General features: G+C 68.9%; 47 protein-coding genes and 1 pseudogene (1 of these 48 running past the window's edge). 23 read left to right on the top strand and 25 right to left on the bottom strand.

The window, feature by feature from the left end:
• On the bottom strand, positions 1-1469 hold the 5' portion of the coding sequence (locus LR394_RS10445) for a glycosyltransferase family 39 protein (protein WP_231440496.1). The gene continues 127 nt to the left of window position 1, outside the view; only the first 1469 of its 1596 coding nucleotides appear in the window; its start codon is at positions 1467-1469; the stop codon falls past the left edge of the window.
• A 422-nt stretch (positions 1470-1891) separates the two neighbouring features.
• On the opposite strand from LR394_RS10445, the gene LR394_RS10440 reads away from it, so the two are divergent.
• Positions 1892-2908: a hypothetical protein gene (locus LR394_RS10440; protein ID WP_231440495.1), complete on the top strand. Its 1017-nt coding sequence runs from the start codon at positions 1892-1894 to the stop codon at positions 2906-2908.
• 12 nt (positions 2909-2920) lie between these two features.
• Here the strand turns inward: LR394_RS10440 and LR394_RS10435 are convergent, their stop codons facing one another.
• Positions 2921-4066, bottom strand: a complete 1146-nt coding sequence (locus tag LR394_RS10435; RefSeq protein ID WP_231440494.1) for a glycoside hydrolase family 53 protein — start codon at positions 4064-4066, stop codon at positions 2921-2923.
• A 557-nt stretch (positions 4067-4623) separates the two neighbouring features.
• Here LR394_RS10435 and LR394_RS10430 point away from each other — a divergent pair.
• From LR394_RS10430 to LR394_RS10415, 4 genes and pseudogenes are all read left to right on the top strand, one after another.
• The gene (locus tag LR394_RS10430) at positions 4624-5271 is read left to right on the top strand and encodes an ABC transporter permease (protein WP_231440493.1); all 648 of its coding nucleotides are present in this window, start codon (positions 4624-4626) and stop codon (positions 5269-5271) included.
• Positions 5264-6058: pseudogene (locus LR394_RS10425) on the top strand (ABC transporter ATP-binding protein); the annotation flags it as partial. The gene LR394_RS10430 and the pseudogene LR394_RS10425, both read left to right, overlap by 8 nt.
• 182 nt (positions 6059-6240) lie before the next feature.
• Positions 6241-6993 carry an ABC transporter permease gene (locus LR394_RS10420; RefSeq protein ID WP_231440492.1) on the top strand — a complete coding sequence of 251 codons (753 nt, stop codon included), beginning with the start codon at positions 6241-6243 and terminating at the stop codon, positions 6991-6993.
• Positions 6994-7965, top strand: a complete 972-nt coding sequence (locus tag LR394_RS10415) for a glycine betaine ABC transporter substrate-binding protein (protein ID WP_231440491.1) — start codon at positions 6994-6996, stop codon at positions 7963-7965.
• A gap of 49 nt (positions 7966-8014) precedes the next feature.
• On the opposite strand, the gene LR394_RS10410 is transcribed toward LR394_RS10415, so the two are convergent.
• Positions 8015-8200 (bottom strand): hypothetical protein, encoded by a 186-nt coding sequence (locus LR394_RS10410; protein WP_231440490.1) that lies wholly within the window; start codon positions 8198-8200, stop codon positions 8015-8017.
• 109 nt (positions 8201-8309) lie between these two features.
• Here LR394_RS10410 and LR394_RS10405 point away from each other — a divergent pair, with 109 nt between their 5' ends.
• The 5 genes from LR394_RS10405 (at position 8310) to LR394_RS10385 (ending at position 14010) form a co-directional block, all read left to right on the top strand.
• Entirely contained in the window at positions 8310-9314 is a 1005-nt protein-coding gene (locus LR394_RS10405) for a LacI family DNA-binding transcriptional regulator (protein ID WP_231440489.1), read from the top strand.
• Positions 9315-9424: 110 nt separating this feature from the next.
• Positions 9425-11227 carry a CocE/NonD family hydrolase gene (locus tag LR394_RS10400; protein WP_231440488.1) on the top strand — a complete coding sequence of 601 codons (1803 nt, stop codon included), beginning with the start codon at positions 9425-9427 and terminating at the stop codon, positions 11225-11227.
• 144 nt (positions 11228-11371) lie between these two features.
• A complete protein-coding gene (locus LR394_RS10395) occupies positions 11372-12040 on the top strand; it encodes a hypothetical protein (protein ID WP_231440487.1) in 669 nt (222 codons plus the stop codon).
• Between the two features lie 87 nt (positions 12041-12127).
• Positions 12128-12895 (top strand): VOC family protein, encoded by a 768-nt coding sequence (locus LR394_RS10390; RefSeq protein WP_231440486.1) that lies wholly within the window; start codon positions 12128-12130, stop codon positions 12893-12895.
• Between the two features lie 80 nt (positions 12896-12975).
• Positions 12976-14010 carry a hypothetical protein gene (locus LR394_RS10385; protein ID WP_231440485.1) on the top strand — a complete coding sequence of 345 codons (1035 nt, stop codon included), beginning with the start codon at positions 12976-12978 and terminating at the stop codon, positions 14008-14010.
• On the opposite strand, the gene LR394_RS10380 is transcribed toward LR394_RS10385, so the two are convergent.
• Positions 13981-14841: a Cof-type HAD-IIB family hydrolase gene (locus tag LR394_RS10380; protein ID WP_231440484.1), complete on the bottom strand. Its 861-nt coding sequence runs from the start codon at positions 14839-14841 to the stop codon at positions 13981-13983. The two genes, LR394_RS10385 and LR394_RS10380, sit on opposite strands and share 30 nt — an antisense overlap.
• Positions 14842-15035: 194 nt before the next feature.
• Between LR394_RS10380 and LR394_RS10375 the strand changes: the two genes are divergently transcribed.
• Positions 15036-16268 carry an esterase-like activity of phytase family protein gene (locus tag LR394_RS10375; protein ID WP_231440483.1) on the top strand — a complete coding sequence of 411 codons (1233 nt, stop codon included), beginning with the start codon at positions 15036-15038 and terminating at the stop codon, positions 16266-16268.
• Between the two features lie 138 nt (positions 16269-16406).
• Here LR394_RS10375 and LR394_RS10370 read toward each other — a convergent pair whose 3' ends face one another.
• Positions 16407-17495: a sporulation protein gene (locus tag LR394_RS10370; protein ID WP_231440482.1), complete on the bottom strand. Its 1089-nt coding sequence runs from the start codon at positions 17493-17495 to the stop codon at positions 16407-16409.
• A 206-nt stretch (positions 17496-17701) separates the two neighbouring features.
• On the opposite strand from LR394_RS10370, the gene LR394_RS10365 reads away from it, so the two are divergent.
• Positions 17702-19159, top strand: coding sequence for a phosphatase PAP2 family protein (locus LR394_RS10365; RefSeq protein WP_231440481.1), 1458 nt, complete (start codon positions 17702-17704; stop codon positions 19157-19159).
• 61 nt (positions 19160-19220) lie between these two features.
• Here the strand turns inward: LR394_RS10365 and LR394_RS10360 are convergent, their stop codons facing one another.
• The gene (locus LR394_RS10360) at positions 19221-20189 is read right to left on the bottom strand and encodes a glycoside hydrolase family 26 protein (protein WP_231440480.1); all 969 of its coding nucleotides are present in this window, start codon (positions 20187-20189) and stop codon (positions 19221-19223) included.
• 167 nt (positions 20190-20356) lie between these two features.
• Here LR394_RS10360 and LR394_RS10355 point away from each other — a divergent pair, with 167 nt between their 5' ends.
• Both LR394_RS10355 and LR394_RS10350 read left to right on the top strand, forming a co-directional pair.
• Positions 20357-20938 (top strand): TetR/AcrR family transcriptional regulator, encoded by a 582-nt coding sequence (locus LR394_RS10355; RefSeq protein ID WP_231440479.1) that lies wholly within the window; start codon positions 20357-20359, stop codon positions 20936-20938.
• Positions 20939-20948: 10 nt separating this feature from the next.
• Entirely contained in the window at positions 20949-21926 is a 978-nt protein-coding gene (locus LR394_RS10350) for a zinc-binding dehydrogenase (protein ID WP_231440478.1), read from the top strand.
• 86 nt (positions 21927-22012) lie between these two features.
• On the opposite strand, the gene LR394_RS10345 is transcribed toward LR394_RS10350, so the two are convergent.
• From LR394_RS10345 to tkt, 8 genes are all read right to left on the bottom strand, one after another.
• Positions 22013-25585 carry an NACHT and WD40 repeat domain-containing protein gene (locus LR394_RS10345; protein WP_231440477.1) on the bottom strand — a complete coding sequence of 1191 codons (3573 nt, stop codon included), beginning with the start codon at positions 25583-25585 and terminating at the stop codon, positions 22013-22015.
• The gene (locus LR394_RS10340) at positions 25582-26124 is read right to left on the bottom strand and encodes a toll/interleukin-1 receptor domain-containing protein (RefSeq protein ID WP_231440476.1); all 543 of its coding nucleotides are present in this window, start codon (positions 26122-26124) and stop codon (positions 25582-25584) included. Before LR394_RS10340 ends, LR394_RS10345 begins: the two co-directional genes overlap by 4 nt.
• Before the next feature lie 141 nt (positions 26125-26265).
• The gene (pgl, locus tag LR394_RS10335; RefSeq protein WP_231440475.1) at positions 26266-26988 is read right to left on the bottom strand and encodes a 6-phosphogluconolactonase; all 723 of its coding nucleotides are present in this window, start codon (positions 26986-26988) and stop codon (positions 26266-26268) included.
• Positions 26985-27911 (bottom strand): glucose-6-phosphate dehydrogenase assembly protein OpcA, encoded by a 927-nt coding sequence (locus tag LR394_RS10330; protein WP_231440474.1) that lies wholly within the window; start codon positions 27909-27911, stop codon positions 26985-26987. Before LR394_RS10330 ends, pgl begins: the two co-directional genes overlap by 4 nt.
• Positions 27908-29452 carry a glucose-6-phosphate dehydrogenase gene (gene zwf / locus LR394_RS10325; RefSeq protein ID WP_331283053.1) on the bottom strand — a complete coding sequence of 515 codons (1545 nt, stop codon included), beginning with the start codon at positions 29450-29452 and terminating at the stop codon, positions 27908-27910. The genes LR394_RS10330 and zwf overlap by 4 nt, the downstream gene beginning before the upstream one ends.
• A 380-nt stretch (positions 29453-29832) precedes the next feature.
• Positions 29833-31503 (bottom strand): hypothetical protein, encoded by a 1671-nt coding sequence (locus tag LR394_RS10320; protein WP_231440473.1) that lies wholly within the window; start codon positions 31501-31503, stop codon positions 29833-29835.
• Positions 31500-32615, bottom strand: a complete 1116-nt coding sequence (gene tal / locus LR394_RS10315) for a transaldolase (RefSeq protein ID WP_231440472.1) — start codon at positions 32613-32615, stop codon at positions 31500-31502. The genes LR394_RS10320 and tal overlap by 4 nt, the downstream gene beginning before the upstream one ends.
• Before the next feature lie 132 nt (positions 32616-32747).
• Positions 32748-34850, bottom strand: coding sequence for a transketolase (tkt, locus tag LR394_RS10310; RefSeq protein WP_231440471.1), 2103 nt, complete (start codon positions 34848-34850; stop codon positions 32748-32750).
• Positions 34851-35359: 509 nt separating this feature from the next.
• On the opposite strand from tkt, the gene LR394_RS10305 reads away from it, so the two are divergent.
• Complete coding sequence (locus LR394_RS10305) at positions 35360-36265, top strand: heme o synthase (RefSeq protein ID WP_407937018.1); 906 nt, start codon at positions 35360-35362, stop codon at positions 36263-36265.
• Between the two features lie 63 nt (positions 36266-36328).
• On the opposite strand, the gene LR394_RS10300 is transcribed toward LR394_RS10305, so the two are convergent.
• The 8 genes from LR394_RS10300 to LR394_RS10265 all read right to left on the bottom strand — a co-directional run bounded on the left by LR394_RS10300 (position 36329) and on the right by LR394_RS10265 (position 47448).
• Entirely contained in the window at positions 36329-38581 is a 2253-nt protein-coding gene (locus LR394_RS10300; protein WP_231440469.1) for a hypothetical protein, read from the bottom strand.
• A complete protein-coding gene (locus LR394_RS10295) occupies positions 38578-40734 on the bottom strand; it encodes a glycosyltransferase family 4 protein (protein WP_231440468.1) in 2157 nt (718 codons plus the stop codon). Before LR394_RS10295 ends, LR394_RS10300 begins: the two co-directional genes overlap by 4 nt.
• Position 40735: 1 nt before the next feature.
• Positions 40736-41893 (bottom strand): glycoside hydrolase 5 family protein, encoded by a 1158-nt coding sequence (locus tag LR394_RS10290; RefSeq protein WP_231440467.1) that lies wholly within the window; start codon positions 41891-41893, stop codon positions 40736-40738.
• Positions 41890-43218, bottom strand: coding sequence for a lipopolysaccharide biosynthesis protein (locus LR394_RS10285; RefSeq protein ID WP_231440466.1), 1329 nt, complete (start codon positions 43216-43218; stop codon positions 41890-41892). Before LR394_RS10285 ends, LR394_RS10290 begins: the two co-directional genes overlap by 4 nt.
• On the bottom strand, positions 43215-44888 hold the full coding sequence (locus LR394_RS10280) for a glycosyltransferase (RefSeq protein ID WP_231440465.1): 1674 nt from the start codon (positions 44886-44888) through the stop codon (positions 43215-43217). Before LR394_RS10280 ends, LR394_RS10285 begins: the two co-directional genes overlap by 4 nt.
• Positions 44885-45325 (bottom strand): hypothetical protein, encoded by a 441-nt coding sequence (locus LR394_RS10275; RefSeq protein ID WP_231440464.1) that lies wholly within the window; start codon positions 45323-45325, stop codon positions 44885-44887. Before LR394_RS10275 ends, LR394_RS10280 begins: the two co-directional genes overlap by 4 nt.
• Positions 45326-45392: 67 nt before the next feature.
• Positions 45393-46544 carry a glycosyltransferase family 4 protein gene (locus tag LR394_RS10270; RefSeq protein ID WP_231440463.1) on the bottom strand — a complete coding sequence of 384 codons (1152 nt, stop codon included), beginning with the start codon at positions 46542-46544 and terminating at the stop codon, positions 45393-45395.
• A gap of 4 nt (positions 46545-46548) precedes the next feature.
• Positions 46549-47448, bottom strand: coding sequence for a glycosyltransferase family 2 protein (locus tag LR394_RS10265; RefSeq protein ID WP_231440462.1), 900 nt, complete (start codon positions 47446-47448; stop codon positions 46549-46551).
• 768 nt (positions 47449-48216) lie between these two features.
• Here LR394_RS10265 and LR394_RS10260 point away from each other — a divergent pair.
• Positions 48217-50592 carry a putative bifunctional diguanylate cyclase/phosphodiesterase gene (locus LR394_RS10260; RefSeq protein WP_231440461.1) on the top strand — a complete coding sequence of 792 codons (2376 nt, stop codon included), beginning with the start codon at positions 48217-48219 and terminating at the stop codon, positions 50590-50592.
• A 3-nt stretch (positions 50593-50595) separates the two neighbouring features.
• Here the strand turns inward: LR394_RS10260 and LR394_RS10255 are convergent, their stop codons facing one another.
• Positions 50596-50973 carry a hypothetical protein gene (locus LR394_RS10255; protein WP_231440460.1) on the bottom strand — a complete coding sequence of 126 codons (378 nt, stop codon included), beginning with the start codon at positions 50971-50973 and terminating at the stop codon, positions 50596-50598.
• Positions 50974-51086: 113 nt separating this feature from the next.
• Positions 51087-52559: a flavin-containing monooxygenase gene (locus LR394_RS10250; RefSeq protein ID WP_231440459.1), complete on the bottom strand. Its 1473-nt coding sequence runs from the start codon at positions 52557-52559 to the stop codon at positions 51087-51089.
• Positions 52560-52679: 120 nt separating this feature from the next.
• On the opposite strand from LR394_RS10250, the gene LR394_RS10245 reads away from it, so the two are divergent.
• The 6 genes from LR394_RS10245 (at position 52680) to LR394_RS10220 (ending at position 55972) form a co-directional block, all read left to right on the top strand.
• Positions 52680-52985 (top strand): hypothetical protein, encoded by a 306-nt coding sequence (locus LR394_RS10245; protein ID WP_231440458.1) that lies wholly within the window; start codon positions 52680-52682, stop codon positions 52983-52985.
• A complete protein-coding gene (locus tag LR394_RS10240) occupies positions 52907-53272 on the top strand; it encodes a sulfurtransferase TusA family protein (protein ID WP_269328952.1) in 366 nt (121 codons plus the stop codon). The genes LR394_RS10245 and LR394_RS10240 overlap by 79 nt, the downstream gene beginning before the upstream one ends.
• 185 nt (positions 53273-53457) lie before the next feature.
• Positions 53458-53778, top strand: a complete 321-nt coding sequence (locus LR394_RS10235) for a histone-like nucleoid-structuring protein Lsr2 (protein WP_231440456.1) — start codon at positions 53458-53460, stop codon at positions 53776-53778.
• A gap of 56 nt (positions 53779-53834) precedes the next feature.
• The gene (locus LR394_RS10230) at positions 53835-54608 is read left to right on the top strand and encodes an SDR family NAD(P)-dependent oxidoreductase (RefSeq protein WP_231440455.1); all 774 of its coding nucleotides are present in this window, start codon (positions 53835-53837) and stop codon (positions 54606-54608) included.
• Between the two features lie 317 nt (positions 54609-54925).
• Positions 54926-55564 (top strand): NAD(P)-dependent oxidoreductase, encoded by a 639-nt coding sequence (locus LR394_RS10225; protein WP_231440454.1) that lies wholly within the window; start codon positions 54926-54928, stop codon positions 55562-55564.
• Positions 55565-55594: 30 nt separating this feature from the next.
• Positions 55595-55972, top strand: coding sequence for a winged helix-turn-helix transcriptional regulator (locus LR394_RS10220; protein ID WP_231440453.1), 378 nt, complete (start codon positions 55595-55597; stop codon positions 55970-55972).
• Here LR394_RS10220 and LR394_RS10215 read toward each other — a convergent pair.
• A complete protein-coding gene (locus tag LR394_RS10215) occupies positions 55948-56871 on the bottom strand; it encodes an NmrA/HSCARG family protein (RefSeq protein ID WP_231440452.1) in 924 nt (307 codons plus the stop codon). The genes LR394_RS10220 and LR394_RS10215 overlap by 25 nt on opposite strands.
• A gap of 104 nt (positions 56872-56975) precedes the next feature.
• Between LR394_RS10215 and LR394_RS10210 the strand changes: the two genes are divergently transcribed.
• The gene (locus tag LR394_RS10210) at positions 56976-57554 is read left to right on the top strand and encodes a TetR/AcrR family transcriptional regulator (protein ID WP_231440451.1); all 579 of its coding nucleotides are present in this window, start codon (positions 56976-56978) and stop codon (positions 57552-57554) included.
• The last annotated feature ends 117 nt before the right edge of the window (positions 57555-57671 follow it).

Below are 57671 nucleotides of genomic sequence, written 5' to 3'. Positions count from 1 at the left end.
TGGAAGTTCAGGCGTTTCAGCAGCGGCGGCTTGCAGTACTCGATCTCGGCCGGGGTGACCGGCTGGACCACCTGCGAGCAACCTTCCTCGGGCCGGGCCCGCTGCAGCAGGATCACCCGCTGTTTGCCGCGCAGCGAACGCCCGGCCTCCTTCTGCGGTACCGCCGCCGGCCAGATCACGTTCTGGTCCCGCTGCATCCGCTGGGAGACCAGCCGGTCCTCCTGCTCGCGGTCGTAGGCCCCGACCATCACCGAGCCGAACCGGGTGGAGACCACGATCCCGAGCTTGCGGTACTCCGGCCGTTGCGCGATCTCCAGGGCCGGCCGGATGTCCTCACCGTGCCCGGCCGACTGCCGGATCTTGTTCAGCGACTCGAACTGCAGCACTGCGGTACCCAGGATCAGGGCCACCGCAACGGTTGCCGCCACGACCTGGCGCTGGCTCACCCGCCGGGACACGGCATCGGCCAGGAACGTGACCCCGAGCCCGGCCAGGATCGCCCAGGCCGGCAGCACGAAGACCACGTACCGGCCGAGCAGCAGGTTGGGGTACACGATCAGCACCGGGATCATCGCCACCAGCGGGACCAGGGCCCAGCCGGCGGCCAGGCGGGCGACGAACTGGTACTGCCCGGCGCGCACCTGCACCAGGCCGATCAGGGCGAGCAGGATCACCGGGCCGATACCGAGCAGGGGTGTGGGATTCTCGGTGAACAGCCGGGTGAAGATGTAGAGCACGTAGCGTGGCGTGATGTTGTCGTAGACCGTGGTCGGCCCGGTGCCGTTGCTGGAGGACAGCAGGGCCAGGGGTGAGGCGAGCAGGGCACCCACGGTCCCGGCGACTGCTGTGCGCCAGAACACGGGCCAACGGCCCTGGCCGCTGAGGCAGATCACCGAGGCCAGCAGGTGCGCGCCGACGAGAGGGGCGCTCAGCGTGTGCATCACGATCATCGCACTCACGGTGAACGCGTACAGCACACTCCAGCGCCAGCGGGAATCGGTGGTCATGGTGTGCCACACCACAGTCGCGACCACCGCCAGGAAGGCCACCAGCGCGTAGGGCCGGGCCTCCTGGCCGTACCGCGAGAACCCGCTGATCAGAAGCAGCATCACCGAAGTGGTCACGGTGAGGTGGGCCGAGGTCAGCCGGCTCAGCCAGGCGGCCAGGATCCAGACCGCGAGCACGGTGACGACGGCCGAGGGCAGGCGCAGCAGCAACTCGGGATGGTCGGACAGGAAAGGCGCCAGCGCACGGGCGGCGCTGCGGAAGAGCTTCAGCAGGACGTAGTACGGCAGGAGGGGTGCTTCGGGGCCGTCCTTGAGCGTCCAGAGATCGTCCCAGCTGCGCTGCGTGGCAACCACAGTCGCGCCCTCGTCGAGCCAGAACGCGGTGCGGGCCAGGCCCCAGCCGAGGAACGCGGTGGCCAGCAGGCCGCTGATCAGGCCGAGACCCCGCTGTCCGAGGGCCAATTCGATCCAGTGTCCGGCGAATCCGGCTCGTTCCGATCCGGAACTGTGCCGGGCGCCGATCCGCGGCCGGTCTCCAGGTTCGGGTGATCTGGAGCACTCCGGGGCTTTTGTTGCTGTAGAGGCCACGGCGCACCATAAAACTTAAGGAGCCTTAAGGGCAATTTGACCTTTTCGCGGATGAAACCCCTGTCGTTGTGGTAAGGCTCAGATCAAAGACCGAATTGGAGACGCCCGACGCACCGATCGCGGTGCGGTGCGGGGGCGGTTCGGGTGCGGTTACCGCCGGTGCGCCGTGAATCCGGAGCGTGCTTGCAACTTTCGGATGAGTAGCGGTTCTGCGACTTCGGGGCGACGCGCCGCCCGTGACTCGCTTCATAGCCTTCTGGCACACGGAAAATCGCTACCAGAGGCAGGAAACGACCATGATGAAGCGCACTGGACTCACGCTGTTCGCCGGTTTCGGGTTGCTGGCCACCACGGTGGTCGCCGGCTGCGGGAGCGAGGCGGCCCCGGCCACCACCGGCAGCGGTGGGCCGAAGTCGGCGCTGCTCGAGGCCTTCGACTCGATGTCGCAGTCCCAGGGGGTCGGCCTGGAGGTGAAGCTGGACAGCTCGCGGGCGGATCTGGAGAAGGTGAACGCCGCGCAGCCGAAGGCCGAGCAGATGAACCAGGCCGACCTCGACCTGGCCGTGGCCGCGCTGGACGGCCGGATCCTGTCCAGCTTCAGCGCCGCCGACGGTGAGACGCTGGCCGAGGGCCCGAGCTCCTACCAGGTGTCGGTGCAGCTCAAGGAGGCCTCGCTGGTCGATCTGGTGGGGGTTGACGACGACTTCTACCTGAAGCTGGACGCAGATTGGATCGCCCAGCAGTTCGACTCGAGCACGGACGACCTGCGCGGGGCCTTCGAAGGCGCCGACCCGCTGCTCGCCGACCCGGCCAACGCCCTGCTGGAGCACCAGTGGATCTCGATCGACCTGGCCGAGGCCGAGAAGGCCCTGCAGACGAACGACCTGGACGAGCTGCTCGGCTCCGAACCGGACCTGGAGCGGGGCTACGCCCTGATGCAGTCCCTGCAGGCCTCGTTCGAGCAGGAGACCGAGGTCACCGCGATCGACGGCGGTTACCGGGTGAGCGCCCCGGCCAAGCAGATCGCCCAGGCTGTGCAGGACGACCTGGTGGCGCTGGCCGGTGACGGTGAGAGCGACGCGATCAAGCAGGAGATCGAGGCGCTGCCCGACCGGGACGTCACCGTGGACGTGTTCCTCCAGGACGGCAAGCTGAGCGGGGTCAACCTGGACCTGGTGCAGTTCCTGGACCAGCCGGTCGAGGGGGCGAACCTGGCGCTCGACGTGAAGATCGACCAGCAGGCCAACACCGTCCAGGCGCCCAAGGACGCCGTTGCGGTCGACGTCGCGGGCATCCTCGCCGAGATGGGCTGATGGCTGAACCGATCAGGGACGTCGGTAGGCGCGGATCGAGGCCAGGGCGCGGCCGGTGAAGTCGAACTGGGTGAGGTTGTCGTTGGGTGCCCCCGCGCCGGGCTCCCAGCCCACCCCCGGGATCCACGCCGGTTCCCAGGCCAGGAATCCCAGTCCCCGGCCGCCCGGGATCCCGGCCAGCACCTTGCGCAGCGCTTCGTAGTAACCGGCCTGGCCCGCCTCGGTGGCCGGAAAGCGGCCCACGTCCGGCAGCGCCGAGTCGTCGGTGATCAGGTTCTCGTAGCCGTCGCCGTCCTCCAGCGTCCAGGGGTAGCTGGTCTCGGCCACCAGCACCGGCTTTCGGTAGCGGCTCACCGAATCCCTCAGGTTGGCCTCGAGATCGGCCAGCGAACCGTGCCACATCGGGTAGTACGACTGGCCGATGATGTCGAAAGGCACGTCCAGCTCGGTGATGTTGTCGAAGAACCAGCGGGTGTCCTCCAGCTTGCCGCCGCGATCGATGTGCAGCATCACCGGCAGCGGCCGCCCGGCGGAACCCTGACGGGCACCGGTGATCCCGGCCTTGAGCAGGGTGGCGAACTCGCTCCAGCGCTGCGGGCCTTCGGCCGGGTAGAGCTGCCCGACCGGCCAGAGGATCCCGGCGGTGATCTCGTTACCCATCTGAAAGATGTCCACCGGGGTGCCCTGGGCCGCGAACGCCCGGATCAGGTCCCGGGTGTAGGTGCGCACCTTCTCGGCCAGGGCCGGTAGCTCGGTGGGCCACCCGGCCGGGATCGGATGCTTGCCGGGGTCGGCCCAGAAGTCGCAATAGTGCGGATCGAGGACGATTTTCAGCCCGGCCCGCTTGGCTCGCCGGCCCAGGGCGAGGGCGCGCTCGCGGTCGGTGTAGCCCTCCGGCGGATCGACCCACACCCGGATGCGCTGATAGTTGGCCCCGGCGGCGGCGAGAATCTTCTCCGCGGTGCCGGTCCGGCCCTGTCGGTCGCGGTAGCGGACCCCCGCTTCCTCGAGTTGCAGCAGGAACGACAGGTCGGCCCCGCGCACGCTCAGGCCCTGCCTCTTTCCCTGAGCCTGCGCGGACAGCGTTCCGGTCCCGCTCAGGACCAGGCCGCCGGCTGCGGCGGCGAAGACGGAGCGGCGGGACAAGGGAGAGGGCATCGACGACCTCCGGGGGCGGTTGCACGGGGCATGGGGGAGCGCCCACAGTTCATGCGGGCCGGACCGGAATGTCAAGAGTGTTGGCGTTTGTCGGTTATCGGGCCCCGGATGGCGCAATCCGGGCGATTACCCGCAGTGATGAGATGCTTCTGTTTCCTCGTCACGGTGACGAAACTGGGTAGGCTCCGTTGCGTGAATGATTTCCACCGGCGCCCGGAGCGGCCGATCGGCCGCCGCGGTGACCCTGGGAAGTCGGCCCGGGCGGCCGCAGATCGGGAGGCTCTGCACTGCTAGTCCCGAAAAAGCGTCCTTCGCGCGCCGATTCACCGACTCCCGTCCACCGGCGCGTGGGAGTGCTTGAGGCGCAGGTCACATCGTAGCCCGCCGCGGCGAAGACCGGCTCTGCTACCGGTTCGCTGCTGTCCGTGACGGCACGGGCGTCGTCAGAGTTCGCGCACCGGCGCGGGTGAGGCGAAATCCGACGTCGACCGTCACGTTTCAGTAACGCCAGATCCGGGTGCCTCGGATCCTGGTTCCGCCCTGTCCGAAGGAAGCTGATGGATTTCTTCAGTTACGTCTCGCAGCACTGGGAGCGCATCTCGTTCCTCGGGATGCAGCATCTCCAGCTCGTCCTGATCGCGGTGCTGTGCGCCGGCGTGGTGAGCCTGGGGCTCGTCGCGGCCACCGAGCGCCTGCCCCGGGTGCGCGCCGCCCTGCTCTCGTTCACCGGAACGTTGCTGACCATCCCCTCCTTCGCCCTCTTCGCCCTGCTGATCCCGGTCTTCGGCCTGGGGGTGCTGCCCACCATCCTGGCGCTGACCGTCTACGCCGTGTTCCCGATCGCCCGCAACACGGTGACCGGCCTGGAGGGGGTCGACCCCAGCGTGATCGACGCCGCCCGGGGGATGGGCATGAGCGCCACCCGGCGGCTGTTCCTGGTCCGGCTGCCGCTGGCCTGGCCGGTCATTCTCAACGGGTTTCGGGTGGCCACGATCATGGTGGTGGCCACCGCGGCGATCGGCGCCGCGGTCAACGGCCCGGGCCTGGGCGAGCTGATCTTCCGCGGGCTCTCCCGGATCGGCGGGGCCAACGCCCTCAACGAGGCCCTGAGCGGGGTGGTGGCGATCGCGGTCGTGGCCGCCGTGCTCGACCTGATCTTCGTCGCCATCGGCAAGCTCACCACCTCGAAAGGTCTCCATGTCTGACTCCGTCGCGACCGAGAGCATGATCCGCCTGGTCGAGGTCACCAAGCGCTACCCGAACACCCCGGCCGACGCCGTCCGGCCGCTGTCGATGGAGATCCGGCGCGGTGAGTTCGTGGTCTTCGTCGGCCCCTCCGGCTGCGGCAAGACCACCATGCTGCGGATGATCAACCGGCTGATCGAGCCCACCGCCGGGCAGATCTGGATCGACGGCCGGGACGTCACCCACACCGACCCGGACGAGCTGCGCCGGCACATCGGCTACGTGATCCAACAGGTCGGGCTGATGCCGCACATGAGCGTGGCGCGCAACATCTCGCTGGTGCCGGAGATGCTCGGCTGGGACAAGCGCCGCACCGCGGCCCGGGTGGACGAGCTGCTGGACCTGGTCGGCCTGGAGCCGGGCACCTTCCGTGCCCGTTACCCCAAGCAGCTCTCCGGCGGGCAGCAGCAGCGCGTCGGGGTGGCCCGGGCGCTGGCCGCCGACCCGCCGCTGATGCTGATGGACGAGCCGTTCGGGGCGATCGACCCGATCGCCCGGGACCGCCTGCAGGACGAGTTCCTGGCCCTGCAGGAACGCATCCGCAAGACCATCGTCTTCGTCACCCACGACATCGACGAGGCGCTGAAGCTGGGGGACCGGATCGCGATCTTCGCCGAGGGCTCCCGGCTGGCCCAGTTCGACACGCCCCGCGAGATCCTCAGCCGCCCGGCCGACGACTTCGTGCGCTCGTTCATCGGCGAGCGCGCGGCCATCCGCCTGCTCTCGGTGGTCACCGTCGGCGAGGTCGCCGGGCGCGCCCCGGCCACCGACCGGCCGGGCGAGGCACTGAGCGCCCAGCCGGAGGAACCGGTCTCGGCCGTGCTCGACCGGATGCTCACCCAGAACCGGCAGATCCTCGAGGTCGGCGGCAAGCGGGTGCTGGCCCAGGACCTGCTGTTCGCCAGCACCGGTGACCGGCAGGACCCGGCATGAGCATGGTCGCGGTGAACCAGGCCGAGGAGCCGAAGGCGGGCTCCCGCTGGATCCTGCCGCTGATCGTGGTGCTGCTGGTGGCGGCGGTGGCCGGGTACATCGCCGGCGCCGAACTCGACTCGATCGAGAGCCGCGCGCTCGAAGCGTCCAACATTGTCGAGAAGACCTGGCAGCACGTCCGTCTGGTGCTGGTCTCCACCGCCGTGGTGATCGCCCTGGGGGTACCGCTGGGGATCGTCCTGAGCCGCCGCTGGGCCCGTTTCGTGCGGCCGCCGGTGCTGCTCGTGGCCAACGCGGGGCAGGCCGTCCCCTCGGTCGGGATCCTGGTGCTGCTGGCGATCGCGGTCGGCGTGGGCTTCCGGATGGCGGTGGTCGCGCTCGTGGCCTACGCCCTGCTGCCGATCCTGCGCAACACCATCGTCGGCCTGCAGCAGGTCGATCCGGCCGTGATCGACGCGGCCCGCGGCATGGGGATGAGCCCGGCCCGGCTGCTGTGGAAGGTGGAGCTGCCGCTGGCCGTGCCGGTGATGCTCGCCGGGATCCGGGTGGCCCTGATCCTCAACGTGGGCGTGGCCACGCTCGCCACCTTCACCAACGCCGGCGGTCTGGGAGACCTGATCGAGGGCGGCATCGCGACCAACCGGATGCCCGTCCTGGCCGTCGGCTGCGCTTTGACCATCGCTCTGGCCCTGCTCGTCGACTGGCTGGCCGGGACCGCAGAGCGCGCACTGAGCCCGAAAGGAATCTGAATGAAGAAGACCCGAATGGTGGCGGCCCTGGGTGCCGCGACCCTGCTGATGACCGGCTGCTCGCTGGGTGACCAGCAGCCCGCGACCGAGGTCAGCTCCGGCTCCCTGGGCGCGGCCGACACGCTCGAGGGTCTGAGCGTGGCCGTGGGTGGCAAGGAGTTCACCGAGCAGCTCGTGCTGTGCGAGCTCACCGCGCAGGCCCTGCAGTCGGTCGGCGCCGAGGTCGAGCGCAAGTGCGGGATGTCCGGTTCCAGCACCGTCCGCTCGGCGCTGACCAGCGACCAGATCGACCTGTACTGGGAGTACACCGGTACCGGCTGGATCACCCACCTGGGCGAGACCGAGCCGCTGGCCGACCCGGCCGAGCTGTACCAGGCGGTGGCCGAGCGGGACCAGGCCGAGAACCAGATCACCTGGCTCGACCCCTCACCGGCCAACAACACCTACGCGATCGCGACCAACCGCGAGAACGCCGAGAAGCTCGGTGTCACGACCATTTCCGAGTACGCCGCGCTGGCGAAGAAGGACCCGGCCGCCGCCTCGTACTGCGCAGCCGCCGAGTTCCTGGCCCGCGACGACGGCTGGCCGGGCGTGCAGGAGGCCTACGGCTTCGAGCTGCCCTCCAAGAACCGCTCCGAGGTGGCCGCCGGCGTGGTCTACGACTCGGTGGCCAAGGGCGACCCGTGTGCCTTCGGCACGGTCTTCGCCACCGACGGCCGGATCGCCGCCCTCGACCTGGTGCAGCTCGAGGACGACCAGCAGTTCTTCACCCCGTACAACCCGGCCGTGACGGTCCGGGACGAGGTGCTGGCCGAGAAGCCGGAACTGCGTGAGGTTCTCAAGCCGATCGCCGAGGCACTGGACGACGCCACCCTGCAGTCGCTAAACGGAAAGGTCGACGCCGACGGCGAGACCCCGGAGCAGGTGGCCACCGACTGGCTGACCGAGAAGGGCTTCGTCGCCGCCGGCTGACGAGCGACAAGTCGTCTGGGGACGCTGGTGGCTTCGGCCGCCGGCGTCCTCAGTCGTTTGCGTGGTCGCCTTCGGCACCACTCCCGGCCCGGAACCGGCGCAGCCGCCGGGCGCTCCAGGCGAAGGGCCGAAACTTCCTTCCAGCCCGCTCCGGCCGCACCTCGGCGTCCGGCAGCGCCGACCTGTTCTCCCGTAGTGCTCGTTCCCGGCTGATCACCAAAGCTGCCCAGTCCATGGCCCGCTCCATCTCCCGTTACCGTTAACGTGAACGGTAACAGGCATGTGCGCGGACAGATAGGGGATAACCACAAGGTCCGCAAGAGGCCGTCTAGACTGGCCGGACCGTGGAGAACGAGAAACCAGGCGCCCGGCGCGCGAGCCCGCAGCGGCCCACCCTGCGCGATGTGGCCCGCCTCGCCGGGGTCTCGCACCAGACCGTCTCCCGGGCGATCAACGACAAGGGCGAAATCGATCCGGAGACCCGGCGCCGGGTTCTCGAGGTGGCCCAGCAGCTGAAGTACCGGCCCTCGCGTTTCGCCCGTGGCCTGGTCCGGCCCGCCACGACCACCATCGGCCTGATCGTCGACGACATTCTGAACCCGTTCTTCCCCGAACTGATCGCCGGCGTGATCAGTGCCGCCGAGCAGCGCTCCTGGACGGTGCTGATCAGTACTACCCAGAAGAGCCCGTCGAAGGAACTGGAGTTGCTGCGCTCACTGGCCGGGCAGGTCGACGCGCTGATCGGCTACTTGTCGCAGCCGGACGAAGCCGTCGCCGCTGCGGTGGAGGGCGTGCCGCTGGTCGTCATGCACGGCCGGCCCGATCACCCCGTCTTCGCCGCGGTCGAGATCGACCCGCGTCCCGGGATCCAGGCTGCCGTCGAGCGCCTGATCGCTCACGGTCATCGACGGATCGGCATGGTCGACTGCCCGGGCGCGGACTACCCGGTGCGGCTCGACGTCCTGCGGGAAGTTGCTGCCGCCCAAGGTCTTCCGGAGCCGGTCGTGACCGATGCCGATCAGTCCCAGGACGGCGGTGCGCAGGGACTGTCCCGGCTGCTGAAGTGCGACCCGGACGTCACCGCGGTCCTGGCCTTCAACGACATCGTGGCCATGGGCGTCTATCGCTCCGCCCGCAGCCTCGGCCTGAGTATCCCCGGCGACCTCGCGCTGGTCGGCTTCGACGGCCTGAGCTTCGGCGACAACCTCGACCCGCCGCTGACCACGATCAACATCGACAAGTACCGGATGGGCGAGCTCGCGGTGTCCCAGGCCGAAGTTCTGCTGGCCGGCGAGAAGCCGCCGATCGCGATGCTGACCACCGACCTGCTGGTGCGTTCCTCGGCCTGAGCCCAGGTCCGTCCCAAAGCGAGATGTCCCACAAAAAGGTCAAAAGGTACATCTGCACGTTACGGTGTCAGCTCGCGGAACGTGTTCATGTCATCGCTCCTGGAGGTTCGGTGAACTCACGCAAACGGACGACCGTCGCGACCATCGGCGCGCTGGTCGCCATTGCATCGCTCGGCCTGAGCAGCACGGCCACGGCCAGCGCCACCACGGCGGCGCCCCCGGACGGGGTGACGCACGCGGAGAACCCCCGGGTCCCCGAGGGGGCCGTCTGGACCGAGGAGTACTTCCCCTCCTCCGACGGCAGCGGCGTCGAACTGCACGCCGACGTCCTGCGCCCGGAAGGCCTGTCGGCCAAGGCGAAGACGCCGGTGATCCTGGCGGTCGGGCCGTACTTCAGCCATGCCGGCCAGACCGGTCCCGAGGGTTTCACCCAGACCGGCCCCTCCGCCCGCTTCGAGGACTTCACCAGCGGCGCCGACATTTTCGCCAAGGGCTACACCTACGTCATGGTCGACCTGCGCGGATTCGGCGGCAGCACCGGCTGCCTGGACTGGATGGGCGACGGCGAGCAGGCCGACATCAAGGCCGCGGTGCAGTGGGCGGCCAAGCAGCCCTGGTCGACCGGCAAGGTCGGGATGTACGGCAAGTCCTACGACGCGGTCACCGGACTGGCCGGGAACAACCTGAAACTGCCCGCGCTGAAGGCGGTCGTGGCGCAGGAGCCGCTGTGGGACATGTATCCGTACCTGTTCAGCAACGGGGTGCCGCGGCCGAACGTGACCGGTACGCCCAACGCCTACAACTCGATCGTCACGATGGCGCCGCTGGCCGACGACACCGACCGGTACAAGGCCAACGCCCGCTACGAACAGGCACATCCGGAGTGCACGGCCGACAACCTGACGAACAACAACAACCCTGATCCGGAGTCGGCGTACTGGCGCGAGCGCGACCTGGCGAAGGACGCGAAGGGCACGAACACGCCGCTGTTCGTCACCCAGGGCTTCATCGAGAACAACACCAAGCCCGAGGAGATGGAGCTCTTCCTGGACAACCACCAGGGCATCGAGCGCGGCTGGGTCGGGCAGTGGGAACACGTGCGCGGCAACGAGACCAACAGCGCCGGGCAGCTGCTGATGGGCCGCGCCGGGTTCTTCGACGAGGTGATGCGCTTCTACGACCAGCACCTGAAGGGCGTCAAGCCGGCCGTCAAGGACCCGGCCTACCTGGTCGAGGACAACACCGGGCAGTGGCGTGAGCAGTCGACCTGGCCGAAGAACACCTCCACCCTCTCGGCGAGCCTGCCCAACGGCGAGTACCTCGACAACGGCGCCGCGACGACGCTGGCGGCCCGCTCGGCGCCCGGGGACGAGGGCTTCGACATGGAGAACTACACCGACCCGGCGCCGTCCGCCGCCCGCACCGCCACTGAGCTGGCCGCCACCACGAACAGCTACTTCAGCTGGTCCAAACCGGCCACCCAGCGCACCCGGATCACCGCGACCCCGGGAATCACGTTCAACGCCGGGGCCACCGGCAACGTGATGGTGAAACTGTGGGACGTCGCGCCGGACGGTACCGCGGTGATGTTCGACGAGAACGTCGCGCTGATCACGAAGAAGGGCAAGGTCAGCTTCGACCTGAAGTCCACCGACTGGACCTTCGAGAAGGACCACCAGCTCGGCGTCCAGATCGGCACGATCGGCAGCGGCAGCTGGCGGGACGTGCCCAGTGGCAACACGATTCGGGTGACCAAGGCCCAGCTGGACCTGGAGCTGCAGAACCCCAAGGGCGACAAGGCCGCGCAGGGCGACCGCTCGCCGTTCCTGGACACCTACCTGCGGCAGTACACCCGCACTCTGACCGAGGTCGGCGCGGGCACCTTCCCGCTCGGCCCGCGCACCAGCAGCTGATCGCATACCGGGTGGGGCCTGGAGCCCCACCCGGTATGACCGGCGTCACCAAGATTCTTCCGACCCAAATCCGCCCGGCCCGCATCTCACTCTCTGTACGGCGGTCGAGGAGACCGCGGCGACCACGGAGAAGGAGTTGGAACCATGGCACGGCTCAGGGGAGTTACCGCGGCGGGGATCCTCGTCATCGGTGCGCTGGTCACCTCGGCCTGCGGATCCGACTCGGACGAGCGCGCGATCGAGGGCACGGTCACCAAGGTGACCCCCTCCAGCGCCACCACTTCCACCACCGAAGCGCCGGAGTCCACCGAAGCGACCGAAGCCTCGAACACCACCGAGGAGCCGGGCACGGCCGAGACCACCAAGGCGCCGGCCCCCGAAGAGACCACCGAGCCCGCCGCGGGCGACCCGGGCCTGCCCTCCAGCGGCAAGGGCGCGACCATCGTGCCGGTGGACGGTTTCGAGGGCGGCCTGACCCTGGAGGACGAGGGCCTGTCGATGACCGACGACGACAGCGGCCGGCAGCTGTTCACCTTCAAGTCCCTGGGTGGTGACCTCTACCAGGTCAAGGGCACCGACAGCTCCGGCGAGAACGACCCGCTGTGCTGGCGGGCGCCCGACGCCGACGAGATCAGCCCCTCGCCGATCGTGGCCGGGGAGTGCGACACCAGCAAGAAGACGCAGGCGTTCAAGATCGTCAAGTCCGGCGCGGGCTACGTGATCAGCCGCGAGGGCAGCGGCAGCATCACCCTGGGCAGCAACGGCCTGGAGTACAGCGACACCAAGTCCACGAAGTTCCGGGTCAACGCCTGATTCGTGAGCCCGGACGGGCCGGGAACTCCTCCCGGCCCGTCCGTGCGTTCATAGGCGCCCGGCGGCGAGAAGCGGCACCCTGAGTTCATGACCACCGACGAGAACCGGGGAATCATCGCCAACGAGAGCATCGTGCCGCTGCTGCCGTGCGTGGACGCCGACACGACCCTGGCCTTCTGGGAGTCGCTCGGGTTCGCGGTGACCTACCGGCAGCGCAAACCCTATCTGTACCTGGCCTTTCGCTGGAGCGGTATCGACCTGCACTACGGCACCGCCGCGGCCGGGGTGAGACCGGCCGAGGAGAACAGCGGCGGCTGCCTGGTGATGGTGGACGATGTCGCCGCCTACCACGCCGCTTTCGCCGCCGCGATGCGCGCGGCGCACGGCAGGCTGCTGGCCAAAGGACTGCCCCGGATGACCCGGTTCCGGCCCGGGGCCTCGCGATTCACGATCATGGACCCGAACGGCAACTCGATCATCGTGATCGGCCGGGACGAGCCGCTGGAGCTGGAGTACGGCGGCGCGAAGGACCTCACCGGGCTGGCCCGGGCCATCGACAACGCCCGGATCCTGCGCGAGTTCAAGAACGACGACCTCGCGGCCGCCCGGGCGCTGCAGTCGGGCCTGAAGCGGCACTCGCAGGGGGCGTCCGTCGGTGAGATCGCGGTGGCTCTGGCCGGGTTGATCGAGGTCTGCACCGCGCTCGGGAAGACCGATGCGGTGGCTGAGCACGGCACCCGGCTGCGCGGACTGGAGCTGTCCGAGGCCGAGCGAGAGGGTGCCCGGGCGGCGGTGGCGGATCCTGCGTTGCTGGCCGAGTGGTTATCAGGACCTATGGACGTTCGGGAGCCTTGAGTGGGCACGTTCACCTCGACCAGTGCGTTGGGTTAGGCGGATACTGCACAGGGATGCGCACAAGGGGAGGTTCGATGGCGGTGCCGGGGGCGAGACGGGCGGGCCGTCTGCTGGATGGTGCGGTCGACGTCGTGTACGACCGGGCGCCCGCTGTGTCCGAACGGGCCTATCGCACCGTGGCCGGACCGCTGATGGCCGCCGACCCCGACGGCGCGGCCCGCGCGGTCGAGACCCGGCTGGACGGTACTCGCGAGCGGGTGGCCCAGATGGCGGTCCGGGGAGCCGTGTCGGCCTCCGGGGCCCGGCGGGTCCGGCGTGATCTGGCCCGCACCCGGACCGATGTCGAACTGCTCACCCCGCGCCTGCCGGTGGTCCAGGCCCGCTGCCTGACCCAGCGTTCCACCGCCTACCAGGACGCTCTGCAGAGCCTGGCCAACGCCTCGGCGGCCCGGCTGGCCGGACCGGACCTGGCCTGGCACGTGCTCGTCCCGGTAGGTGCCCTGGCCGGCTGGATCGGCGTGTTCCTGCTGATCACCGGCCCACTCGCCGCCGCTCTGCTCGGCCTGGTGGCGGGCGTGGTCACCGCCTCGGTGGTGCTCGGCGCCCGCACCCGCCGGATGGGCCGCGAGCGGATCGGGGCAATCGCCGAGGCCCTAACCCAGGCCGACCTGGTCGGCAGCGGAGCAGCGCAGCAGGTGCCCGGTCTGGACCGGGACCGGCGCGCGCTGCTGCAGCGAGCCCGGAGCTCCGGCCGGCTGGACCAGCGCGGGCTGAGCGCTCTGGAGGCGATCGACGCCCACCTGGACGACCTGCTGGTCCGGCTGATCGAGGGCGAACTGCAGGCCGAGGGCATGCACCTGGTCCAGGCTACGGTCGAGCGCTACCTGCCGGACACCCTCGAGCCGTTCCTGACCATGCGCGACACCCAGGCCCTGGTGCGCGAACGGCCCGCCGTGCAGGAGGTCGCCGACCAGCTGAGCGCGATCGAGACCGCGCTCGCCGACCTGGTCCGGCGCCCGTCCCGCAGCAACCTCGAGCAGCAGTTGCTCATGCAGGGCGAGTTCCTGCGCTCGAAGTTCGGTGCCTCAGACCCCTCCGGGGCCTCCGGCCAGTAGCTGCTCCAGCGTGGTGATCAGCCCCTGCTCGGTGTTGGCGGGAGCGATCGCGGCGGCCCGGGCCAGCACCTCGGGGTGCGCGTTGGCCATCGCGAAGGACCAGGTGGCGGCGTCCAGCATCTCCAGGTCGTTGAGGTAGTCGCCGAAGGCCACGGTCTGGTCGCGGGTGATGCCGAGGCTGCGCTGCAGCTGCCCGACGGCCACGCCCTTGTTCGCTCCGGCGGCCATCACGTCCACCCAGTGGTGGTTGGAGATGACGACCTGCTCGGTCCGCGCGAACTCCTCCAGCCGGGGGCCGGCCCCGGTCTCGGCGTCGCCGAAGTCGTACACCGCGATCTTCAGCACGTCGTCCTCCGGGACCAGCAGGTCGTCGACGATCTCCAGTGCGGCGTAGTACTTGCTCACCTCGCCGACGAACGCCTCGTCCTTACGCTCCACGTACGCCGAGCGTTTGCCGCACAGCACCACGCCGAGGTCGAGCTCTGCCCGGGTCAGGTCACGTAGGTGCTGGATGACGTCCACCACGACGGCCCGGCCGAGCGTGGTGGAGCCCAGTTCGGCCCCCTCGCGCAGCAGGTAGGTGCCGTTCTCGGCGACGAAGGGGGTGTCGGCCGGAGCCCGCTCGAAGAGCCGGGCCAGGGTGGCGTACTGCCGGCCGCTGGCCGGTACGAAGACGATGCCCCGTTCCTGCATCTGCTCCAGCAGGGGCCAGAAGGCGTCCGGGATCTGCCCGCTGCCGTCGAGCAGGGTGCCGTCCATGTCGGCGACCACCATCCGCACATCGAGGTCGGAGAACGGGAACGGCGACACGAATGCGGCGGGGCTCGACACTTCGCTCCTTGCAACGGGGGACGGACGTCATCAATCTAGGTCTCCCCGTCGGGCGAGAGGCACCCCGTCCTGGGCAAACCGGCAGGTGACCCGCGTCACCGGCCCGGCTGTTCAGGTTCTGGCACCCCCGCGCACGTCCACGCGTCCGCCGTTGGTGTTCTGCTCTTCACCCGCCCTCCCTAGCGTCTGGCGGCATGCGAACAATCGTCCGATATGCCTTGACCGGTACCAGCGTGCTGGCCCTCACGCTGTCCCTGACCGCGCTCGGCGCGGCGGCGTCGCAGGCCGACAGCAAGACCGCCGGCAAGACCGACAGCAAGCCGGTGAAGCAGCCCACGCTCACCGGCTGGGCCTCGCTGCCGGCCGGGACCTTCGTGCCGGGCAGCGAGCCGTCCGGTTCGCTGATCACCGGTGAGACCAACGGCTTCAACGTGCCGTTCGCGGACCAGCCGGTGCAGGGTTTCTCGGGCATCGTGGACAACGGTGACGGCACCTTCGACGTGCTGTCCGACAACGGCTACGGCAACCAGGCCAACTCCGGCGACTTCCTGCTGCGCATCCACCGCCTTGCCCCGGTGTTCGCGAAGAACCAGGTGGACGTCCTGGGCGGGATCAATCTGCGCGACCCGGACAGCAAGGTGCCATGGAAGCTGACCCGCGAGGACCGGGTGCTGACCGGGGCGGACTTCGACGTCGAGTCGATCCAGCGCACCCCGGACGGCAGCTACTGGATCGGCGAGGAGTTCGGGCCGTACCTGCTGCACTTCGACCGCACCGGCAAACTGCTCTCGGCCCCGATCGCGCTGGAGGGTGTGGTGTCGCCGGAGACGGCCAAGCGCACCGGGGCCACCGCGAACCTCGGCAGCAGCAAGGGTTTCGAGGGTCTGGCCCAGTCTCCGGACGGGCGCCTGCTGTACTCGCTGCTGGAGGGCACGGTGACCGGGGACAAGGCCGGCTCGCTGCGGTTCAGCGAGTTCGACGTGCGCAAGGAGAAGTACACCGGCAAGAAGTTCAGGTACCAGCTGGAGGACCCGGCCAACGCCATCGGTGACGCGATTGCCGTGGACAGCAACCGTTTCCTGGTGATCGAGCGGGACAACGGCCAGGGTGCGACCGCTAAGTTCAAGAAGATCTACCTGGCCGACAAGCGCGACCGTGACCGCGACGGCGCGATGGACAAGACGCTGCTGGTGGACCTGATGAACGTGGCGAACCCGAAGGGCGTGGGCGGTTTCGGCAAGACCTTCACCTTCCCGTTCCAGACCATCGAGGACGTGGTGATCCTCGACGACCACACCATCGGCGTGCTGAACGACAACAACTTCCCGTTCTCCACCGGCCGCAGCGCCACCGAGGCCGACAACAACGAGTGGATCACCATCGAGCTGCCGAAGTCGCTGAACGCGGACCGGCGTCTGCTGCCCTGAACCCAGCATCTGAGCCAAGGCGGGTCGAAAGACCAACTGATGCACCACGTCTTCAGGCTCTGACCCAAGGACCAGGCGTCTTCAAGTAGGCCTTGATCGGTCCCGGCGGACATCGCCGGGACCGATCAACTCAGGCGGCTACTCCTCCTCGGGCGCCTCTTCCTCGCCTCCGGCCTCGTCGCTGCCCTCTTCCTCGTCGTCGCCGAAGGCGCCGTCGATCATCTCGCTGGCCAGGTAACCGGCCGCCAGACCACCGACCGCACCCATCGCGACCCCGGCCATGCCGGAGCCCATTCCGCCGCCCGAGGGCTGGTGGCCGTAACCGGGCTGGCCATAACCCTGCTGACCGAAACCGGCCTGCTGCCCGTAGCCGGGCTGGCCACCGTAACCGGGCTGGCCGTAGCCACCCTGGCCGTAACCCGGCTGCCCGTAACCACCCGGCGCGCCCTGGCCGAACATCGACTGACGCTGCTGGAGCGCCTGCTGGATCCAGCCGTCCACGGTCTGCAGCCAGTCGGTCTCCTCGGCGTCACCGTGCGAGACGGTGTAGCGGCCGAAACTGTCCTGCCCGGGCCGGAACAGCCCGCCGCGCTTGTCGAACTCCAGCACCACCTGCACCGAGTGCGGGCTGGCGACGAAGGTCAGCTCGACCTCGTTGATCATCCCGGCGTACTGCTGGGCCGGGAAGTACTCGACCTCCTGGTAGAACGGCAGGCTCTGGTGCACCCCGTGCAGCTGCCCGATCTCCAGGTCGGCCGACTTGAACACGAAGCCGAGCTGGGTGAAGGCGTCCAGAATGCGCTGCTGCACCGGCAGCGGGTACACCTGCACCGGGTCCAGGTCGCCCTTGTCCACGGCCTTGGCGATCGACACCTCGGTGCGCAGGCCCATCACCATGCCGTGCAGCTGCTGGCCGTAGACCGTGGTGAACGGCGTCTCCCAGGGCAGCGCGAACTGGAACGGCAGAGACAGGTTCTGCCCCTCGGCCAGGCGCATCGGGCCGCTCACGGTGATCCGGTGGAACTCACCCACGGCGTCCTGCTCACCGTGTTCCATCCGGGTGAGGAGGCCGAGGGAGATGTGCTCGATCTCCACATCGGTGCTGCCCCCGGTGAGGTTGACCTGCCCGGCCAGCATCCCGCCGGGCTGGGCGCCCGGCTGGGACAGCACGGTGTCGACGCTCGGGCCGCCGATTCCGAGGGCGCCCAGCATCTTCTTGAAGACCACGTTTTTCTCCTGCGATGAACGTCGGACACGATGCGGTTGTCAGCCGCATGATCACGAACGCCCGACAGGTCGTGATTGTCCCCCGGGTGCAGTGCCGATTCCGGAAGAGGAGTCGCCGGAACCGGGAACTGCACAACGACATTCACTCTGACAACACCTGTACCGGATTTGTGACGAAGATCCCTCCGCTGTGGCAGTCTCGCCCGGTGCTCATCACCGGATCGCGTGTTCACCTGCAGAAATCCCGCCGCTCCCGGGTCTGGCGCGGCGGTGTCGGCGTGCTCACCGCCGCCACGCTGACTCTGGCCACCCCGGCTGGAGCCGAGGCCGCCCCGGCCGTCGAGCCGGATCTCGGCCCGGCCCTGGCCGGCTTCTCCGAGCTCTGGACCGCCAGCGGCAAGGGCGACCTGCACGGCCGGGCCAAGAACCAGAAGGTCCTGGCCCGCAACGACCGGCTCGCCGTCTGGATCAACCGCAACGCCACCGAGGCGCAGCAGTTCCGGGCCCTGCAGGACGCGATGTACCAGAACAGCACCGCGACCTCGTACGACCAGTCCCTCACCCTGTCCACCGGCCTGGGCTCGGTGCTCGGCCCGCTCTACCGCAAAGGCCGCACCTCCGGCGCCCTTCCGCTGACCAGTGCCCTGATCAACAGCTCGGACGGCACCTCGGGCGCCCACCTGAACGTGAACCCGCTCAAGACCAGGTTCAGCTACCCGCGCCCCTACCTGCCCAGCAACTCCGACACGGCCGCCGTGCCGGGCTTCGCCGAGGAGTGCGACCCGTCCAAGGTGAGCGGTTCCTCGTTGCGCTGGCTCCGGCTGAAGCAGCCCTACGCCACCGCCAAGGGCAATCTGAGGATCAAGCGGGTCACGGACCGCAACGACACGACGCACCAGTTCGCGCCGAACGACGTCTACCTCTCCGCGGGCTACGGTTCGGCCGGTCTGTGCACCGGTGGTTCCTTCCCCAGCGGCCACGGCACCACGGCCTACCAGGCCGGCCTCACGCTGGCCACGCTGCTGCCCGAACTGGCGCCGGAGATCCTCGCCCGCACGTCCGAGGCCGGCAACAACCGCCTGGTCCTGGGCGTGCACTACCCGCTCGACGTGATGGGTGGCCGGATCGCCGCACAGGCTTCCCTGGCCGCGCAGTGGTCCGACAAGGAGTACCGCACCAAGGTTCTCGAGCCGGCCCGGCGTGAGCTCGTCCGCTACCTGAAGCAGAGCTGCAAGAGCACCCTGGCCAAGTGCATCGCCCGGCAGAAGAGCTACCGCTCCAACCCCTACGGCGGCAAGAAGATGCCGGGCGGCACCGCGCAGCTGGTCACCGGCCGCAAGAGCGCACTGAAGGTCTACCGCGAGCGCCTGACCTACGGCTTCCCGCGCGAGGGCAAGAAGAAGTTCAAGGCCTCGGTGCCGGCCGGCGCCGCCAATCTGCTGCTGACCACCTTCCCGACCCTGACCAAGACCCAGCGCACGAGCGTCCTTGCCCAGACCCAGATCCCCTCGGGCTATCCGCTGGACCGCAGCGGTCACAAGGGCAAGTCGTGGCAGCGACTCGATCTGGCTGCCGCGATGAGCGCGACCGTCAAGGTCAGCAAGAAGACGGGCAAGGTCAAGGTGGTCTCGACCGGTGGCCCGGCCCGCGTCCGGAAGGGCTGAAGACCTACTGCTTACGGACGTCCGTGGTCGGTGTTCCGGTGACCACGGACGTCCGTTGCTGTCAGTTCTTCTGGGCCCGGGCGATCAGGGACTTGTACTTGCCCGCGGCCTTACGGTTCTGGGTGGCCGAAAGGGCACATTCGCAGTACGGGGCGCTCTCGTTGAACAGTGAGACGAAACGGATCGAGCCCGGGTCGGACTTCGCCTTCTGCTGCAGCCAGCGGTAGGTCACGTCGAAGAACTTCGGATTGTCGCCGCCCGAGGCCGAAGACGCCGAGGAGACGCTGAACTCGGCCAGGGCGAACGGCAACCCGCGGTCCCGGGCGAACTTGTACCAGTAGTTCCAGCCGTACTTCTTGGTGAAGTGGCTGTTGATGTTCGAGGCCGTGGTGAAGGGCTTCCACCAGTCGTAGCTGTCCAGCGCGATGATGTCGACCTTGCCCTTGACGTAGAGCTTCTCGATCGCCGGGGTGGTGCCGTTCTGCGCACCTCCCTCGTTCGGGTTGAAGACGATCTGCAGGCGCGGGGCGCTGGTGCGCAGCTGGGTCACGGCCCGGGAGAACTGCTTTCGCCACTTCTGGGCATCGGTGGCATGGGAGAAGCAGCAGTTCATCTCCCAGCCCAGCCGCACCAGGCCGTCGGGGTCGACCGCGGAGATCTTGCGGCCCAGCTCCTGCCACTGCTGATCGGTGCCGGCCTGACCGTCGTCGGTCCACAACGGCACCGAGAGGATGAAGTCGTCGCGCGCAGGCTTGAAACTCGAGGGGACGGTGCCGGCCCACCAGTCGTTGAGCTGCTGATTCCAGGTCGCCCGGGAGGTGTAGGCCGTGATGTTGTCCACCGGGGCGCCGCGCCACTGGGCAAAAGCGCTGGCCTTGGCCGCCGAGTGCTCGAAGAATCCGCCGTCGCTCCAGGGCAGGCCCGAGGCGTACTTCGGCGTGCTCCGCGCGTAGGCGGGTCCTGAAGTCGCCCCGGTGAGGAGCACCAGAGTGACGGCCAGGGCCGCGCTGAACGGATGGACGCGTTTCATCAGGATCTCCAGAGCTGGGGTGTGGTGCGCTGGAGGGACTCGGAAGAACGGCGTTCGGACTGGTGCGTAGCTGGGTTACTTCACTCAAAAAGGGGACGTCTTCGGTCGGCTTTGCGGGGTTTGGGAGGCTGGCTTGCTTAAGGTCTTACAGGTGTTAAAGTTTTTACGTGAGTAAGACTCGTCGGGAGAACCCGATCGTCACCCGGTCGCGGGCCGCCCTGACCGAGGCGGCGATCGCGCTGCTGGACGAGCGCAGCGCCGCGCAGATCTCGATCAAGGACGTGGTGGAGGCGGCCGGAATGAGCCGGCCGACCTTCTACCAGCACTTCGCCGACCTGGGCGCGGTGTTCGCGGCGGCCGGGCTGGCCCGTCTGGAGGAGTCCTTCGCCGACCTCGAACCGCCTTCGCAGGCGCCCGAGGGTCTGCAGAACGCCTTCGCCCCGGTGCTCGCGCTCATCGTCGAGCGGATGCAGCGGCACGCCGTGTTCTTCCACCGCGTGCACGCCAGTTCCGGGGGAGCGGCGTACCACGCGCAGGTGGTCACCTTCACCGCGCAACGACTGCGCCGCGAGCCCCTGCTGCAGGCCTGGTCCGACCGCGACGAGGTGTTCTGGGAATTCCTGGCCGCCGGGATGGTCTGGGTGATCAACCGGCAGCTGGCCGCCTGGTGCGCCGGAGAACCAGGCCCCACCGAAGCCGACCTGGCCGAGATCTTCGCATTCATCTTCAACCGCACCACCGGAAAGTAGAGGCACCCCCATGCGCGCCGTCATCCACCACGAATTCGGTGACCCCTCCGAGGTTCTGGCCGTCGAGGACGTTCCCACGCCCGACCCCGGCCCCGGCGAAGCTCGCGTCCGCACCGTGCTGTCTGCGGTGCACAACCACGACCTATGGACGATCCGCGGCACCTACGGCTACAAGCCGGAACTGCCCGCCCGGACCGGTACCGAAGCGGTGGGCATCGTGGACGCGCTCGGCGAGGGCGTCGAGCACCTGCAGGTCGGCCAGCGCGTGGTCGCCAGCAGCATCTTCGGCGTCTGGGCCGAGTACTTCGTGGCCCCCGCCGCCCGCCTCGTGCCGGTGCGCGACGAGCTCTCCGACGAGGTCGCCGCCCAGCTGGTGGCCATGCCGTTCTCCGCCCTGAGCCTGATCGACTCGCTGAACCTGAAGGAAGGCGACTGGATCGTCCAGAACGCCGCCAACGGTGCGGTCGGCCGCCTGGTGGCCCAGCTGGCCAAGCCGCGCGGGATCAACGTGCTCGGCCTGGTGCGCCGCGCGGCCGGAGTGGAAGAACTCGCGGCCCAGGGCATCGACAACGTCGTGGCCACCGACGCTTCGGACTGGCGCGAGCGAGCGGCCGAGATCACCGGCGACGCACCAGTTGTCGTCGGCATCGACTCGGTGGGTGGCTCTTCCGCCGGTGAGGTGCTCTCACTGATCGCCCAGGACGGCACGCTGGTGGTGTTCGGCGCCATGGCCTCACCGACGATGGAGCTGAGCTCGGGCACCATCATCTTCAAGAACATCACGGTGAAGGGCTTCTGGGGCGCCAAGATGGGCCCGTCCATGGCCCCCGAGCACCGCTCGCAGCTGTTCGCCGAGCTGATCGCCCGGGCTACGGACGGTTCGATGACTCTGCCGGTGGATGCGGTTTACCCGTTCGACGAGGTGCGGGCCGCCAGCGTGGCCAACTTCCAGGCTGGGCGGGTTGGCAAGATCATGCTGCGGCCCTGAAAGACCGGATGAGCAGAGGGCGGGGTGGGCACCTTAGGTGTCCACCCCGTCCTCTGTTTGGGCGGCCTATGAATGCGGTCGAGCAGTTACTCATCGACGAGAGTTGGTAAAGGGCCGAAGGATTCAGCGGGGAGACGGTCGATCTGGCCGTCAATCACCGTGGGATAACCCAGCCATTGCCAAGCTCCGGGAGAGGCGTGGACGAGGACCGAGACGGGAGACTCGTGCTCGGTGTGTTCTTGCCACACGGTGTATTCGCTGTTGTTCAGGGTTTGGATGACGAGGCTGGTTTGGTCGGCGAGGTTGCGGTTGCGGATGCTTCCGTCGTCGCTGGTGGTGGCGAGGTGGGTGCCGGTGGGGTGGTAGGCGACGGCCGTGACCCAGCTGGTGTGGCCGGTGAGGGTGTGCAGGTGCTGGCCGGTGGTGGCGTCCCAGATCCGGATGGTGCCGTCGTCGCTGGTGGTGGCGAGGTGGGTTCCTATGGGGTTGTAGGTAAGGGCCCTGACCCAGTCCGTGTGGTCGGCAAGGGTGTGCAGGTGCTGGCCGGTGGTGGCGTCCCAGATCCGGATGGTGCCGTCCCAGCTGGTGGTGGCGAGGTGGGTTCCTGTGGGGTTGTAGGCGACGGCCGTGACAGCGTCGGTGTGGCCGGTGAGGGTGTGCAGGTGCTGGCCGGTGGTGGCGTCCCAGATGCGGGTGGTCTGGTCCCAGCTGGTGGTGGCGAGGTGGGTGCCGGTGGGGTGGTAGGCGACGGCCGTGACGGTGTTGGTGTGGCCGGTGAGGGTGTGCAGGTGCTGGCCGGTGGTGGCGTCCCAGATGCGGGTGGTCTGGTCGTGGCTGGTAGTGGCGAGGTGGGTGCCGGTGGGGTGGTAGGCGACGGCCGTGACGGCGCTGATGTGGCCGGTGAGAAGTTGAAGCCCGCTTGTCGGGCTCCCACTAGCCGCAGGAGCCCTGCGCCAGCCCTCGAACTGCGTCGGCACCGGCGGCGTACAGAACAGATCTTGCGCTCGGTATGCGTGAACCTGTTCCCACCGAATCCCCGCCACCGAGCACCTGCGCAGAACTGTTCCCACGAAAGAGGATTGGTCGAAGTCGGCCGCATCGAGGTTGCAGGTGTGAAACCCGGCCCGGGTGAGGTCGGCCCGCGAGAAATGCGCGCCGGTCAACTCCAGGTCGGTGAAGGTGACGTCCGACAGGTCGGCGTCGGTGAACTTGGCCCCGCGAAGATCCATGCGTTCACCGCCTTTCGATCGAATCTTCCAGCCCTTCAACTGGGCGTCGGTGAAGTCGGCTCCGCTCAGATCCGGGCTGGGCAAGGTGCCCTGCGCCTGCATCGCATAGGCCAGCGCTAAACAAGCAGCACCAGCGCGGCCGGAGCGGGCGATCGCGGTCAGGCTATTCAGATGATGGTCCGAACGTTCGGCATCAGGCAGTCCAGCCATCATTTGCCCTAAGAAGTCCAGGGTTTCAGCACTCGGCACCGGCAGGTCCCAGGCGAGGGCCCTATCCTGCGGCGATCCGGGCCCGCCCAGGGCCGAGCGCAGGTATCGGGCCAGGAAGAACTCGCGAAGGGAGGTGTGGGCGAAGCGGAAGGTGTCGTCGTCACTGCGCACCAGAAAAGTGGCGGTACGAAGATCTTCCTTCCACAGATCGGGCAGCGGCTGGGCATAGTGCACCCGCAGGTCGGGGCGGTCAGCCAGGAACTCCAGGAGCCACTGCTCCACCTGATCGGCTGACCACGAGTTCAGACCTTGGCGCCAGAGTGTTGCCGCCAGGTGCTCCATCAATACCTGCTTGTGCTGCGGAAGCAAGCTGTGCTTGCCCTCATCACGCTCCAGCCAGTCCTGCACGAACCCGGCGTACAGATCGGCCCCGTACACCGTGGTGCCGGTCAGCTTGGCGTGCTCGATCCGTTCGAGCTGCCCGGCGATCAGGGTGAGAGTCATCGGACGCTCAGCGATCTCGCGCAGGTTGTGGACCTCGTTGAGTACCTCCAGCATCCGCTCCACATCCACGCCGGGCACGTTGTTCGCCAGGTACTCGCGGATCTGTTCGTCGCCGAAGGGCTGCATCAGCAGGACGAGATACGAATCTCCACGGTTGTTCTCACGCTGCTGGCCGGTGAAATGGTTGACCTCGTCGCGGATCGAGCGGAAGTAGTGCGTGCGACAACTGAGCAAGAGCTTGCTGCGCGGTGGCCTGGTCGGAGCCGGAACCGGTCCTGCCGCCTCGAAGGTGGGTTCGGCCGCCCGCCAGAGCACTCGGCTGAAGCGCTGGGCATCGGCGGGCGGCATCCGGACGATGACTTCGTCCAGACCGTCGAAGATCAGCAGGGCGCGGCCGGAATCGACCAGGTCGAGCAGGTCGTCCACGGACGGCAGGGTTCCGCGACGGTCATTGGCCTTGAGCAACGCGGCGAGGATCGGCCGCAGCGAAATCCCTTCATCGGTGAGGGTCTGCTGCGGCAGATCACGAAGGTCGAACAAGATTGGCAACGGGATGTCGGCGTCTGTCTGGTGCCGGCGCAGCAGTTCTTCGGTGAGGAGTTTGGTGGTGGTGGTCTTGCCGATGCCTACGTCGCCGAGCAACGCGCACATCGCTGGCCCGGTCCTGTCCAAGGCCCAGCGCACCAGCCGCTCCACAGCCGGCTCGCTCTCACCCAGACGGCGCGTGGGGCTGGTCGCGCTGAGAGCAGCCCGATCGAAGTCGGACTGGACGGCCTCAGGGAGAACCAGGTGGTGTTTCCCCCGGGAGAGGGCCCGTTGCAGCGAGAACTCGCGAAAGCGCTCGTCCCTGGACTTGGCCGGTGTGATCGGCTCACCGGGAGACGAGAGCCGGGTAAGGTGCGAGCGGATCAATGGCACGCAGTCGTTGGCGTAGCTTTCCTTGTCCTGAGCCCGGGCGCGGGACTTGAACGGCTTCGCGGAAAGGTGCACCTCGGCCATCGGCAGTTCGCTCGGCAGTCTGGCTCCGGCTACCAGCTGGGCGAAGGCCAAGAGCATTCGGCGATGGGGGTTTTCGGATCCCCAGAGGCAATCTGCGTGGTTGCGCTGCAGATAGCTGGCGCTGATCAGGCAGACCACAAGGTCCGCCCGGTCCCGCAGGTCGGTGCTCAACTCCGTGCCCAACTGGACGTCGCCGATCCACTGGATCCGAACGTCCTCTGGGTCGAAGCGTTCACGGAGCAACTCCAGCAGGGCAGCCTCATCGCGGTACAGGGGCGTGCCGGGTTCACCACCGGTGCTGAGGAAAACGTTGTAGGGCCGCTGCAGCACCTCGACCGCAGCCGCCGGTACCGTGACCGCATCCGGCCGGCGTCCTGCGCCTTGGGCCGACATGGCACCGAGTTCGGCGACCGTCCGGTCCTCGCCCTCGAACCAGCACCAGCGCGCTGTCGGTGCCCCCTTGTCGCCATCGACCTCAACCTGCAGACGACCGCCGGTGCGCTCGGCCAGGTCGTGGCGAAACTGACGGAACGCGTCCTGACGCTTCTGCAGCGCCCCGGGCCTGGTAGCGGCTTCCAGCGCGAGATCCAGCCGGATCCGGCCATCATCGCCGATCAGCTCCACCAGCTTGGTGATCCGCTGGTACTGCAGCCCGGTCAGCTCCTCGACCAGGCGGTCACGGGCTGCGAGCACCGCGGCACTGTTCATCGGCCTCATGCGCCCGCAGCTTCCGAGGGGCTGTCACCGGTCGGCCAGGACATCACGCCCCAAGTCGGCGGACTGCCCGCCCGGTCCGACAACACCCGCCGTCGGATGGCCTCGGCGAGCTCCCGAGCGAAAGCGTCACGATCACGCGCGTCTGCGAAAGCCCTGTGGTGCAGGGGATCATGAAAGATCTGCCGCAGCTCCACGCCACCGGTCCGGCGAGACCCGTCGAGCGGGACCTGCCGAAGCATCACGGGCAGCATGGGCTTACCAGTGGTCCCGGTGAACCAGGACAGCTCCCGTTCCCGGATGTACACGCTGCTGAAGAACGACGGGCTGAGCAGCAGTAGGCCGTAGTCGCAGCCGGCCAGGCGCTGCTGCAGTTGTTCGTCCCAGTCCAGGCCGACGGCCAGCTCGACGTCCTGCCACAAGGAAAAGGTCAGGCCCTCGATGATGCCCAGGTGGTCTTCGAGGGACCCGATCAGTGCGTTCTTCAGCAGCTTGTCCTTCCGGGACCAGCTGACGAACAGTTCGATCGGCTTGTCGCTCACGGACGCTCACGTTACTTTCACGCAGCGCCGGGAATGGCTCTACTGGCCAGTTGGTGGGGCAATGCCGCACTTAAACCAGGCAAACACAGAGGACGGGGTGGGCACCCAAGGTGCCCACCCCGTCCTCTGCTTAAACGGCTTTTACAGCTTGGAAGCCGCAGCCCGGTCCAGCAGCCAAAGCGTGCGCTCGGTACCGCGCACCGCCCCGGCCGGAAGGTCGACGTCGCCGAGGGCGCCGGCCACGGCCTCCGCCTTCCCCTCGCCTCCGGCGAGCAGCCACACCTGGCGAGCGTTCCCAATCGCCCCGAGGGTGAGGGAGATTCGCACCGGCGGCGGCTTCGGCGACTCGCGCACGGCGATGACCGTTCCCGAGGTCACCGCATACCCCGGGTGTCCCGGGAACAGCGAGGCTACGTGACCGTCCGGACCAACGCCGAGCATCAGCACGTCGAAGGCTGGGTTGCCGGCGGCCTCAAGTTCCGCAGCGTAAGCAGCCGCAGCGGCATCCACGTCGTCACCGTAAGTGCCGTCCGAGGGGGCCATCACGTGCACCCGCTTCGGCTCCAAAGGCAGTGCATCGAGCAGGTACTCGCGGGCCTGCGTCTCGTTGCGCTCGGCGTCACCGGCGGGCAGGAAGCGCTCATCGCCCCACCACAGGTCCACCCTCGTCCAGTCCACCACGTCACGGGCGGGCGAGGCGGCGACGGCCTTGAGCAGAGCGCCGCCGTTCGACCCACCGGTGAGCACGATGTGCGCCTGGCCCCGCGCCGCCTGGGCGTCTACCAGCTCGGTGATCAGCCGGGCGGCGGCGGCATTGGCCAGCGCAGCGCCGTCGGCCAGGATGATCTTCTCGGGCGCGCTCACGCCGAAACCCCCTGCACCAGCGGCATGCCCTTGGTGAGCACATCGGTGAACAGCTCGTCCGGGTCCAGCCGGCGCAGCTCCTCGGTCAGGCACTCCACGTCCGAACGACGGTGCAGGGCCACCCGGCGCACCGGCTGACCGGGCTGGGTCATGGTGGCCACCGTGCCGTCCTCACGGACGATCGAGATCTCGCCCGAGGCCCGGGTCAGCGAGACGCCGACCATGCCGGTACCGGGTTCGGTGTGCTCCACCGTCACCGGGCAGTTCAGCGCGAGAGCCAGCCAGGCGGCCATCAGTTCGACGCTCGGCTTGTCCGAGGCACCGCGCACCACGGCCGAGGTGACCTCCTCGTACGGAGGCTGGTCCAGGGCCGCCGCCAGCAGCGCCCGCCAGCGGGTCAGCCGGCTCCAGGACAGGTCGGTGGTGCCGGGCGCCGCCACCCGGGACAGCTGGCGCAGCGCCTCGGCCGGGTCGGTGGCCTTGGCGGTGTCCACGATCCGGCGGGTGGCCATGGTGCCGATCCGCTCGCTGGCCGGGTCGGCCGGGGGCTCACCGGCCCACCAGACCACCACCGGCGCGTCCGGCAGCAGCAGCGGCGTGACCAGGGCCGAGCCGTGGTTGGCGAGCTCACCGAACAGGCGCAGCACGATCACCTCGCTGGCCCCGGCGTCACCGCCCACCCGGATCTGGGCGTCCAGCCGCGAGTCGCCGTCGGTCGAGCCGCGGACGATCACCAGCACCCGGGAAGGGTGTTCCCGGCTGGCGTCGTTGGCGGTGCCGATCGCGTCGTTGGCGCCGTCCTCGTCGGTGACCAGGATCAGCGTGAGCACCCGGCCCAGGGCGACCGCGCCGCTCTCACCGCGGGCCACCACCAGACGCTTGCTGACCTCGTTGGTGGTGGTGTTGGGCAGATCGACGATCACGGAACCCTCCAGCTACGTCCGTCGCGCGCGAGCATGTCGTGGGCCGAGGTGGGCCCCCACTGGCCGGGGTAGTAGGCCTCCGGCTGCTTGCCGCTGCTTTCCCAGTGCTTGGTGAACGGGTCGAGGATCTTCCAGGAGAGCTCGACCTCCTCGTGCCGCGGGAACAGCGGCGGGTCGCCGAGCAGCACGTCCAGGATCAGCCGCTCGTACGCCTCGGGGGAGGACTCGGTGAACGACTCGCCGTAGCTGAAGTCCATGTTCACGTCGCGCACCTCCATCGCCGTGCCCGGCACCTTGGAGCCGAACCGGATGGTCACGCCCTCGTCCGGCTGCACCCGGATGACGATGGCGTTCTGCCCCAGCTCACCGGTGGCGGTGTTGTCGAACGGCAGGAACGGCGCCCGCTTGAACACCACCGCGATCTCGGTGACCCGGCGGCCCAGGCGCTTGCCGGCCCGCAGGTAGAACGGCACTCCGGCCCAGCGCCGGGTGTCGATGTCCAGGCGCAGCGCGGCGAAGGTCTCGGTGATCGAGTCCGGCGCGATGCCGTCCTCCTCGAGGAACCCGGCCACCGCCTCGTTGCCCTGGTAGCCGCGGGAGTACTGGCCCCGCGCAGCCGCCTGGTCCAGGTCGGCCGGGGGCCGCACCGCGGAGAGCACCTTCTCCTTCTCCGCCCGCAGATCCTTGGCGTCGAACGAGATCGGCTCCTCCATCGCGGTCAGCGCGAGCAGCTGGAGCAGGTGGTTCTGGATCACGTCGCGGGCCGCGCCGATGCCGTCGTAGTACCCGGCCCGGCCGCCGATCCCGATGTCCTCGGCCATTGTGATCTGCACGTGGTCCACGTAGTGGGCGTTCCAGATCGGCTCCCACAGCTGGTTGGCGAAGCGCAGCGCCAGCAGGTTCTGGACCGTCTCCTTGCCCAGGTAGTGGTCGATCCGGAAGACCGAGTCGGGCGGGAACACCGACTCCACGACCTCGTTCAGCTCGCGCGCGGTCTCCAGGTTGTGACCGAACGGCTTCTCGATCACCACCCGGCGCCAGCTGTCGCCGTCCTGCCTGGACAGCCCGGAGCGGGCCAGCTGCTTGGTCACCACCGGGAACGCGCTCGGCGGGATCGACAGGTAGAACGCGTGGTTACCGGCCGTGCCCCGGCTCTCGTCGAGCTCGCGGAGCACCTCGGCGAGCCGGTCGAACGCGGCGTCGTCGTCGAAGTTGCCGGTCACGAAGCGCAGGCCGGCGGCCAGCTGGTCCCACACCTCGGTGCGGAACGGGGTACGCGCGTAGCGGCTCACCGAGGCCTTCACCTGCTCGGCGAAGTCCGCGTCGGACCACTCCCGGCGGCCGTAGCCGACCAGGGAGAAGCCCGGCGGCAGCAGGCCGCGGTTGGCCAGGTCGTAGATGGCCGGCATCAGCTTCTTGCGGGCCAGGTCGCCGGTGACCCCGAACATCACCAGGCTGGAGGGCCCGGCGATCCTGGGGAGCCTGCGGTCACGGTCGTCGCGCAGCGGGTTCTCGCTGGCACTCACCCGGGTCGGGCTCACCGATCTTCCTTTCGGAGCTTCCAAGAACAGAATTGGGGACGATTGCGGGCGCCTTGGGTGCCGACCCGCAGCGCAGGTGGCGGGCGCCGACATTCGCACACAGGATCAAGCAAGTTCAGGATGCCCGGTGGCATTCCCGTCACCTGCACGCGAAGGGTGGGCCAGCTGGTCCTGGGACCGGCCGGCCCACCCTTCGGCGGGCGATCAGTGGTGGTTCTGCGCCTGCCCGGGCGCTCCGGCGGGAAGTCCTCTCCGGAACCGGCCGGCCACCCGCAGAACCTGCGCCCGGGCCGGCGAATTCCGCCGTCGGCGAAACCCGTCGGACCGGGCTCGGAAGTGGTGTGCCGGCCACCGGTGAACCGGTGGCCGGCACCCGGGCCCTAGCGGCTGAGCACCTGGATCAGCTTGGCCAGACCGGCTTCCCGGTCGGCCAGGTGCAGGCGCAGCACCGGCCGGTCGTGCTCGGCCAGCACGGTCGCGTCCCCGGCGGCCTGCGCCGAGATCAGCTCCCCGAAGGTGAACGGCCGGTCCGGGATCTCCAGGTCCTTCGCGTTGCCCGCGGTGATCTGGAGGTAGACCCCGACCGGGGCACCACCCTTGTGGAACTGCCCGGTGGAGTGCAGGAACCGCGGCCCCCACCCGAAGGTGACGGGCCGGTTCGTGCGCTTGGCCAGCGGGTCGCGCACCTTCTCCAGCTCGCTCTCGGCGAGCCGGTCGAGGTAGGCCATCACCGCGAGGTAGCCGCGGCTGGGCAGCTCGGCCAGCAGCGCGTCCACGGCCGCCTCGACCGTGGTGGCGCCCTTGAGCAGGCCGGGCGTGGCCCGGATCTCGATGCCGGCGTCCACCGCGTCGGGTGCGGCCGGTTCCGGGCGGGCGTCGAGCATGCCGCGGGCGGCCTGCTTGGCGCTCTCCACGTCCGGCTGGTCGAACGGGTTGATCCCGACCAGGCGGCCGGCCACCGAGGTGGCGTACTCCCAGAGCAGGAACTGTGCCCCGAGCGGACCGTTCACCGTGACCGCAGACGCCGCGGGGGCGTCCGCCGGGGCGGTGGTGGCGTCCGAGCCGATCGGCGAGAGCCGCACCACGACGGTGTCGTCACCGGGGGAGGTGACGTCCGGCGCGGCGGGGGAGGCGACGACCGGCAGCAGGCCGGTGCCTTCCTTGCCGGTGGACTCGGCGATCAGCTGCTCGGCCCAGTCGCCGAAACCGCTGATCCCCGAGCCGTAGTCGGCGAAGACCACCTTGTCGCGGAAACCGCCGCCCGAAGCCGGCGAGCCGCCGATCACCGCACCGAGCACCAGGCCCGGGTTGGCCTCGACGTCCTCGGCCAGCTGGTCGCTGACCCCGGCCGCCTCGTCCAGCAGGGCACCGATGTCGGCCCCGGCCAGACCGGAGGGCACCAGCCCGAACGCGGTGAGCGCCGAGTAGCGCCCGCCGACCGTCGGGTCGGCCTGGAAGATCGCCCGGTAGCCGGCCTCCTGCGAGGCCTTCTCCAGCGGCGAGCCCGGGTCGGTGACGATCACGATGCGGGTCTTGGCGTCGATCCCGGCGGCGGTGAAGGCCGCCTCGAAAACCCGGCGCTGGCTGTCGGTCTCGACCGTGCCGCCGGACTTGCTGGAGACCACGATGACCGTGCGCTCCAGCTCGACCAGGGCCGAGCGGACCTGGCCGGGGTCGGTGGTGTCGAGCACCACCAGCTCCACGCCGGCGCTCTTGGTGATCACCTCGGGGGCCAGCGACGAGCCGCCCATGCCGCACAGCACGACCCGGTCGACACCCTCGGCCAGCAGCTCGGCCCGCAGCGTCTCGATCGGCTCGACCAGCGGCCGGGAGGTGTCGGCGAGGGCCACCCAGCCCAGCCGGATCGAGGCCTCGGAGACCGCGGCCTCGCCCCACAGCGTGGGGTCCTTCTGCGCGATCCGGGAGGCCACCTTGTCCGCGACCAGGGCGGGCAGGTGCTTCTCGATCGCCTTCAGGGCGTCCACGCCGGCCGGCGTGACGACCACGTCGGCCGCCACGTCGTCGGCGGGCCACACCTCGGCGTCACTCATGCGCGGGCCTTGGCGCGCTCGAGCTCGTCGGTGACCGTGCCGAGCAGGTCCGACCAGCTCTTCTCGAACTTGTCCAGGCCCTCGACCTCGAGCAGGTTCACCACGTCGTTGTAGTCGATGCCCACGCCGGCCAGGGCGTTCATGGTCTCGGTGGCCGCGGCGTAGTTGCCGGTGATCGAGTCACCCTTGATCACGCCGTGGTCGAAGGTGGCCTCGAGGGTGGCGCCCGGCATGGTGTTCACCGTGTCCTTGGCGACCAGCTCGGTGACGTACAGGGTGTCCGGCAGGGACGGGTCCTTCACACCGGTGGAGGCCCACAGCGGACGCTGCACGTGGGCGCCGGCCGCGGCCAGCTCCTGCCAGCGGGCGGCCGCGATGACCTCTTCGTAGGCCTGGTAGGCGAGCTGGGCGTTGGCCACGCCGGCCTTGCTCTTCAGCGCCAGGGCCTCGTCGGTGCCGATCGCGGTGAGGCGCTTGTCGATCTCGGTGTCCACCCGGGACACGAAGAACGAGGCGACGGAACGGATCGTGGACAGGTCGATGCCCTTGGCCTTGGCCTGCTCCAGGCCGGCCTGGTAGGCGTCCATGACCGCGCGGTAACGCTCGAGCGAGAAGATCAGCGTGACGTTGACGCTGATCCCCTCGGCGATCACGGCGGTGATCGCCGGCAGACCCTCGACGCTGGCCGGGATCTTGATCATCGCGTTCTTGCGGTCGACCGTGGCCCACAGCTTCTTGGCCGAGGCGATCGTGCCGTCGGTGTCACGGGCCAGACGCGGGTCGACCTCGATCGAGACCCGGCCGTCCTGGCCGTTCGTGGCGTCGAAGACCGGCTTGAACACGTCGGACGCGGCGCGCACGTCGTCGGTGGTGATCTCGAAGACCGCGGAGTCCACGTCGGCGCCCTTGGCGACCAGCGCGTCCACCTGGGACTGGTAGCGGTCACCCTTGGCCAGGGCGTTGGCGAAGATGGTCGGGTTGGTGGTGACCCCGAGGATGTTGCGCTCGTCGATCAGCTTCTGCAGGTCGCCGCTCTCCAGCAGTTCCCGGGAGAGGTCGTCCAGCCAGACCGAGACGCCGTGGGCGGCAAGGTCCTTGACAGCGTTGCTCATTGAGATGTGCCTCCTGCATACGGTCGCCGTGCGGCGTCCGCACGGCTCATCATCGTGACCGGCCGACCGCCTGTGACAACCTCGGCACAGGCGGCGGACCGGGTGGTACTGGAAAAGCGTTGGTGCTGGGTGTTACTCGACGCCGCGCAGGCTCTCCTTGGCGGCTTCGTAGACCGCGTCCGCGGTCACGCCGTACTCCTTGAAGATGCGCTTGTAGTCGGCGGAGGCGCCGTAGCCCTCGACCGAGACGCTGCGGCCGGCGTCGCCGACGATCTCGCGCCAGCCCAGGGACAGGCCGGCCTCGACCGAGACCCGCGCCTTGACCGTGTGCGGGAAGACGCTGGCCTTGTAGTTGGCGTCCTGCTCGTTGAACCACTCGAAGCAGGGCAACGACACGACCCGGGTGGGGATTCCCTCGGCCTGCAGACGCTCGCGCGCCTCAACGGCCAGCTGAACCTCCGAGCCGGTGCCGACCAGAATGACCTTCGGGTCGCCACCGTCGGCCTCGGCCAGGACGTAACCGCCCCGGGCCACGCCCTCGGCGCCGTTGAAGCCGGGGGCCTCACGGTCGAAGGTGGGCAGGTTCTGGCGGGACAGGATCAGGCCGACCGGACCGGAGTTGCGCTCCAGGTTGGCGCGCCACGCCCAGGCCGTCTCGTTGGCGTCGGCCGGACGCACGATCGAGAGGTTCGGGATCGCCCGCAGCGCGGCCAGGTGCTCGACCGGCTGGTGCGTCGGGCCGTCCTCGCCCAGACCGATCGAGTCGTGGGTCCAGACGTAGGTGACCGGGATGTTCATCAGCGAGGTGAGCCGGACGGCGCCGCGCATGTAGTCGCTGAACTGCAGGAACGTACCGCCGTAGGGGCGGGTGTTGCCGTGCAGCCGGATCCCGGCCAGGATCGAGCCCATCGCGTGCTCGCGGATGCCGAAGTGCAGCGTGCGGCCGTACGGGTTACCGGTCCAGGTGTCGGTGGAACGGTGCGCCGGGACGAACGACGGCTCGCCCTTCATCGTGGTGTTGTTCGACTCGGCCAGGTCGGCCGAACCGCCCCACAGCTCGGGCAGCACCGGGGCCAGGGCGTCCAGGACGGCGCCGGAGGCCTTACGGGTGGAGACGTCCTTGCCGGCCGGGAAGACCGGAAGGGCCTTCTCCCAGCCGTCGGGCAGCCGGCCCGCGGCCAGACGCTCGTGCAGCTGCGCCTGCTCCGGGTTGGCCGCGGCCCACTTCTCGAAGCCCTCGAGCCAGGCGGCCTTCGTCGCCGCGCCCCGCTCGACGGCGCCGCGAACGTGCTTGAACACCTCGGGCGCGATGTAGAAGTCCTCGTCGGCCGGGAAGCCGAGAAGTTCCTTGGTGGCCTTGATCTCGTCCGCGCCGAGCGCGGAACCGTGCGAGGCGCCGGTGCCCTGCTTGGTCGGGGCCGGCCAGGCGATGATGGTGCGCAGCAGGATGATCGACGGCTTCGAGGTCTCGGCCTTGGCCGCCTCGAACGCGTCCCACAGGGCCTTCACGTCTTCGACGTACTCGCCGGTGACGGTCCAGTCGACCTTCTGGACGTGCCAGTTGTAGGCCTCGTAGCGCTTGGCCACGTCCTCGGTGAAGGCGATGTCGGTGTCGTCCTCGATGGAGATGTGGTTCTGGTCGTAGACCACGACCAGGTTGCCCAGCTCCTGGTGACCGGCGATCGAGGAGGCCTCGGCGGTGACGCCCTCCTGCAGGTCGCCGTCCGAGGCGATGACGTACACGTGGTGGTCGAACGGGCTGGCGCCCGCGGCCGCCTGCGGGTCGAACAGGCCACGCTCGCGGCGGGCGGCCATCGCCATGCCCACCGCGGAGGCCAGACCCTGACCCAGCGGGCCGGTGGTGATCTCGACGCCGGCCGTGTGGCCGTACTCGGGGTGCCCGGGGGTCAGCGAGCCCCAGGTGCGCAGGGCCTTCAGGTCGTCCATCTCCAGGCCGTAACCGGCCATGTAGAGCTGGACGTACTGGGTGATGCTGGAGTGCCCGGCCGACAGAACGAAGCGGTCCCGGCCGGCCCAGTTCGGGTCGCTCGGGTCGTGCTTCATGACCTTGTGGTAGAGCATGTAGGCCGCCGGCGCGAGGCTCATGGCCGTGCCGGGGTGACCGTTACCGACCTTCTGCACCGCGTCCGCGGCGAGCAGGCGCACGGTGTCCACCGCGCGCTTGTCCAGGTCGGTCCACTCGAAGGTGGCGCTAGTTGCCGCGGTGTCTGTCACGACGATCTGGGTCCTTCCCTTACATGGTTTTCTCAAGATCGAGCCTAGTCCGGCCCAGGGGGTACAGCTGTTCCAGGCGCGCGTGCACTCTTGCAGGCCGGGCAGCGACCCTGATGTCCGGACAGACCTAACCGTAGGTGAGTGGACTTCCGGCCCTACCCGAGGCGGTACGAAGTGGCGTCGCATCCGACTTCGGAACGCATCCGCCCGGGCTGAACTGGGACAACGCATGATCCCTGGATCCGCCCCGGATCGGTGCGCCCCCAGGGCTGGGGTTACCGTGCAGTTCTGCCGACCTTTGGAGAGCGTTACGGGGTGCCGCCTCATTCCGGGTCCGGGGCCCCGCGTAGAGTGACGCCCGACCGAACTTGAACATCGAGGGAATTGTGACTGCTGTCGAACCTCGCCAAGCGCCGCCTTCGGGGCTGACGGCGCCGCCCAGGCATGTCCCGACCGTGCCGGCGCTGCGGGCCGCCTTCCCGGAGCTGGAGGGGGAGAGCGAGCTCTTCCTGGTCCAGGCCAAGCGCTCGCACAACCTGCGTCGCTCGGTGCTGGCGTACATCGCGCTCACCAAGCCCCGGATCATCGAGCTGCTGCTGGTCACCACGGTGCCGGCGATGATGCTGGCCGAGCGCGGGGTGCCCTCGCTCGGGCTGGTGCTGGCCACGCTGTTCGGCGGCTCGCTGGCCGCGGGCAGCGCCAACGCGCTGAACATGTACATCGACCGCGACATCGACGCGGAGATGAAGCGGACGGTGAAGCGCCCGCTGGTCACCGGCGAGGTCAGCCCGCGCGGCGCACTCACCTTCGGCCTGGCGCTCGGCGCGATCGCCGTCGCGGTGCTGGCGGTGCTGGTCAACGTGCTCTCGGCGGTCCTGGCCCTGGCCGCGATCCTGCTCTACGTGGTCGGCTACACGATGATCCTCAAGCGCCGCACCCCGCAGAACATCGTCTGGGGCGGGGTGGCCGGCTGCCTGCCCACCCTGATCGGCTGGTCGGCGGTCACCAACAGCCTCGGCTGGGCGCCGTTCATCCTGTTCGGCATCGTCTTCCTGTGGACCCCGCCGCACTACTGGCCGCTGTCGATGAAGTACAAGGACGACTACGCCAACGCGGGTGTGCCGATGCTGCCGGTGGTCGCCGACCCCAAGGTCGTCGGCAAGCAGATCGTCATCTACTCCTGGGCCATGGTGCTCTGGTCGTTCCTGCTGATCCCGGCGGCCGACACCGGCTGGGTGTACACCATCGGGGCCACCCTGACCGGTGCCTACTTCCTCTACGAGGCGCACCAGCTGTACGGCCAGGCCAAGCGTGAGGAGCGCGAGCTCAAGCCGATGCGCCTGTTCCACGGCTCGATCACCTACCTGACGGTGATCTTCCTGGCGGTCGCGATCGACCCTCTGCTGCGTTTCTAGCAGCCACCTTTCGTCAAGGGCCCGAGGACGTCCTCGGGCCCTTGGTCGTTTGCGCCCAGTTCCTCAGAGCTTGCGGAAGAGTTGCACCGTGCCCGAGCTGTAGAGCAGTTCGGAGGAGGCGTAGACCTCCGGGGTGATCTTCAGGCCGATCCGGCTGCCGAAGGTGTAGACCACGTGGTCCTCGGTCTGCGAACCGGCCAGGAGCACGTAGTCACCGCGCTTGACCTGGAACGGGAACAAACCAGGGGCAGTGAAGTCGTAGGGGTATGTCGGGTGGTAGCCGTAGGCCGCGGCGAAGTCGGCGAAGTTGACCTTGGAACCCTCCGGAATGTTGTCGCCTACCCACAACACGGCCCTGGTGTCGGCGTCGGTGGGGTAGACCGTGCCGTAGTACGAGCCGGCGTTCTCCAGGCTGAGCTGACGGTGCAGACCCCCGGTGAGCTGCGGCGCCAGACCGGAATAGACCACCAGCAGGACGGCCGGTAGCGCGACCTCTAGCCAGCGCCTGCGCCTCACCCTCGAGAACAGCAGACGTACGGCGACCACCATGGGTATGCCCAGCACCAGGAACGCCTGCATGAAGGCCCGAGGTATGCCGTAGTCCGCGGCCAGGCCCGGCAGGAGCACCTGCAGCCCCACCACGAATGCCGCGGCGAATGCCCAGATCGGGTACAGCACCGGCATCTGCTGGAACCGCTGGCGAATCCGGCGGCTGAACAACAGCAGCAGCGTGCCCACACCGCAGCCCAGCAGGTAGAGCTTGCTGCCCACGCCGTAGTAGAAGAACGACAGCAGGGCTGAGGGATCTACCCCGGTTATAGAGGCCACCCAGCGGCTTGCTGCGGAGACTGGCCGGTCCTCGGTCTCGGCCAGTTCGAGTTCGCGGGCCAGCGCTGGGACATCGGGGTTGTCGACGACCACGCTGGAGGCTACGTACTGCTCCAGTTCGGACTCGGCCCCGGCGTTCGGCTGGCCCAGTGACTGGAGGGCGAGCCCCGGGTCGGCCACCAGTTCGAGGATGCTGGGGGCGGACTTGCCGAGCTTCTGGACCAGGTCGCCAGAGGCCTGGGTGACCGGGCCGAACCAGACTCCCGCCATCAGGACCGTTGCGAGCAGGGCCAGAACGGGAATGTTCGTGCGGTCCTCGGCGGCCGGTTGCCTCTGGCGCAGCCGTCCGACCAGCAGGTACAGGCGGTGCAGCGTGAAGGCGATGATCACCGCGGCCACGAACAGGTATGCGGTGGAGTAATGGGAGACGATCACGCCGCCGGCCATCAGCCCGAACAGCAGCCCGCGACGCCGTTGCACCCAGCCCTCGCCGGTGGTGAACAGGGCGGCCAAGGCCAAGGCGACGAAGACGAAGGCGATCTGCTGGCGGGTGATGAAAGGCACGTCCACGCTGAACGTGGGCAGGCCGACGAACAGGAACGCCACCAGGTAGCCGCCACCCCGGCCGAGGAAGGGCCGGGCCACGGTGAACAACGTGAGCGGAACCACGCAGAACAGCATCTGGTTGACGACCTTGAACACCACTTCGCCCGGCACCCGCAGCAACTCGGTCAGCGAGACCGGCAGCAGGGTCAGGCTCAGGCAGGCGTTGTACGGGTCCCGGTAGGTGCTCACGTCCCAGACCCCCTGCTGGTGCGCCAGCATGAACACCTGGAACTCGTGCTGCAGGTCCTGGCCGCTGGCGTACCAGCTGCGCATCGAGGTGGCCAGCAGCAGCGCCAGCGTGGTCGCGGCGATGACGGTGAGCAGGGTCAGATCGCCCACCCGGTGGCGCAGCAGGAACCCGGCGGGGGCCACCACGACCACCAGGATCAGGGCGCGAATGGCCAGGTCGCTGCTGCCGCCGTTGTTCAGCGTGACGGCTCCGAGCACCGCCAGCACCGCAGCGGCCACGGCGCTCGCCGACAACGCCGGGGCGATCCACCACGGCCCGCGCGGTTTCTCTGCCGCGGAAGGCAACTCGACCGGCGCGGACCGACGTCCAAAAGCGAAACCAAAGGTGACCAGATACCCAAAGTTGAACAGCACCCAGACCGCCGGGGTGTCCAGCGGGCGTTCCTGGCCGGCCAGTTGCGGCAGGAAGTTGGCGCCGAGCCCGACCAGGTACAGAAAGATCACGCTCAGCCCGACCGCGAAAACCCCGTTCACCGCGTTGATCCGGCGCCCGCCCAGGGCCTTCACGATCAGGGCCCCGGGCAGCAGCATCACCGGCAGACCGAGCACCGCGACGATCCCGGTCAGCGACGCGGGCAGGAGCAGCCAGGCCAGGTCCCAGAGGATCAGCGGGACGAGCGCCAGCGCCGTCACGCCAGGGCCTGACGGACGGCCTGACTCATCGCCCGCACCGCGCTGCGGACATCGGAAACGTCGGGTGAGTTCAGGTTCTTGTTCTGCACCGCGCGCAGGGCGGCCGGATCAGCGATCAGCCCGGCCATCGCCGCGGTCAGCGCCGCCTGGTCCTCGGAGGGCACCACCACGCCGCGGGCATCGTCGATGAGCTCGCTGGCACCGGCGGCCGCCGTGACGATCACGGCCAGGCCGTAGTGGATCGCCTCGTTGACCACCAGCCCCCAGCAGTCGTGCCTGGTCGGCAGAACGAGAACATCACTGGCCGAGAACAACTCGGCCTTGCGCTGCCCGTCCACGTATCCCAGGAAGGAGATTCGGGTGTCGCTACCGGCCCTGAGCTTCAAAGCGTTTTCCCGGGGTCCGGACCCGGCGATCAACAGCCGCGCCCGCGGGTCGGTCAGCTCTTGGAAGGCCCGGATCAGCAGGTCGACGTTCTTCCGGTCGGTGAGATAGCCGACGTACAGGAACGTCCGGCCGTCCCGCGAAGGCTGTTCCTGCGCCGGCGGAAGCAGTTCCGGCGGAACTACCTGATGTGTACGGACCACCTTCCCGGCAAAGTCGCTGAGATAGGTGCGGGCAGCTTCGCTGAAAGCCAGAACCACCGTGGCCCGGTTCAGGAACAGCCGCCGGTAGCCGCGGACCAGCCGGGCAAGCCCCGGCACCGGCAACGGAACTGAACGGACGACGTCATCGGTCACCTCCGACCAGACCACCACCGGCCGCCGGCGCAGCCGGGCCAGGAGGAGCCCGGCCAGCGACAGCGGTGCCGTGTCCGGATCGGTGTTGGTGATCAGAGCGTCGAACCGTGATCGCCGCAGGCGGCGAAAACCGCCGGGATTGAGGGCGACCGGTCCCAGCATTGCCGAGGGCAGAACGCGAGCGTCGAACGAGTTGCCGTCGACCGAAGCCTGCCAGAGCCGGTCCTTGCCGGCGCCCTGAGTGAAGAACACCCGCAGGTTCACCTCGGCCGCCAGCTCGCGGAACAGGGCCAGCCGGTACGGGGCGATCATGTTGTGGATCAGGGCGATCCGGGGACGCCGGGCGGCCAGCAGGCTCTGCTCGGTCCGGCGGGCAGCGTCGTCCCAGGTGCTGGTGACCGGCGCCGGCTTCTCGTCAGAGGCCAGAACCTTCCTCAGCTGCTGGGCAATCGAATCCACCCGAGGCTCGGCCAGATTGGACGAACCGACCGTCTGCAGAGCCGCCGGTATCCCGCCCACGTTGGTCCCGATCACCGGGGTACCGCAGGCGCTCGCCTCCAGCAGCACCATGCCGAACCCCTCGGCCATGTTGGTGGAGGGCAGAACGAAGACGTCGGCCGCAGCGTAGTAGGCCGGCAGGTCCTCGTCGGCAACGAAACCGGTGAAGGTCACGTCCAGGCCGAGATTTGCTGCCTGAGAACGATATTCCGGCAGACCGTCGCCGCGCCCGACCACGACCAGCTGCACCCGGGGATTCTCGGCGTGCAGCTCGGCAACCGCCCGCATCAGCAGATCCAGCCCCTTGTGCGCATGGCTGCGGTGCAGCGAGCCGACGAACAGGACGACCTGCCGATCGGGCTGACTGACGGCGCTGGTGTCGACCTGCGGATGGAACCGGCGGGTGTCCACCCCGGGCGCAATCACGTCGACCTTGGCCGAATACTGCTTCAGGAAAGAGGAAGTGGTGGCGTAGCGCTCCGACGTGGTGACGATCCGGTCGGCTCGCTCCAGGGTGCCGTGCCCGAGCAGGCGCCAGTAGGCGGCCACGATCGCCTTCTGCACTCCGGAGTCCTTGGCCAGATCGTTGTGGTAGATCAGCACGAAGGGGGTGCTTCCGGCCGCCCGGGCCGCCAGGTCGGCAATGAAAGGTACTGGGGTATGCGCCATTACCACGTCGGGACGCTCGCGGCCCACCAGCCGCTTGAGCTGCCAGTACCACAGCGGGTTCACCGGTGTGTTGGAGGCCTTGAGCCAGGCTCGCAGCCTGATCACTCCCGGCGAGTTCCCGGTGCCGCTGGTCACCACGACGACCTCATGGCCCTGCGCGATCAGGGCCTGGACGACGTTCAGCGCGTAGTTCTCCAGGCCCCCCACCTGCGGTGCGTAGTAGGGCGCGACCACCATGATCTTCATGTCACTTGTCCTCCGACGCAGGGGATATGGCGTCGCGGACAGCGTCGTACGCGGGTTTGCGGGTGCCGTCGGTGCGCACCAGGCCGAAGAAGTTCTCGATCGAGGACGCGTCGGAGCCGGAGTCCTGGTACGAGTACCAGAACATCGGCCCGGCCCAGGCGATGCGCTGGTACCGCCGGATCGCGTTGCCGGCGATGGTGGCCTGCAGCGGTTCGGAGACATGGCTGACCCCGTCGTAGGGCCGGCGCACGTCCTTCTGGGCCATGTCGGCCGGTCCACCGGTGGGAGCGCCGTATTCGGTTGCCCAGATGCGTTTCTTACCGTCGCCGTAGCTGGACATGATGGTGTGCAGCGCGCTCAGGTCGCTCCAGGCGCCACCGGAATACGCGGTGGCCGGTGAGTACGGGAAGGTGTAGGGGTGATGGGCCACGGCGTCGAAAGAGCCCTGCCCACCGGCCAGGTACACCTGAGCCAGGAACTCCTTGGCCGTCAGGGTGGAGCCGTCCTGCGCTGTTCCGGCCGGAGCCGTGCCGCCGGTGATCACCATCGCGCCCGGATCCACCGCCTTGATCGAGGCGTAGGCGGCCTGCAGCAGGGCGGTGTACCCGGCCGGATCGGGCCGCGGGGCGTAGAACTGGCTCAGGTTCGGCTCGTTCCAGATCTCCCAGGTGCGCAGACCCATTCCGGAGTAGCGGGCGGTGGCGGCGGCCGCGAACGTAGCGAAATCGGCCGCCTCGCGCGGGGCGCAGGCCGGGCCGTTCGTGCAGCCCTCGGCCCGGGCCCACTCCGGCGTGTAGTCGAGAATCGCCAACGGCTGCAGACCTTTGGCGGTCACCGCTGCGACCAGCCGGTCGGGCACGCCCCAGTCGTACTGGCCCGGCCCGGCGGCACCGATCTGACTCCAGTCCAGGTCGAAGCGCACCCAGGTGGCGCCGAGCTCGGCCATTCCCGACAGTTGCTGATCCAGTTCCGGTTCGGTCAGCGAGGGCAGCGAACTTCCGGCGGCAATCCCGAAAGTGTCTGACCCCAGGGGAAACCCAAAACTCTGGTCCGGCAAGACTGAGGCATCCTCAGGGCTGGAGGAGGTACTGATCAGGGTGAGAGCGGCGGTGACGAGCGCGACCAAAGCGGCCAGGACGCCGAGTACGTTCCGGGTCACGGCACGCGCTCCCGGGACGGCCCGATCGGATCTTGGGCGTGCGGTATCTGGCCGGTGCGTGGATCTGCGCGCCGGTGGTGCAGAATCTGAATGGTGACATGGGCTCCGGCGCCGACTGCCGATCCGGTGAGGAAGGCCAGGCCGATGCCCTGCAGCCCGAGCGGCAGGAAAAGGTGCGCGCAGGTCAGGATCACCGCCGTGGTGGCGCCCTGGACCACGATGATCCAGCCGGTGCGCTGCTGCATGTTGAGCATGCTGGTGCACAGCGCGCTCACCCCGAGGAAGATCGTGCTGACGGCCAGGATCTCCAGCAGTCGGGTGCTGCCCTCGGCGTACTCCCGGCCGAAGATGTGCAGCAGGTACGGCCCGGCCAGCAGGGTGATCGCGACCATCGGCACGATGATCGAGAACAGCAGCCGGGCCGCCTTCCAGTGCCTGCGGCGCGCGGGGTCCTCGGCCGCCGAGTTCGAGCCCTCGGCCAGGAAGGCCTGCTCCACCGCCATCGGGACAATGGTCAGGACGTTGGCGATGTTGACCGCCATCGTGTAGTACGCGGCCTCGTGCCCGCCCAGGCGGGCCACGATGATGCTGGGCACGATCTGGGTGGGCAGCCCGGTCAGCAGCAGCCCCACGTAGTTGTTCACCGCGAACCGGCGGGTGCGCCACAACGGCCCGAAGGCCGGCCGGGCCAGGAGCCGGTAGCCGCAGCCGCGTTTCATGTACCAGAGGCTGAGCAGTAGGGCCAGGCAGCCGGCCGCGGTGTAGGCCAGGAAGATCCCCAGCGCCTCGAACCGGACCAGGACCAGGGCCATGATCAACCGGACGGTGCCGAAGACGGTGTAGGCCACGGTGTGGTAGTGCGCCCGGCGGTTGGCGATGAAAACGCTGTCGGTGAGCGAGTTCACCGCGGTGGCGGCGAGCAGCACGCAGAACAGTGTGCCCCGGCCGACGTCGGCGGTGAAGAACGGCAGCGAGGTCGCCAGGGTGGTGCCGACCAGGGCGTACAGCGCGCTGGCGGCCATCGCCACGCCGCCGGCCACCAGCAGCGCGGCGTTGATCTCGGCGCTGGGGGCGCGGGAGTCGGGCAGGAACCGGATCAGGCTGACGTTCAGGCCGAGCATGCTGATGTTGGAGACCAGCAGCGAGATCGAGATGACGGCGGAGGCCATCCCGATCTCCTCGGTCGGGTACAGCCGGGCCACGAAGATCCAGAAGACGAAGCCCAGCACCGACATGATGCCGGTGCTGGCCATCAGGAAGACCGCGTTGCGGAACAGGCTGTCCTCGGCGAACCGCCGGGCCAGCCGGGCGATCCGGCCGCTCACGGGCTCCCCTCGGCAATCGTCGCCTCCAGGCCGGCCGCCAGCACCAGGTTGCGCGCCCGCAGCCCGGCGATCACCCGGGGCAGCACGTTCAGGGTGTTCTCGGCGTGCAGGTGGAAGAGGATCACCGAGCCGGGCCGGGCCTCACGCACCACCTTGGCGTGGATGTAGTCCTCGCTGACGCCCTGCCAGTCGTCGGAATCCACGCTCCAGTAGGCGATCTGGTAGCCCTTGTCGTGGGCCAGGGCCCGGACCTCGTTGTTGTACCGGCCCATCGGCGGGCGTAGCAGCCGGCCCGGCACGCCCTTCAGGATCTCCTCCTCGCGCTGCGTCGGGGGCAGGGCGATCAGGTCCTGGTGCGAGTAGGTGTGGTTGCCCAGGACGTGCCCGGCCCGGCTGATCTCGGCGAGAAGCCCGGGATGCTGCTCGGCCCAGTCACCGACCAGGAAGAACATCGCCCGGACCTGGTGCTCGGCGAGGATCTGCAGCACCCGCTCCACCTGTTCCGGCGAGCCGTGGTCGTCGAAGGTCAGCCAGACCTCGGGACCTTCCTGGTGGGCGTGCTTCTCGGCGTCGGTGACCCCGATCCTGCGCATGGTGACGGTTCTGGTCAGCCAGGATCTCAGCGGGGCGTAACCGGCCACCCGGGGTTTGCGCTGCAGGTATCCACGTAACAGCCCAGCGACCACGGCAGATTCCTCCAGTAGCTGCAGATACGGGTAGAGCAGAGGGTGCGGCCGGCGGCTCTGCCAGGCCCGGTGCGCCCACCACGGGTACAGCAGCTGGGGCGTCAGCAACGCATAGAGCGGTGCTGCGATCCACAGATGCCGGTCGAACCAGGCCAGCCCCAGGGTGCCCAGCAGGACGACGAACGGGGTGGGGAAGATCGGCGGCACGAAACCGTTGCGGCGGTAGTAGGCCAGGGTCACCGGGCCGCGCCTCAGTGCGCGGCGGACCATCCGCAGGGCCGTCATGTGCGGTTCGTGCGCCACCACAGCCCCCGCGACCGAGACCAGACGTGCCCCGGGACGTCTCAGCTTGATCCGCCGGCACAGATCGGTGTCCTCGACCCCGCTCATCGTCTCGTCCCACCCGCCGACCGAGCGCAGTACATCGGTACGGAAGGCCGCGTTCCCGCCGTAGATCTCGGCCACCTCAACGATCTCGCCGGGGGCCGGCGGCGCGGTCCGGTTCTGTCTGAGGTACGACAGCAATCGGGTCCCCAGGGAGTGCCCGGGACTGCTGGAGGACAATGGGGGAGTGCCCGATTCCTTGGCCGCCAGGTAACGGGCCATCGGATTGGTGCGGGACACCGTAGCCCGCAGGACCCCGCCGGCACCCACCACGTCCGTTGATCGAAAGCCCTTGGCCAGTTCACGTAACCAGTCCGGATCGGCCACGCAGTCGTCGTCCAGGCCGACGACCACGTCCCCGACCGCCAGCTCCAGCCCGGCGTTGCGGGCCGCCGCCACTCCGCGGTTGACCGGCAGCCGCCGGTACCGGGCCCGGAAGGGGCGCACCACCGGCGAAAGGTCCTGAGCCGAGCCGTCGTCCACGACGATGACCTCGAACCGCTCGGCCGGGTAGGTCTGCTGCTCCAGCGACTGCAGCGTGCGGCCCAGCGTGGCCAGGCCGTTGTAGCTGGGCACGATCACGCTGAAGAAGACGCTCATCGCCGGGCCCAGGTGCGGATCGTCTGCCCTCCGGCCAGTTCCACCTGCAGCCGGACCGGTTCGCCGCCCTTGGGCAGGACCAGCCCGCTCACCGTGACGTCGAACGTGGCGGCGTCCTGGATCAGCGGCGTGGTGCCCTGCTGCTGGGTGCGGCCGTTCACCGTGACCACGTACGAGTAGGCGCTGGGGCGTCCTTCGGCGTTGCGGATGGTGAATGACATCGTGACCTTCCCGTCGGGCCCGTCGTGAATGGTCGTGGTCCGGGTGGAGTCGGTGAAGTACAGCTCGGTGAAGGTCTGCGGCTGGCGGGTGAGGGCCGGGCGCAGCGGCTGGCCGAGGGTCAGCAAAGCCAGGAGGAGAAGGACCACCGCGACGAACACGCACCCGGCCGGCCACCGGCGCGGCGGCCGCGGGGAGGGTTCGGATGCACGGCCCACGAGGCCCTGATCGTAACCGCGTACTTCCGGCAGTTGGGGCAGAACGGCCGAATTGCCGGTCCCACGCTCATTCACCGGTGCGGACGGCCACCGGCGGGGTGGCTCCGAGCAGCGTGTGGATCGACCCGGCGAGCCGGTCGGCGATCGTTTCCCAGTCGCTGTCGGCCACCCCGGCCCGGGCTGCCGCCCGCATCGGCGCTCCGGCGCTCAGCACCTGGGCGATTCCCTCGGCCACCGCAGCTGCCTGCGCCGGGCCGACCACCCCGTTCACCCCGGGCTGCACCAGCCGGCGTGCCTCGTTGTCCGGGTGCGACGACGTGACCACCGGCGTGCCGCAGGCCAGGGCCTCCAGCGCGACCATGCCGAAACCCTCACGTTCCGAAGGGAAAGCCAGCACCCGGGCGGCCTTGATCAGCCCGAGCAGCTCCAGCCGGTCCGGCACCGGAGGCCGGAACTCCACCCGCTCGGCCACCCCGAGGTTCAGCGCCAGGGCCTGAAGGCGCGCCAGCTCCGGACCCTGGCCGAGCACCAGCAGCCGCAGGCCCGGCAGTTGCGCGAGCGCCTCGAGCACCACGTCGACCTTCTTGTGCGCCAGCAGCCGGCCGACACACAGCACATCGCTGGGCTCACCGGCCGGCGCCGCGGTGATGTGCTGCAGGTCGAGCCCGTTGGGCACCACGCTCACCCCGCCGCGCTCACCCCGCAGCACTCGGATCCGCTCCGCCGTCCCTTCCGAGGCCGCGAAGATGTGGTCGGGCAGGCGTACCGCGTAGGCCTCGATCGCGGCGGCGATCACCCCGGCCGGCCCGAGGTACTGACGCCAGTAGTCCCGGCCCCAGAGCTCGTGCCAGGTCACCAGGAGCGGCTTGCGCCGGATCAGGGCGACGAGCTTGAGCGGGAACAGTTGCAGGAACGGGATGGCGTCGGCCTCGAGCGCGTCGAACCGGCGCAGCAGCAACCGCATCGAGCAGAGCGCGAACACCACGGCCTGCAGCACCGAGCGCCGCTCACCCCGGTACAGCGGCAGCATCGGACTCAGCGCATGCAGGGCCACCCCGTCGTGGACCGGATCCGGGCCGGACCCCCACCACTTCATCGTGTAGAGGTCGATCTGCAGTCCGGAACGGGCCAGGCGCGGCAGCAACGCTGCGTACCGCGCCTCCTTTCCTCCGGTGTGATAGGGCATCACGGCGTCACTGACCACGGCGAGTCTGGGCATGAGCTCAGTCCGCCAGCGCCTGGGGAAACGCGGCCGGTGGCTCGGTGCTCTCGCGCCGGATGGCTTCCGGTGGTTCCATCCGCAGAGCGATCGGACGCTCGGCGCGCGGTGGTGCCGCGGCGAACCGGACCCGAGCCAGAACGACCAGGCAACGGACGCCGTCGCGCCAGTTGATCTTCTTGCCCTGGCCGTGGGTGCGGGAGTAGTAGTGCACCGGCACCTCGAACGGCCGGTGGCCGCTGCGCAGCACCTTGGCGGTGATCTCGGTGTCCAGGCCGAACCCGGCCTCGGACAAGGACATCTGGCGCAGCAGGGGCAGCGGCACCAGCTTGATGCAGGTGTGCATGTCGCTGAGCGCGCTGTCGTAGAGCACGTTGGCCGCCAGCGTGGTGGCCAGGTTGCCGATCTTGTAGCGGAACGACTGGTACACGGTGTTCCAGCCGAACAGCCGCGGGCCGTAGACCACGGTGGCCACTCCGCTGACCACCGGGGCCAGGACCTGGCTGATGTCCTCGGCCCGGTACTCCAGGTCGGCGTCGAACGGCAGCAGGTAGTTCCCGCGGGCGGCCTGGATGGCGGTGCGCAGCGCCGCGCCCTTACCCCGGTTGACCTGGTGCCGCAGCACCCGCAACCGGGGGTCGGAGATCGTGCTCAAGGCCTGGGCGGTGCCGTCGGTGCTGCCGTCGTCCACGACGATCAGCTCGACCGGGCACGGGTAGGCGGCCGAGAGCACCTCGTTCACGGCGGTCCGGATGGTGGCGGCCTCGTTGTACGCGGGCATCGCGATGGTCAGCCACAGACCGTGGCCCGACCCCCAGGCCGTTTCCCCCGGATCCACGGGCCGGACGGGTGTCCCGTTGTCGCTGACGATGCGCACACCGGCGCGATGGGCTGAGTTCGTCACTGGAATCCTTCAGGTGTGAAGTAAAGGCCAGGGCGCTGGGAACCGTTCCGGTCGGGGCGGAGTCGGTTCTCCGGCTACTCGCCAACTACCCGGCGTGCGACATCGCCACGGTCGGGCAGAAAAAGTTTTATCAGCCGAATTGGCCGAACCGTGACCCTTTGTCGGAATCACCATGAGGCGCCCCGGCGGCCGCGATCGCAGCCGGAACGCTGGGTTCACCGTGTGGTTTCCGAGCGTTCCCACAACTTCTCGCAACAATTAACAGCCTTCGAGGTTTTAGGCCGAACTTAACGATGCTTGAAGTGGGTGGAAGCACCTGGCCCGCTAGGCTGCGGACTCTGGCCGGCGCGGGCGAAATATTCCCGGCAGGTTCGCTTTGGTGCAGTTTGGCGATCTTGGCCTGCGGGTTCACCGCACCCCGGGACGCATTCCGGCGCTCGCCGAAAAGGCGCCACAAAATGGTGTCAGAATAAGACGGATGAATACTCTCTTAACGATCCGCGAGACGGCCGACGCAGGCCGGCCGGATTCTTTACGGGAGGCCTCGCGAATCATTGGCCTTTCCCCGCACTTGAGGTGAGTTGTCCGGAACGGGCGCCCACAACGTCCTCAATCAACAAGGCTGGGGTGCGTTCGGGCCGGAACCCCTCGCTCTCAGCAGTCCTGGGCCGGGCCGGACTCGGCCGACTGGGTGTAAGACACGCTGGAGCCACAGATTCGGTGACGCTGTGTACTTGAGTCCGCAGCGGCCCGGCCGAACAACAGGGCATGAGGAAGTCACAGGGTGCCGAAACAGCTCGGCCGGTACCGCTGCTGGTTCCTCTCCTCGGGCTCCTCGGGCTGGCCGCGCTGGCCGGTCTGACCGACCTGCAGCAGTGGTTGCTGCTGGTCGGCACGTGGATGGCCGTGGGCGCGACGCTCGTCGGGATCGGGTGGTACCGGCCCGCCGAACGGATCGCCTGGGGCCTGGTCGCGGGCATGCTGGCGTTGTGGGGCGGTGCAGGTCTGGTCGACCTGCTGGTGAGCCCGGCGGTTGCGGAGGGCGCCGCACTGAGTGCGGTGCTGCAGCTCGCCGGGCAGGCGTGTGCGATCGGCATCGTGATCCGGCTGTCCTGGATCCGGCGCCGCCGGGAAAGTCTTAGTGCAACTGGTGTTTCGAGTGAGCCGCCGGCCGTGGAGCAATCGCGGTCGGCGTTCTTCCCGGGCGCCGACGAGGAGTTCGGCCGGTCTCGTGACCGGCTGCACCGGTCGCTGCGGAGATATGGCGACCTGCTGCTTCTCGTCGGCGTCTTCGGGGTGGTGATCGCCCAGGTGATCACCGGCGTCCGGGCGCTGCCGGCCGGCGGGTCCCTCGCCGCGGCAGTGGTCCCGATCGTCGACGTGGTGCTGACCGGCCTGCTGGCCCGCTTCCTCCTCTCCCGGGAAAGGTTGCCCCGCGCCCTGGTGATCGGCTTCGTCGGCGCCTTCGTGATCGTCGCGAACGATGTGCTGAAGGTGATCGGTACCGGCGGCCGGGCCCCGGTCCCCGACGTGCTCGCCGACATCACGGCGGCCGTGGCGGTCGGCCTGTTCGTCTGGGCTCCGCTGGAACCTTCGATGCGCCTGTCCTTCCAACCCGAGACGCTGATGCGCCGGCGGTCCGAATCCGCCCGGCTGCTCGCTCTCGTCCCGCTGGCCGCGGTGCCGGCGTTGCTCTACATCATCGACGCCCCCGGCGCCGGGCAGCTTCCGCCGCTGGTCTACGTGCTTGTCGGCGTGCTGGTGGCGCTGGTCGCCCTGATCCGTGGCGCCTTTGCGGTGCTGGACACCGAACTCCTGGCCGACCGCGACTGGTACACCGGTCTGCTGAACCGCCGCGGCATGGCCAAGGCGCTGCGCGACCTGGAGATCGACCCGGCCCGGCCGTGGCAGCTGGCGCTGTTCGACCTTGACGACTTCAAGCAGATCAACGACACCTTCGGGCACTACGCAGGGGACGAGGTCCTGGTCACCCTGGCCCGTCGGCTGCGGGGCACGGTCTCCCCGGAGGCCTTCATCGTGCGCCCCGGCGGCGACGAGTTCGTCCTGGTGCTGCCGCCCGGGCATGCCGCGGTCGAGACCGTGCGCGATCAGGTCCTGGCCGAGCCGTTCATCGTGGCCGGCCTGGAGATGCCGGTGCGCACCAGCATCGGCGTCACCGACCTGACCGGGGAACGGGACCTGGCCGAGGTGTGCACCGAGATCGACATCGCCCTGTACGCGGCCAAGGACGCGGGCCGCAACACCGTCGTGCACTACGACCCGAAGCAGCGCGAGCAGGTGCTCGGCCGCCAGCAACTGCTCACCGACCTGCGCCGCACCCTGGACGGAGACGTCACCGCCGGGCACTTCGAGGTCTACTACCAGCCCCTGGTCGAGCTGGGCACCGGCCTGATCACCGGCTGCGAGGCACTGATGCGCTGGCGGCACGCCGAGCGCGGGATGATCCGGCCCGACGACTTCTTCTCGCTGGCCGAGACCAGTGGCCTGGCCGGGGAACTGGACCGCTGGGTGCTGCTGGACGCGCTGAGCCAGGTGGCCGAGTGGGAGGACGAGGGCATCGGCTCGATCTACGTCAGCGTGAACCTGGGCCGCACCAGCATGCTCGACCCGGCGCTGGCCGACGTGACGCTGGAGTACCTGCGCTTCACCGGGGTGCAGCCTTCCCAGCTGCACCTGGAGATCACCGAGCACGACGAGCTGCCGCCCGAGGCGGGTGCGCTGACCCTGGCGCTGCTCACCGAGGCCGGCGTGCGGGTCAGCCTGGACGACTTCGGGATCGGCTACACGTCATTGAGCTACTTGCACCGCTACCCGGTGCGTCAGCTGAAGCTGGACCGTTCGATCACCAGCAACCTGCAGACGGCGCCGAGCTCTCCGTTGCTGGAGGGGATCGTCGCGATGGCCAAGTCACTGCAGGTGGACGTGGTGGCCGAGGGGATCGAGACCGAGCCGCAGCGCGAGCGGCTGGCTGATCTGGGGATCGCATACGGGCAGGGGTATCACCTGTGCCGCCCGCAGCCCGCCGACTGCATGACCAACCTGCTTCGGGACGCCGGCCCGGCCCGGCTGATCTCCTTCGCCCGTCCGGACGAGGTAGAGGTCGAGGTCACCCTGCCCGCCTGAAATCTAGGCGGGCTGCACAGTGGCCAGGTAGCGGTGCTCGGTGGTCCCGTACTGCCGCCGCAGGTGATACCCCTCCGGGCTGTCGTCCAGCCCGACGGTCAGGTACTTGGCTTCCCTGGGCACCTGGGCCGTACCCCCACGGACGTGGGCGAACCAGAACTCGCTGCCCGGCAGTTCGGTGTCCTTGCGTAAAGCCTCGACGATCTCGGTCATCGGGAATCGGCCCCGGGTGTCGGTGAAGCGCTCGCCGATCGCCTCCGGGAAGTCGTCCTCGCAGGTCAGGAACCCGGCCGAGGTCCCGAAGATGTTGCGGATGTCCCGCTCGGCGGTACCGGCGCCGGCCGGGTCGGTGCTGGCGTAGAACGACATGCCCGCGTTCATGATCACTCCGGTTCTCTCGGCTGCTCTGCTGGTGTCTCGGCATGTCGATCACCTCGGCTGACCGCTGGGAACTGCGTAATTGAGGACGCCCGGCGCGCCTGGTCGGCGATGGCTCACTCGAGTAGGCCATGCCTTTGCAGAAGAGCCGGGCCGACCTTGCGGTAGGTCGCAGGGTCGACCGGGAGCAGCCATTGGCGCGCCTTGGTGAGCGGACCGACGTCCAAAAGCAGGTCTTGCAGCACTTCGTGGATGTTGTGCATGGAGAACGGGATCACGCTGGTGCCGCGCGCGTGCTTGCCCTCGCTGAAGGTCTCCATCCAGCGCAGTTGCTCGATGGTCTGAGCTCGCCGGGCGGAGGGGGTGGGCAGGCTGAGCGAACCGAGCAGATGAGCGGCGATCCAGGCCGCGGCCATCTCCGCACCCAGCGGGCTGAAGAACGAGGAGTTGTAGCCGGCGAAGGTCAACTGCGGGACGTCGGGCGGCAGAATGTGGCGGTACAGCACGAAATTCCCCCGCGTGTCCTGGATCTGAGCGGTCAGGGCGGGGGAGAGGAACGGCACCTGCTGGTCGAAGCCGGTGCCGCAGACGATCAGGTCGGCCGGAATGGTGTGGCCGGTGGCCAGTCTGGCGCTCGGCCGGCCCTCGACCGCGCACAGTTCGGTGATCTGGGCGTCGCGGTGCACCCGGAGCCGGCCGTCGGCCACCCGCTCGAAGAAGCCTTCGGTGACCAGACTGACCGTGCTGCGGGCGATGTCGCTGAACGGGCCGTGCGGCACCAGGCCCAGGCGCTGCAACCCGAGCTGACGCACGATCAGGTGCTGCACGGGACCGAACAGGGTGCTGCCCGAGTTCCGCGCGTGCAGGAACTTCTCGAACGAGGTGGGCCGGATGTAGGGGAACAGGCCCTCGCCCATCCGGGTCAGCAGCAGGTACTTGTAGTTCAGCACCCGGGCCAGCCGGCGGGGCATCTTCCAGAGCAGCCGGCGGGCCACCACGGCGGTGCTGCGGGCCACGTCGCTGATCGCCACGGCCACGTCGCAGGCCGACTTGCCGTAGCCGACCACTACCACGTGCCGGCCGCGGGCGTCGTCCAGATCGGCGAAATCCTGTGCTGCGCAGATCTTTCCCCCGGCGGCCTCGAACTCGCCACGGCCGGGGTACACCGGGATCGCCGGGCGCGAGAAGATGCCGTTGGCGATCACCAGATGATCGAAGGTGCTCTGCTCCGGCCGGCCCGCGGGCTGGGTGGTCAAGGTCCACCGGTCGTCCTCGAGGTCGGCCGAGACCACCCGCGTGCTCAGCCGCAGCGCCGGGCTCAGACCGAACCCGGCTGCGTAGCTCTCCAGATATTGCTGAACCTGCTCACCCGAGGGCCATTGCGGATAGTGCGCGGGCATCGGCAACTCGGAGAAGGCGTAGGTGCGTTTGTCGTTCTGGGTGCGCAGGCCCGGATATCGCCGGGTCCGGCTCCACACCCCGCCGACATCCGGCGCCTGCTCGAACACCGTGACCTGGAAACCGCAGCGAAGCAGCATCCGCGCCGTACTCAGACCCGCGTAACCGGCTCCCACAATGGCGACCCGCATCGTGACCCCCGCCTCACTCTCCACTGGTGAGCCGACCGTAGTGCGCCGGTCTCGGGCGAACGCCTGGTTTCCGTTAAACCGGCCGATCAGGCCCGGGAGAACGCGGTGTACGGTCGGGCCATGCGTCTTCCTACTGCAGCAGTCACCGCAGGTTCGCTGATCGGCGGATGGCAGGTCGCCCGCCGCACCGGGATCCGTCCGTTGGGCGGGGCGGTGCTCGCCGTGGGCGGGGTCGTGGCTGGGCGGGAATGGGCGCGCACCACCAACGCCGCCACCACCGGCGCGCTGGTCGCCACCTACCTCGGGGCCTTCGGCCTGTCCCACCCGCTGGCCAAGAAGATCGGCGCCTGGCCGTCGGTACTGGCCGTCTCCGCTGCCACGGCTGCGGTTTCGTACGCGGCCGCCGACCGGCGCGCGGGCCGCTGATCACCCTCGACGGGCGGGGCATGCTCTGCGTGCGGCTGCTGATCAAGCTGCGCGGGGTCGTCGCCCCGGCCGAACCGGGCACGGTGGTGCAGGTGCTGACCACCGACCCGGCGGCCCCGATCGACCTGCCCGCCTGGTGCCATCTGACCGGGCACGAATATCTCGGGCTGGTGCACGAGCATCCGGATCATGCGGTGCACGCGCTGCGGGTGGTCGCCGATGCCCGGGCCACCCGGCCGGACCGGCCCTGGCACCTGGAGCGCGATTCCGGCCGGGATTCGCAGTAAGCATTCGGTGGCTACTCGTGTTCTTCCGGTATTCGGTGTGCTTGGTCGAGTTCCCCGGCCCGGCTTCGCCGTTCGTTCGGCGGTGACCGGTCTTGGGCCGTCCGGGTGAATGCCGAGTTGCCGAATTCGACACGCATCGGCGACCCGAATTACTTCTGCGGAGTTTCCGCTCTATGCTCTGGGGCATGGCGCAGAGAACGGTCGTGGAATTCACCGACGACATCAACGGAAAGCCCGCTGCAGAGACGGTCACCTTCGCTCTGGACGGTAAGACGTACGAGATCGACGTCACCGAGAAGAACGCAGCCAAATTGCGTCAGGCTTTCGAGCCGTACACCGAGGGGGCGCGCCGCCTGACCAAGACCGGCCGGACCATCCGCAAGGTGAGCGCCGGGGTGGACACCGCGGCGGTGCGGGCCTGGGCGGCCAGCAACGGCATCGAGGTCTCCGCGCGGGGGCGGATCTCCTCCACCGTGCTCGAGCAGTACCACGCGGCCGGCAACTAAGGCCTGTCCTGAGAACTGCTTCTGGCGAAGGCGGACGGGTGCCCTAGGGTCCGGGCATGCATCCTGCTCTTGAGCACCTGTTCTCCTGTTCCGGCCGGACCGCGCTGATCACGGGTTCCAGTTCGGGTATCGGCCTGAGCATGGCCGAGGCGATCGGCCGGGCGGGCGCGCGGGTGATCCTCGTGGCCCGTACGGCCGGGGCGCTGGAGCAGAACGTGGCCCGGCTGCAGGCCGACGGGGTGCAGGCCGGCTACCTGGTGGCCGACCTGGAGGACCGCGCCCAGGCGATCGGCCTGGCCGAGCGGGCCCAGGCCGAGTACGGCCCGATCGACATTCTCCTGCACTCGGCCGGCCTGAATCTGCGGCCCCCGATGGGCGAACTCACCGCCACCGACTACGACCGGCAGATGGCCGTCAACGTCGATGCGGCCTTCCTGCTCGGGCAGGCCCTCGGCCCGGCGATGGCCGAGCGCGGCTGGGGCCGGATCATCAACATCGCCTCGCAGCAGTCGGTCAGCGCCTTCGGCAACAGCGGGGCGTACGGCGTGTCCAAGGCCGCCGTCGCCGGACTCACCCGTTCCCAGTCCGAGGCCTGGTCGCCGCAGGGTGTCTGCTGCAACGCCGTCGGCCCGGGCTTCGTCCGAACCCCGTTGACCGCTGAGGCTTTTGCCATTCCGGGCCGTCCCGAAGCCCTGGCTGCGCGCACCCACAGGGGCCGCAACGGCGAGTTGGAGGACTATGCGGGCGTGGCGGTCTGGCTGGCCTCCGACGCCTCGGCCTACGTCACCGGGCAGACGATCTTCGTCGACGGCGGCTTCTCCGTCGCCTGAGCGAATCCTCTGTCCAGCTGGCCGCATTCATCTCGGGCAGACCTGACGAACGTGGCCGGCGTGATGTCGCACCTGGCGGCTCGAAGTCGCAGTTGAAAGCTTTCAAAGCGCCTCATTTCGCGACTTCCGACCGCCGAGTGCGCCTGGCGGCCGCCCTGAGCGACGCGCGTCAGGCGGGACCTGCGCTTGCCAACTGCGAGTGGCCGTCGCCCCTGGAGTGAGCTGCCCGACATCCCCGTTCGGCGGCTGGCGCTGACCCATGTCGATCAACTACCTTCTGGATAGTAGCTATCCACAAGAAAGCATGGAGGTATGTCGTGGCCAAGGTCGTCATCTTCGGGGTCACCGGTTACGCGGGCAGCCGGATCGGGGCTGAGCTGGTCAAGCGCGGGCACCAGGTGCTCGGGGTGGCCCGCAACGCCAAGGAGGTCGCCGAGGGCATCGAGCTGCGCACCGGCTCGATCCACGACGAGGCGTTCGTGAGCGAGGTCGCGGCCGGTGCCGATCAGATCGTCGTGGCGCTGCGCGCGCTGCCGGGCGAGGAGGGCGAGCCCAAGCTGATCGAGGCGCTGCCGCTGCTGACCAAGATCGCGGTGGAGCAGGGCGCACGCCTGAGCTTCGTCGGCGGCGCGGGCTCACTGCTGGTGGCCGAGGGTGGCCCGGCGCTGATCGACACCCCGGAGTTCCCGGACGCGTACAAGGGCGAGGCAGGCAGCCACAAGCAGATCCTCGAGGCCCTGCGCGAGAGCCAGGCCGAGCTGGACTGGTTCTACGTCAGCCCGGCGCCGGCCTTCGGCTCGTGGAACGCCGGCGAGCGCACCGGCACGTTCCGGGTCGGCGGCGACCTGCTCCTCGAAGGCGCGGAGACAGTTTCGGGCGATGACTACGCGATCGCCTATGTTGACGAGATCGAGACGGGCGCGCACCGGCGTCAGCGTCTCGGTGTCGCCTACTGATCATGTGAACGCTCCGCCGAGAGGACGCCGATGGGCAACGAGGACATCGAGTGGGATCCGTACGACCCGAACTGCCCGAGCCGGCAGCTGGTCGACCGGATCGGTGACCGCTGGACGGTCCTGGTGATCGGCGTCCTCTCGGACGGCCCGGCCCGCTACCGGGACCTGGCCGACCGGGTCGCCGGGATCTCGCCGAAGATGCTGTCGCAGACGCTGAAGGCGCTGGAGCGGGACGGGCTGGTGGTTCGCCAGGCCTTCGCCGAGGTGCCGCCGCGGGTGGTCTACGAGCTGACCGAGGCCGGGCAGACGCTGCGCCCGGTACTGCTGGAGCTGGAGCGCTGGGCCCGCAAGCACATGCCCGGCGTGCTGGAGGCCCGCGAGCGTTACGACGCGAGCGCCCAGGGCTGAAGCCACTGCGTGAACGAGGTCGGCCGAATGCCCAGCGCCCGGAGGAATTCGGGCCGGGCGGGCTGGCCGATCTCCCGCAGCATCTCGTGGGATTCCAGTGCCCAGGCGGGCATTCCCGCGGCCAGCGCCTGCGCATCGGTGAGGTCCGGCGCCTGCAGTTCGACGCCCAATGCGGCCGAGAGAGCGCGGGCGATCTCGCTCATCGGCAGATAGTCGCTGGCCAGTTCCAGTTCCATCCGGTCGAACCGGTCCGGATCGGTGAAAGCGGCCGCGGCGACAGCGCCGATGTCCGGCACCGCCACCAGCGAGAGGTGCGTGTGCGGCTTGAGCACGGTGACGATGCCACCTTCCAGGCCCCGCGGCAGCAAGTAGGCGGCCTCGGGCAGGAAATTCTCCATGAACGTGCCGGGCCGGAGAATCGTCCATTGCTGGAAACCGGCCTCACGCACCCGGTTCTCGATGGTGTTCTTGGTGGTGAAGTAGGGCGCCAGCGCGTCCCATCGCCCGGTCTCGTGACCGGGCCAGTCGGTGAATCGGCTGACGCCGCTCGCGGTGGTCTGAACAAAATGGGGGACGTCGGTGGCGCGGGCCGCGTCGATCAGGGTTAGTGCCTGGTCGAGTTCGTTCTGGAAGTCGAATCCGGCGCCGTAAACCGCGGGCATCTGGACCGAGAAGACCCCGCGGACGCCGCGCATGGCCCGCAGCAGCGAATCGCGGTCGAGCAGGTTACCGGCCACCAGTTCGGCGCCGAGTGCTTCGACCTCCTGAGCCGCGGGCGAGGACGGATGGCGGACCAGCGCCCGTACCGGGACTTCGGCCGCCAGCAGCGCCCGGGCGGTCGCACCCCCTTGCCGGCCGGTGGCACCGGTGATCAGGACGGGTTCGGGGGAAGAGTTCATGAGGGACGCCTCCACTCACCTCAGGCGAAACGGCGGGGGTCGCCGGTTCTGGTCGGCTACGATACGGCGGACCCCGCCGGTTAGCAATGCCGAGGTGAATGCCGATGCCCGTCCAGCGTGCCGATGCCCGCCGTAACTACGTCCGCCTGCTCGAGGTGGCCGCGCAAGTGGTCGCCCGCGATGGCGCCGACGCCTCGATGGAGGAGATCGCCCGGCTGGCCGGAGTCGGTTCCGGCACGGTTCGCCGGCACTTCCCGAGTCGGCCGGCCCTGCTCACAGCGGTTTTTGCGGAACGTGTGGACGGGTTGTGTCAGCAGGCGGGTCATCTCGCCGAGGCGGACGACGCCCGGGCGGCACTGCTGGACTGGTTGCGGGAAGTGAACCGTTCGGCCGCAACTTTTCGCGGTCTGGCCGCCGCGCTGGTCCGAGAGACATCGTTGGCCGAGGTGGAGCGCGCGCACTGTGCTTCGGCTCGGCTGACAACGGCGGGCGAACCGCTGGTGCGGCGGGCGGCGCAGGCCGGTGCGCTGGATCCGGCCGCCAGTATCGGCGATCTTCTGGCTCTGGTGACCGGTATTTCGCTGGCCACCGAGCATCACCCGGACCAGAAAGAAGAATCCGCGCGGCTACTCGAGCTGGCGGTGCGCGGGATCAGCCCGACGATGGCGAGAAAACGCTCATGACATGGCAAATCAGCGGGCCGCACAGCAGCACCTCAACCAGCTTACCGGGTGCAGATTTCGCTGGGACTTCCTGGGCGTGAGTCCGCTCACGTAGGGCTCGGACACGTTGCGTGGGCC

It is taken from the genome of Kineosporia babensis (genome assembly GCF_021129305.1).
In the GTDB taxonomy this organism is placed as follows: domain Bacteria; phylum Actinomycetota; class Actinomycetes; order Actinomycetales; family Kineosporiaceae; genus Kineosporia; species Kineosporia babensis.
This window is presented reverse-complemented; position numbering and strand designations above follow the sequence as displayed.

Coding starts and splice junctions, on each gene's coding strand:
- LR394_RS10440 (WP_231440495.1), top strand. CDS start 1,892: ATGATGAAGCGCACTGGACTCACGCTGTTCGCCGGTTTCGGGTTGCTG.
- LR394_RS10435 (WP_231440494.1), bottom strand. CDS start 4,066: ATGCCCTCTCCCTTGTCCCGCCGCTCCGTCTTCGCCGCCGCAGCCGGC.
- LR394_RS10430 (WP_231440493.1), top strand. CDS start 4,624: ATGGATTTCTTCAGTTACGTCTCGCAGCACTGGGAGCGCATCTCGTTC.
- LR394_RS10420 (WP_231440492.1), top strand. CDS start 6,241: ATGAGCATGGTCGCGGTGAACCAGGCCGAGGAGCCGAAGGCGGGCTCC.
- LR394_RS10415 (WP_231440491.1), top strand. CDS start 6,994: ATGAAGAAGACCCGAATGGTGGCGGCCCTGGGTGCCGCGACCCTGCTG.
- LR394_RS10410 (WP_231440490.1), bottom strand. CDS start 8,200: ATGGACTGGGCAGCTTTGGTGATCAGCCGGGAACGAGCACTACGGGAG.
- LR394_RS10395 (WP_231440487.1), top strand. CDS start 11,372: ATGGCACGGCTCAGGGGAGTTACCGCGGCGGGGATCCTCGTCATCGGT.
- LR394_RS10390 (WP_231440486.1), top strand. CDS start 12,128: ATGACCACCGACGAGAACCGGGGAATCATCGCCAACGAGAGCATCGTG.
- LR394_RS10375 (WP_231440483.1), top strand. CDS start 15,036: ATGCGAACAATCGTCCGATATGCCTTGACCGGTACCAGCGTGCTGGCC.
- LR394_RS10360 (WP_231440480.1), bottom strand. CDS start 20,189: ATGAAACGCGTCCATCCGTTCAGCGCGGCCCTGGCCGTCACTCTGGTG.
- LR394_RS10350 (WP_231440478.1), top strand. CDS start 20,949: ATGCGCGCCGTCATCCACCACGAATTCGGTGACCCCTCCGAGGTTCTG.
- LR394_RS10345 (WP_231440477.1), bottom strand. CDS start 25,585: ATGAGGCCGATGAACAGTGCCGCGGTGCTCGCAGCCCGTGACCGCCTG.
- LR394_RS10320 (WP_231440473.1), bottom strand. CDS start 31,503: ATGAGTGACGCCGAGGTGTGGCCCGCCGACGACGTGGCGGCCGACGTG.
- tal (WP_231440472.1), bottom strand. CDS start 32,615: ATGAGCAACGCTGTCAAGGACCTTGCCGCCCACGGCGTCTCGGTCTGG.
- LR394_RS10295 (WP_231440468.1), bottom strand. CDS start 40,734: ATGAAGATCATGGTGGTCGCGCCCTACTACGCACCGCAGGTGGGGGGC.
- LR394_RS10280 (WP_231440465.1), bottom strand. CDS start 44,888: ATGAGCGTCTTCTTCAGCGTGATCGTGCCCAGCTACAACGGCCTGGCC.
- LR394_RS10270 (WP_231440463.1), bottom strand. CDS start 46,544: ATGCCCAGACTCGCCGTGGTCAGTGACGCCGTGATGCCCTATCACACC.
- LR394_RS10260 (WP_231440461.1), top strand. CDS start 48,217: ATGAGGAAGTCACAGGGTGCCGAAACAGCTCGGCCGGTACCGCTGCTG.
- LR394_RS10255 (WP_231440460.1), bottom strand. CDS start 50,973: ATGAACGCGGGCATGTCGTTCTACGCCAGCACCGACCCGGCCGGCGCC.
- LR394_RS10250 (WP_231440459.1), bottom strand. CDS start 52,559: ATGCGGGTCGCCATTGTGGGAGCCGGTTACGCGGGTCTGAGTACGGCG.
- LR394_RS10245 (WP_231440458.1), top strand. CDS start 52,680: ATGCGTCTTCCTACTGCAGCAGTCACCGCAGGTTCGCTGATCGGCGGA.
- LR394_RS10235 (WP_231440456.1), top strand. CDS start 53,458: ATGGCGCAGAGAACGGTCGTGGAATTCACCGACGACATCAACGGAAAG.
- LR394_RS10230 (WP_231440455.1), top strand. CDS start 53,835: ATGCATCCTGCTCTTGAGCACCTGTTCTCCTGTTCCGGCCGGACCGCG.
- LR394_RS10220 (WP_231440453.1), top strand. CDS start 55,595: ATGGGCAACGAGGACATCGAGTGGGATCCGTACGACCCGAACTGCCCG.
- LR394_RS10215 (WP_231440452.1), bottom strand. CDS start 56,871: ATGAACTCTTCCCCCGAACCCGTCCTGATCACCGGTGCCACCGGCCGG.
- LR394_RS10210 (WP_231440451.1), top strand. CDS start 56,976: ATGCCCGTCCAGCGTGCCGATGCCCGCCGTAACTACGTCCGCCTGCTC.